The sequence below is a fragment of the Glycomyces paridis genome (assembly GCF_004912155.1).
In the GTDB taxonomy this organism is placed as follows: domain Bacteria; phylum Actinomycetota; class Actinomycetes; order Mycobacteriales; family Micromonosporaceae; genus Glycomyces; species Glycomyces paridis.
In genome coordinates, this window is sequence record NZ_STGX01000022.1 from 1 (window position 1) to 57,671 (window position 57,671).

At 71.9% G+C, this 57,671-nt stretch carries 46 protein-coding genes; 19 read left to right on the top strand and 27 right to left on the bottom strand.

The annotated features are described in order from the left end of the window. Positions 1-157 precede the first annotated feature (157 nt). The 4 genes from E9998_RS22805 to E9998_RS22820 form a co-directional block, all read right to left on the bottom strand. Positions 158-751: a GNAT family N-acetyltransferase gene (locus E9998_RS22805; protein ID WP_136532007.1), complete on the bottom strand. Its 594-nt coding sequence runs from the start codon at positions 749-751 to the stop codon at positions 158-160. A gap of 174 nt (positions 752-925) precedes the next feature. Beyond that, entirely contained in the window at positions 926-2,260 is a 1,335-nt protein-coding gene (locus E9998_RS22810; protein WP_136532008.1) for a hypothetical protein, read from the bottom strand. An 11-nt stretch (positions 2,261-2,271) separates the two neighbouring features. Beyond that, positions 2,272-2,778 carry a SigE family RNA polymerase sigma factor gene (locus tag E9998_RS22815; RefSeq protein ID WP_136532009.1) on the bottom strand — a complete coding sequence of 169 codons (507 nt, stop codon included), beginning with the start codon at positions 2,776-2,778 and terminating at the stop codon, positions 2,272-2,274. A gap of 159 nt (positions 2,779-2,937) precedes the next feature. Further along, a complete protein-coding gene (locus tag E9998_RS22820; protein ID WP_158299950.1) occupies positions 2,938-4,443 on the bottom strand; it encodes a pectinesterase family protein in 1,506 nt (501 codons plus the stop codon). Between the two features lie 236 nt (positions 4,444-4,679). Between E9998_RS22820 and E9998_RS22825 the strand changes: the two genes are divergently transcribed. The 3 genes from E9998_RS22825 to E9998_RS22835 all read left to right on the top strand — a co-directional run bounded on the left by E9998_RS22825 (position 4,680) and on the right by E9998_RS22835 (position 9,681). Then, positions 4,680-6,080 carry a 3' terminal RNA ribose 2'-O-methyltransferase Hen1 gene (locus E9998_RS22825; RefSeq protein ID WP_136532011.1) on the top strand — a complete coding sequence of 467 codons (1,401 nt, stop codon included), beginning with the start codon at positions 4,680-4,682 and terminating at the stop codon, positions 6,078-6,080. Between the two features lie 91 nt (positions 6,081-6,171). Next, positions 6,172-8,676, top strand: coding sequence for a polynucleotide kinase-phosphatase (locus E9998_RS22830; RefSeq protein WP_136532126.1), 2,505 nt, complete (start codon positions 6,172-6,174; stop codon positions 8,674-8,676). A gap of 81 nt (positions 8,677-8,757) precedes the next feature. Next, positions 8,758-9,681 (top strand): serine hydrolase, encoded by a 924-nt coding sequence (locus E9998_RS22835; protein WP_136532012.1) that lies wholly within the window; start codon positions 8,758-8,760, stop codon positions 9,679-9,681. 44 nt (positions 9,682-9,725) lie between these two features. Here E9998_RS22835 and E9998_RS22840 read toward each other — a convergent pair whose 3' ends face one another. After that, entirely contained in the window at positions 9,726-10,307 is a 582-nt protein-coding gene (locus E9998_RS22840) for a DUF6010 family protein (RefSeq protein ID WP_192907139.1), read from the bottom strand. 144 nt (positions 10,308-10,451) lie between these two features. Here E9998_RS22840 and E9998_RS22845 point away from each other — a divergent pair, with 144 nt between their 5' ends. Both E9998_RS22845 and E9998_RS22850 read left to right on the top strand, forming a co-directional pair. After that, positions 10,452-11,414 carry a GlxA family transcriptional regulator gene (locus E9998_RS22845; RefSeq protein ID WP_136532013.1) on the top strand — a complete coding sequence of 321 codons (963 nt, stop codon included), beginning with the start codon at positions 10,452-10,454 and terminating at the stop codon, positions 11,412-11,414. 137 nt (positions 11,415-11,551) lie between these two features. Next, entirely contained in the window at positions 11,552-13,015 is a 1,464-nt protein-coding gene (locus E9998_RS22850) for an ATP-binding protein (protein ID WP_136532014.1), read from the top strand. 6 nt (positions 13,016-13,021) lie between these two features. Here the strand turns inward: E9998_RS22850 and E9998_RS22855 are convergent, their stop codons facing one another. From E9998_RS22855 to E9998_RS22880, 6 genes are all read right to left on the bottom strand, one after another. Continuing rightward, positions 13,022-13,714, bottom strand: a complete 693-nt coding sequence (locus tag E9998_RS22855; RefSeq protein ID WP_136532015.1) for an ankyrin repeat domain-containing protein — start codon at positions 13,712-13,714, stop codon at positions 13,022-13,024. 520 nt (positions 13,715-14,234) lie between these two features. Next, entirely contained in the window at positions 14,235-15,374 is a 1,140-nt protein-coding gene (locus E9998_RS22860; protein ID WP_136532016.1) for a serine hydrolase domain-containing protein, read from the bottom strand. A gap of 125 nt (positions 15,375-15,499) precedes the next feature. Further along, positions 15,500-15,841 (bottom strand): hypothetical protein, encoded by a 342-nt coding sequence (locus E9998_RS22865; RefSeq protein WP_136532017.1) that lies wholly within the window; start codon positions 15,839-15,841, stop codon positions 15,500-15,502. An 85-nt stretch (positions 15,842-15,926) separates the two neighbouring features. Next, entirely contained in the window at positions 15,927-17,198 is a 1,272-nt protein-coding gene (locus E9998_RS22870; protein WP_136532018.1) for an MFS transporter, read from the bottom strand. Further along, entirely contained in the window at positions 17,195-18,541 is a 1,347-nt protein-coding gene (locus E9998_RS22875) for a GH1 family beta-glucosidase (RefSeq protein WP_240037718.1), read from the bottom strand. Before E9998_RS22875 ends, E9998_RS22870 begins: the two co-directional genes overlap by 4 nt. 123 nt (positions 18,542-18,664) lie before the next feature. After that, on the bottom strand, positions 18,665-21,613 hold the full coding sequence (locus E9998_RS22880; RefSeq protein WP_136532020.1) for a carbohydrate binding domain-containing protein: 2,949 nt from the start codon (positions 21,611-21,613) through the stop codon (positions 18,665-18,667). 641 nt (positions 21,614-22,254) lie between these two features. On the opposite strand from E9998_RS22880, the gene E9998_RS22885 reads away from it, so the two are divergent. From E9998_RS22885 to E9998_RS22895, 3 genes are all read left to right on the top strand, one after another. Beyond that, positions 22,255-23,040 (top strand): serine/threonine-protein kinase, encoded by a 786-nt coding sequence (locus E9998_RS22885; protein ID WP_136532021.1) that lies wholly within the window; start codon positions 22,255-22,257, stop codon positions 23,038-23,040. Positions 23,041-23,242: 202 nt separating this feature from the next. Next, positions 23,243-24,649, top strand: coding sequence for a DinB/UmuC family translesion DNA polymerase (locus E9998_RS22890; RefSeq protein ID WP_136532022.1), 1,407 nt, complete (start codon positions 23,243-23,245; stop codon positions 24,647-24,649). Continuing rightward, positions 24,642-27,806 (top strand): error-prone DNA polymerase, encoded by a 3,165-nt coding sequence (locus E9998_RS22895; protein ID WP_136532023.1) that lies wholly within the window; start codon positions 24,642-24,644, stop codon positions 27,804-27,806. Before E9998_RS22890 ends, E9998_RS22895 begins: the two co-directional genes overlap by 8 nt. Before the next feature lie 26 nt (positions 27,807-27,832). Here the strand turns inward: E9998_RS22895 and E9998_RS25570 are convergent, their stop codons facing one another. Together E9998_RS25570 and E9998_RS22905 are read right to left on the bottom strand one after the other, a co-directional pair. Beyond that, positions 27,833-28,276 carry a hypothetical protein gene (locus tag E9998_RS25570; protein ID WP_158299951.1) on the bottom strand — a complete coding sequence of 148 codons (444 nt, stop codon included), beginning with the start codon at positions 28,274-28,276 and terminating at the stop codon, positions 27,833-27,835. 140 nt (positions 28,277-28,416) lie between these two features. After that, the gene (locus tag E9998_RS22905) at positions 28,417-29,928 is read right to left on the bottom strand and encodes an MDR family MFS transporter (RefSeq protein WP_136532024.1); all 1,512 of its coding nucleotides are present in this window, start codon (positions 29,926-29,928) and stop codon (positions 28,417-28,419) included. A gap of 169 nt (positions 29,929-30,097) precedes the next feature. Here E9998_RS22905 and E9998_RS25575 point away from each other — a divergent pair, with 169 nt between their 5' ends. Continuing rightward, entirely contained in the window at positions 30,098-30,655 is a 558-nt protein-coding gene (locus tag E9998_RS25575; RefSeq protein ID WP_158299952.1) for a TetR/AcrR family transcriptional regulator, read from the top strand. A 6-nt stretch (positions 30,656-30,661) separates the two neighbouring features. Here the strand turns inward: E9998_RS25575 and E9998_RS22915 are convergent, their stop codons facing one another. Then, entirely contained in the window at positions 30,662-31,237 is a 576-nt protein-coding gene (locus tag E9998_RS22915; RefSeq protein WP_136532026.1) for a DUF4396 domain-containing protein, read from the bottom strand. A gap of 249 nt (positions 31,238-31,486) precedes the next feature. Between E9998_RS22915 and E9998_RS22920 the strand changes: the two genes are divergently transcribed. From E9998_RS22920 to E9998_RS25585, 5 genes are all read left to right on the top strand, one after another. Then, a complete protein-coding gene (locus E9998_RS22920; RefSeq protein WP_136532027.1) occupies positions 31,487-32,011 on the top strand; it encodes a potassium channel family protein in 525 nt (174 codons plus the stop codon). Positions 32,012-32,505: 494 nt separating this feature from the next. Further along, positions 32,506-33,243, top strand: a complete 738-nt coding sequence (locus tag E9998_RS22925; protein WP_136532028.1) for a hypothetical protein — start codon at positions 32,506-32,508, stop codon at positions 33,241-33,243. A 25-nt stretch (positions 33,244-33,268) separates the two neighbouring features. Further along, positions 33,269-34,564, top strand: a complete 1,296-nt coding sequence (locus E9998_RS25580; protein ID WP_158299953.1) for a hypothetical protein — start codon at positions 33,269-33,271, stop codon at positions 34,562-34,564. A gap of 119 nt (positions 34,565-34,683) precedes the next feature. After that, a complete protein-coding gene (locus tag E9998_RS22935) occupies positions 34,684-36,027 on the top strand; it encodes a threonine/serine exporter family protein (RefSeq protein ID WP_136532029.1) in 1,344 nt (447 codons plus the stop codon). 43 nt (positions 36,028-36,070) lie between these two features. Then, the gene (locus E9998_RS25585; protein ID WP_158299954.1) at positions 36,071-36,586 is read left to right on the top strand and encodes a hypothetical protein; all 516 of its coding nucleotides are present in this window, start codon (positions 36,071-36,073) and stop codon (positions 36,584-36,586) included. Positions 36,587-36,589: 3 nt separating this feature from the next. Here the strand turns inward: E9998_RS25585 and E9998_RS26890 are convergent, their stop codons facing one another. Continuing rightward, complete coding sequence (locus E9998_RS26890; protein WP_136532030.1) at positions 36,590-38,545, bottom strand: Hsp70 family protein; 1,956 nt, start codon at positions 38,543-38,545, stop codon at positions 36,590-36,592. A 224-nt stretch (positions 38,546-38,769) separates the two neighbouring features. On the opposite strand from E9998_RS26890, the gene E9998_RS22945 reads away from it, so the two are divergent. Continuing rightward, the gene (locus tag E9998_RS22945) at positions 38,770-39,975 is read left to right on the top strand and encodes an MFS transporter (RefSeq protein ID WP_136532031.1); all 1,206 of its coding nucleotides are present in this window, start codon (positions 38,770-38,772) and stop codon (positions 39,973-39,975) included. Between the two features lie 49 nt (positions 39,976-40,024). Here E9998_RS22945 and E9998_RS22950 read toward each other — a convergent pair whose 3' ends face one another. Further along, on the bottom strand, positions 40,025-41,422 hold the full coding sequence (locus E9998_RS22950; protein ID WP_136532032.1) for an MFS transporter: 1,398 nt from the start codon (positions 41,420-41,422) through the stop codon (positions 40,025-40,027). A gap of 239 nt (positions 41,423-41,661) precedes the next feature. Further along, a complete protein-coding gene (locus tag E9998_RS22955) occupies positions 41,662-42,180 on the bottom strand; it encodes a GNAT family N-acetyltransferase (RefSeq protein WP_136532034.1) in 519 nt (172 codons plus the stop codon). A gap of 181 nt (positions 42,181-42,361) precedes the next feature. Between E9998_RS22955 and E9998_RS22960 the strand changes: the two genes are divergently transcribed. Both E9998_RS22960 and E9998_RS25985 read left to right on the top strand, forming a co-directional pair. Further along, positions 42,362-43,588, top strand: coding sequence for a cellulose binding domain-containing protein (locus E9998_RS22960; RefSeq protein ID WP_136532036.1), 1,227 nt, complete (start codon positions 42,362-42,364; stop codon positions 43,586-43,588). Positions 43,589-43,786: 198 nt separating this feature from the next. Beyond that, the gene (locus tag E9998_RS25985) at positions 43,787-44,392 is read left to right on the top strand and encodes a helix-turn-helix domain-containing protein (protein WP_204745607.1); all 606 of its coding nucleotides are present in this window, start codon (positions 43,787-43,789) and stop codon (positions 44,390-44,392) included. Between the two features lie 203 nt (positions 44,393-44,595). Here E9998_RS25985 and E9998_RS22970 read toward each other — a convergent pair whose 3' ends face one another. The 5 genes from E9998_RS22970 to E9998_RS22990 form a co-directional block, all read right to left on the bottom strand. Beyond that, on the bottom strand, positions 44,596-45,183 hold the full coding sequence (locus E9998_RS22970; RefSeq protein ID WP_136532037.1) for a ClpP family protease: 588 nt from the start codon (positions 45,181-45,183) through the stop codon (positions 44,596-44,598). Then, positions 45,180-45,809 (bottom strand): ClpP family protease, encoded by a 630-nt coding sequence (locus E9998_RS22975; protein ID WP_136532039.1) that lies wholly within the window; start codon positions 45,807-45,809, stop codon positions 45,180-45,182. Before E9998_RS22975 ends, E9998_RS22970 begins: the two co-directional genes overlap by 4 nt. 78 nt (positions 45,810-45,887) lie before the next feature. Next, the gene (locus E9998_RS22980) at positions 45,888-46,289 is read right to left on the bottom strand and encodes a VOC family protein (RefSeq protein WP_136532128.1); all 402 of its coding nucleotides are present in this window, start codon (positions 46,287-46,289) and stop codon (positions 45,888-45,890) included. Positions 46,290-46,332: 43 nt separating this feature from the next. Then, on the bottom strand, positions 46,333-46,944 hold the full coding sequence (locus tag E9998_RS22985) for a VOC family protein (protein ID WP_136532040.1): 612 nt from the start codon (positions 46,942-46,944) through the stop codon (positions 46,333-46,335). A gap of 54 nt (positions 46,945-46,998) precedes the next feature. Then, a complete protein-coding gene (locus E9998_RS22990) occupies positions 46,999-47,496 on the bottom strand; it encodes a TetR/AcrR family transcriptional regulator (protein WP_158299955.1) in 498 nt (165 codons plus the stop codon). A gap of 104 nt (positions 47,497-47,600) precedes the next feature. On the opposite strand from E9998_RS22990, the gene E9998_RS22995 reads away from it, so the two are divergent. Beyond that, positions 47,601-48,164: a hypothetical protein gene (locus tag E9998_RS22995; RefSeq protein WP_136532043.1), complete on the top strand. Its 564-nt coding sequence runs from the start codon at positions 47,601-47,603 to the stop codon at positions 48,162-48,164. Positions 48,165-48,230: 66 nt separating this feature from the next. On the opposite strand, the gene E9998_RS23000 is transcribed toward E9998_RS22995, so the two are convergent. The 5 genes from E9998_RS23000 to E9998_RS26895 all read right to left on the bottom strand — a co-directional run bounded on the left by E9998_RS23000 (position 48,231) and on the right by E9998_RS26895 (position 54,490). Further along, positions 48,231-49,241, bottom strand: coding sequence for a LacI family DNA-binding transcriptional regulator (locus tag E9998_RS23000; protein ID WP_136532045.1), 1,011 nt, complete (start codon positions 49,239-49,241; stop codon positions 48,231-48,233). A gap of 63 nt (positions 49,242-49,304) precedes the next feature. Next, complete coding sequence (locus tag E9998_RS23005; RefSeq protein ID WP_136532046.1) at positions 49,305-50,162, bottom strand: carbohydrate ABC transporter permease; 858 nt, start codon at positions 50,160-50,162, stop codon at positions 49,305-49,307. Then, the gene (locus E9998_RS23010) at positions 50,159-51,055 is read right to left on the bottom strand and encodes a carbohydrate ABC transporter permease (protein ID WP_204745608.1); all 897 of its coding nucleotides are present in this window, start codon (positions 51,053-51,055) and stop codon (positions 50,159-50,161) included. The genes E9998_RS23005 and E9998_RS23010 overlap by 4 nt, the downstream gene beginning before the upstream one ends. A gap of 65 nt (positions 51,056-51,120) precedes the next feature. Then, complete coding sequence (locus tag E9998_RS23015) at positions 51,121-52,434, bottom strand: ABC transporter substrate-binding protein (RefSeq protein ID WP_136532048.1); 1,314 nt, start codon at positions 52,432-52,434, stop codon at positions 51,121-51,123. A 10-nt stretch (positions 52,435-52,444) separates the two neighbouring features. Continuing rightward, entirely contained in the window at positions 52,445-54,490 is a 2,046-nt protein-coding gene (locus tag E9998_RS26895) for a glycoside hydrolase family 36 protein (RefSeq protein ID WP_204745609.1), read from the bottom strand. Positions 54,491-54,787: 297 nt separating this feature from the next. On the opposite strand from E9998_RS26895, the gene E9998_RS23025 reads away from it, so the two are divergent. Beyond that, on the top strand, positions 54,788-57,484 hold the full coding sequence (locus E9998_RS23025) for a carbohydrate-binding protein (RefSeq protein ID WP_204745610.1): 2,697 nt from the start codon (positions 54,788-54,790) through the stop codon (positions 57,482-57,484). Positions 57,485-57,671 lie beyond the last annotated feature (187 nt).

Genomic DNA, 57,671 nt, shown 5'->3' on the forward strand with positions numbered 1-57,671 from the left:
CAGAACAACGCACCAGAGACGAAATAGTTACGGGTTCTTAGGGCATGGCTGGTGTTGGAGTGATCAGCTACTTCTCGTGTGGCAGTGAGTGATTCGACTGTTGCGGAGTGGGAGCGGTTGAGGCGGCTCCTGCCTCCTCGGCCCTGGAGCGGTTCGACTACTCGTAGGCGAGATATCGGCCTGGCTTGTTCGGCTTCTCGACCGTGAAGCGCAGTTGGAGATCGGTGCGCCCGATCATGTCGGCCTGTTGGACGAACAGTTCGCTTGTGGTGAAGAGATGGCCCTGGAGGCTCCAGTCCTTCGCCAGCCATGTCCGAAGCGCGTCGAGCAGGGCGCGGTCGGTCGCAGTTTCGAGTCGCGACCTGCGAACCCAGAAGGAGACCGTCGCTTCGTAGTCCTCCCAGCGAAAGTCACCGATCGGGCTGATGCGGGCGCCCGCATACGTGCGCGCGTTCGTCGACCTGAGGTAGACACAGCCGAGACACTCCGTTTCGACCAGGTTCATCACCGTGTAGGAGAAGCCGTCGCCGTTGGCGTGCCATCGCTCCATCTTCTCCAGGTCCTCGCGGTTGGCCTCGACGGTGAAGTCCTCTTCGGGCCAACCCGTCTGCTCCCATCCGCGCAGGAAGTCACGGCTCTCCATGACTGCGGCGTAGTCGAGCTCGGCGTCGGCGGCCCTGATCGGCCGGATGATGAAATCGCCCGTCGCGAGGCCGTCGGGGGCGCCGTTGTCCATCGCAGAGAAAGGCATGGAGTACGTCCTTCTGGTCGACCGACGTTCAGCATATGGGCCGGTGCAACGGCTGTCAGGCGTGTTTCGGGGCCAGGACGAGCACGCGCGTTATGAGGTCATAGCCGAGTTCGAGAAGAGGCCGACATTGGCGCCCGAGCGGGTGTCGCTCGGGCGCCCTTCTTCGCACCTGGGTCAGCGGAGGGCGGCGAGGATGGTGTCGAGGGTGGTGAAGTCGACGGGTGGGGTGTCGTCGCCGTTGAAGGGTTCGACGCCGATGCCGATCATCCAGGCGGTGCCGTAGTCGAGGGCGGTGAGGCTGGGGAGATCGCCGTCGATGGTGCGGTGGATCGAGTCGTGGCCGGCGCTGGAGGCGGTGATGTCGCATTCGGCGTCGGCGCATTGGGCGTAGGTATCGGCGGCCTGGTCCGGTTCGTCGGTGGCGTCGATCGGCTCGGCCTGGAGGAAGAAGCGGACGGTCTCGCCGGATTCGAGTTCGGCCAGCAGGAAGGCCATGTGGGTGTGCCCGGTGCCGTAGACCGGTCCTCCGTACTCCGTGATGTCCGGGCCGAGGCGGACCACTTCGCCCGTGGAGAGGTCGACGTCGGCGCCGGGGAGCCCTTCGAGGATCGCGGCGGCCAGGTCGTCGATCAGGTCGGCCTCGGTGGGGGTCGCGGACGGGGCCGCCTGCTGGTTCACCGGAATGGATTCGGCGATGGCCGCGAGCTGCTCGGTCGTCGGGAGGGAGCGGCCCGGTTCGACGTGGAACTTGAGGTCGAGGTCGATCACGATGTCGCCGCGCAGGAGCATCACGGAGATCATGGGGACGTCTGCCGAGTCTTCGGGCGAGCCCGCGAGATCGGTGGGGTCGAGGCCGGTGCCTTCGCCGACCAGCATCGGGCCCGCCGCGGTCTCGATCCAGTTGCAGGTCATGCCCGGGTAGGAACCGCAGGCCTCGCCGCCGTCGCCTTCGGTGAGGTCGAGTCCCTCGGCGTTCCAGATGTTCGCCTCCATGTTGGCCCATTCGGGCGCGGAGGGGTCGGCGTCCTCGAACGCGTAGGTCTCAAGGAGGTAGAAGGCGTCGCGGTCGAGGTCGGTGTAGTAGAAGCCGTCGAACGGCGTGTCCTCGCCGCAACTGCCGTTCGGCTTCAGGCCGATCTCGGCGAGCCCTGCGAACAGCGCTTCGGTGTAGGCGGCGGCGCGGTCGGTCTCCTCGGTCTCGGGGAGCGGGCAGCCGGCGCCGTCGGCGCGGGCCCATTGGGAGAGGAAGTCCGGATCGACTGGGGCCGTGGGGAGGGCCTCGGGGGCACCGGCCGCGGCGGTGGCGCCGCCGCCGATCGCCATCGGGATGCCCACGGCCGCTACGACGGCGAGAACGGCGGCGGCCGTGCCGGTGGTGGCGACGCCGATGCGCTTGCGGACGACGCCGCGGCGGCCGGCGCGGATGATGTGGTCGGGGTCGATGCGGTCGGCGTCCACAGGGACGGCTCCGGCGGTGTCGAGCAGGTCCCGCACTTCGTCTTCGTTCATCGGTTGGTTCCTCACTGGCTTCGTTGGGTCGCGAGATCGGTGGTCGACGTGCGCTCGCGCAGAGTCTGAAGGGCGCGAGCGGTGTTGCTCTTGACGGTGCCGGCGCTGCACCGCAGGATCCGGGCGGTCTCCTCGACCGACCGGTCCTCCCAGAAGCGCAGGACCAGCGTCGCCCGCTGCTTCAGCGGGAGCCCGGAGAGGATCGCGACGGCGCCCGAGGGGTCGTCGGCCCAGGCGCCCTCTTCGGGTAGTTCCGGCGGTGCGGCGTAGGAGCGTTCGCGCCGGAACCAGCCGCGGCGGGTCTGGTCCACAAGGGAGTTCGCGAGGATGCGCCTGGTGTAGGCCTCGGCGGTCTCGGGGCGGATGCGGCTCCAGGCGCCGTAGAGCTTGATCAGCGAGGTCTGGACGGCGTCCTCTGCGAGATGCCAGTCCCCGCATGTGAGGTAGGCCGTGCGGAGCAGGGCGTCGCGGCTCGCCTCCACATGCGCGCGGAACTCGCTCTCGGATTCGGGGGTCATGGGCTGCCTTTCGTCGCTGCTACGACTCTTCTCCGTCGTGGTTTGTACGGATCGGGTTCACTTCGAGGTTGCATCGCGGCGGGTCGGGACGAGTGCGGGCACGCGAAAGCCGCCGGGGCAGGAGCCCCGGCGGCTGCCGTGCGGTCGGTTATGCGGAGGTCAGAGGATCGGGTTCCAGTTGTCGTTGCCGCGCAGGTAGTCGAGCGGCTCGTAGTTCGCCGCCTCCGAAGAGGACATCTGCGGGCGGTTGGCGTTCACCGTGGCGCCGGGGCCGGTGTTCTGGTACTCGCGCAGGCGCGCGTCCTCCCAGGCCAGGCCGGACATGTCCGACCACGGCTCGGCGGTGCGGATGTGCGCGCCGATGTAGGTCTCGCGGTAGAGCACCTGGCCGCGGGCGGTGGTGGAGCCGCCGGCGGGCCAGGGGCGGCCGAGGTACACGGAGTTGTTGGGGGCGTTGCTGGTCAGTTCGCACTGGTAGAACAGCAGGCCGTACGGGTTGGTGATCTCGGTGCTCGCGGCGGTGATGTAGCCGTTGTTGCTGGAGGAGCCGCGGTTGAGCGCCTTGATCTCGCATCCGTCGAACACGGCGGTGCCGCGGCCGAAGATGAAGTCGACGTCCCCTTCGACGTAGCAGTCGTGGTAGTACTGCCGCGACACGGTGGTGGCGCTGCCGGAGTCGGTCAGGAGCGTGTCCTGGTTGCCGAGGAAGCGCACGTTGTCGAAGACCATCCGGTCGCCCTGGACCTTGACGGCCACGGCCTGGCTGTTGCCGTTCGCCGCCTCGTCGTAGGTGTTCGCGAACGTCAGGTCCCTGGCGGTGAAGTTCGCGCCCTGGAGCAGGACGCTCGCGCTGCCGCTGGTCCCCCAGGTCCCGCCCGAGCCGTTGCTGCAACCCGCGCAGCGGTTCTCATGGATCACGACGTCGGCCGCGTTGCCGGTACCGCCGATGAACGTCAGGCCGGTCTTGGAGGAGGGCACGGTGACCGCGCCCTTGTAGGTGCCGGCCTTGATGAGGATGGTCGAACCGGAGGGGGCCGCGTTCACGGCCGCCTGGACGGTGGTGTGGGTGCCCGAGCCGTCCGCGGCGACCACGTAGTCGGCCTCGATGTCGGGTTCGGCCTCGATCAGGCGGAACTGCTGGTTGGTGCCGCCGGTGGGCGTGTACTGGGAGATCCTGCCGCCCTTGGTGGTCGACCACTCCCACACGTCGAGCGCCTTGCCCGAGGCCCGGTTGACGAAGGTCGCGTATCCGCCGGACTCGGCGATGCTCCACTGCTGGTTGGCGCTGTTCGAGTCGCCCCACTGCTGGACCTTCGCGCCGTCGGCGGTGCTGCCGGACGCGACGTCGAGGACCATGCCGGAGTGGCGGACCTGGATCTTGTAGTAGCCGCTGCCGACGTCGACGAAGCGGAACTGCTGGTCCTGGGAGCCGTTGCTGTCCCATTGGACGAGTTCGGCGCCGCTGGCGGTCGAGGCGGCGCGGATGCCGAGCACGAGCCCGGAATGGCGCGACTCGATCTTGAACCAGACGCCGGTCTCGACGGCCTGCGCGCTGGAGGTGGCGACCAGGGACACGGTCGCGGCGAGGACCGCACCGATCAGGAGGGACAGGACCGCCGCGAGGCGGCGTCCGTATCGTGGGCGCCCTGAAGTACTCGATGTCATATCGACTCCGTGAGGGAAGCGCCCGGTCGCTGAGCATGCCGGGAGAAATCTCCTCAGCAATCCAGGCATTTACAGTTATCGATAACAATGTAGCGCAGTCGGAGCCGCGGGCCAATCCCCCGGGAGCGGCGGTGCGAATTCGGCCGAAGGGAAAAGCCACCCGGTGGGCGCGCCCGGGTTCCCGACCGGCGGCTATTCGGCTCGCGGCCTCGCGGACCGGACGGCATAATCACCTGGTGCTCCTGACGATTACGACCACCGCGCGGCCCGCGACCGACCTGGGCCGCCTGCTGCGCAAGCATCCCGACCGCGTGCAGCGCTTCGAGCAGTCCTTCGGCGCCGCCTGGGTCTTCTATCCCGAGGCCACGGAAGAGCGCTGCACGGCGGCCCTGCTCCTGGAGGTCGACCCCGTGCGCCTGGCGCGCGCCCACGGGCGCGGTTCGGGCGACGCCTCGCTCAAGCAGTACGTCAACGACCGGCCCTACGCGGGCTCGTCGCTGCTGGCGGTCGCGCTCGGGAAGGTCTACTCCACGGCCCGCACCGGCGTCAGCGAGGAACGGCCCGAGCTGGCCGCCGCCGCGATCCCGCTGGAGATCGCGGTGCCCTCGGTGCCGTGCAAAGGCGGGCCCGAACTCGTGCGGGAGCTGTTCGCGCCCTTGGGATGGGAGGTGGAGGCCGAGGCTGTGCCGCTGCCCGGCTTCGACGCCGACTCCAAGCACGTCAAGGTGCGGCTGCGCGGGACGATGCGTCTCGCCGAGGCGCTGAGCCAGCTGTACGTCCTGCTGCCGGTCCTCGACGACGCCAAGCACTACTGGGTCGACATCGGCGAGGTCGACAAGCTCGTGCGCTCCGGCGGCGACTGGCTCGCCGCGCACCCCAGGCGCGGGCTGATCACCAGGCGGTACCTCGCCCACCGCTCGGCCTACGAGCGGGCGGCCCTGACGCGGCTCGCCGAGGCCGAGGGCGCCGAGGCGGCGCTGGAGACCCCCGTCGAGGAAGAGGCCCCCGCGGCTTCGGAAGAGGCGGCGGAGCGGTCGATGCCGCTGCACCGCATCAGGATCGGCGCCGTCCTCGCGGCGCTGCGAGATTCGGGGGCGGCCTCGGTGCTCGACCTCGGCTGCGGTTCGGGCAAGCTCCTCGCCGAGCTGCTGAAGGAGCAGCAGTTCACGAAGGTCACGGGCGTCGACGTCTCGTCGCGGGCGCTCGACATGGCCGAACGCGCGCTGCACCTCGACCGGATGCCCGAGCGTCGCTCGCAGCGCCTCACGCTGGCGCAGGGTTCGGTGGTCTACCGCGACAAGCGGTTCGCCGGGCACGACGCGGCGGTCCTCATGGAGGTGATCGAGCACCTCGACCCCGGCAGGATCGCGGCCATGGAGCGCGTCGTCTTCGGGGAGGCCCGGCCGCGCACCGTCGTGGTGACGACGCCCAATGTGGAGCACAACACGCGGTACGGCCTGGGCGGGCACGAGTTCCGCCACGACGACCACCGCTTCGAGTGGGACCGGGCCCAGTTCGCGGCCTGGGCCGGCGCCGCCGCCGAACGGTACGGCTACCGCGTGCGGATCGAGGGGATCGGCGTGGACGACCCCGAGACCGGAGCCCCGACCCAGATGGGAGTGTTCGACCGTGACTGACCCGACGACGAACGCCGTGCCCGAAGGCACTGCGCCCCCTGCGATCCCTGCAGCTGAAGGCCGGGAGCCGATCGACGTGGCCGTTCCGGCGATGTCGCTGGTCGTGCTCGTCGGCGTGAGCGGATCGGGCAAGTCCACGTTCGCCGCGCGGCACTTCAAGCCGACGCAGGTGATCGCCTCCGACTACTGCCGGGGCCTGGTCAGCGACGACGAGTCGGACCAGACCGCCACCTCCGAGGCCTTCGCACTGCTCCACCACATCGTCGGGGTGCGCCTGCGGCGCGGGCTGCTCACCGTCGTGGACGCGACCAACGTGCAGCCGAAGGCGCGGGCCGAACTGATCAAGACCGCGAAGGAGCGGCACGTCCTGGTCGACGCGATCGTGCTCGACGTCGAGCCCTCGATCGCCGCCGAGCGCAACCGCGCCAGGCCCGACCGGGACTTCGGCGAGGCCGTCGTCCGCCGCCACCACCGCGACCTCAAGCGGAGTCTCAAGGGGCTCAAGAAGGAGGGCTTCCGGCGGGTCCACGTGCTCAAGGGCGCCGAGGAGGTCGCGGCCGCCCGGATCGTCCTGGAGAAGTCCTGGCAGGACCGCACCGAGGAGACCGGGCCGTTCGACCTCATCGGCGACGTGCACGGCTGCCGCGCCGAGCTCGAATCGCTCCTGACCGAGCTGGGCTGGGCGATCGAGCGCGACGGCGAGGGGCGCGCGGTCGGCGCCGCCCACCCCGAGGGCCGCAAGGCCGTGTTCGTGGGCGACCTGGTCGACCGCGGCCCCGACACGCCCGGCGTGCTCCGCCTGGTCATGGGCATGGTCCGGGCCGGGAACGCGCTCAGCGTGTGCGGCAACCACGAGCACAAGCTCGTCAAGCACCTCTCCGGCAGGAAGGTCGGCGTCACGCACGGCCTCGCGGAGTCGCTGGAGCAGTTGGACAAGGAGGACGAGGCGTTCCGTGCCGAGGCGAGGTCCTTCATGGACGGCCTGGTGAGCCACTACCTGCTCGACGGCGGCAGGCTCGTCGTCGCGCACGCGGGCCTCAAGGAGGAGTACCACGGCAGGGCCTCGGGGAAGGTGCGGGCGTTCGCGCTATGGGGCGACACCACCGGCGAGACCGACGAGTTCGGCCTGCCGGTGCGGCTGCCGTGGGCCGAGGACTACCGCGGCGAGGCCACTGTGGTCTACGGGCACACGCCTGTCGTGGACCCCGAGTGGGTCAACAACACGATCTGCCTGGACACCGGCTGCTGCTTCGGCGGGCGGCTCACCGCGCTGCGGTACCCCGAGCGCGAACTCGTCTCCGTTGCGGCCGAACAGGAGTGGTACGAGCCGGTGCGGCCGCTGCGGCCGGCGTCGATCGAGCGGGACGCGACCACGCTCGACTTCGAGGACGTCTCCGGCGACCGCTACCTGGAGACCGCGCTCGTCGGCACGGTGAAGGTGCGCGCCGAGAACGCGGCGGCGGCGCTGGAGGTCATGAGCCGCTTCGCGGAGGACCCGCGGCGGGTCCTGTACCTGCCGCCCACGATGGCCCCCGTCGACGCCTCTGATGTGGAGGGTTTTCTGGAGCACCCGGCGCAGGCCTTCGCGCAGTACCGCGGCAAGGCCGAGCGCGTGGTGTGCCAGGAGAAGCACATGGGCTCCAGGGCGGTCGCGCTCGTCTGCCGCGACCCCGAGACGGCCCGCGGGCGCTTCGGGCTCGACACCGGCCCCGCAGGCGCGGTGCTCACCCGGACCGGCCGGGCGTTCTTCGCCGACGACGCGCTCACCGACGCGCTCCTGACCCGTGTGGCCTCGGCGGCGACGGCGTCGGGGCTGTGGGAGCGCCTGGAGACCGACTGGATGCTGCTCGACTGCGAGCTGCTGCCGTGGTCGGCGAAGGCCCAGGGGCTCATCGAGGACCAGTTCGCCTCGGTGGCCGCCGCCGGTTTGGCGGCGCTCCCCGCGGCCGTCTCGGCGCTCGACGCGGCCGCCGCGCGCGGCCTCGACGTCGCCGACCTCGCCGCCCGCACCGGAACCCGACTGTCCAACATCGAGCGGTTCGCCGAGGCGTACCAGCGGTACTGCTGGCCCACTTCGGGTCTCGACGGCGTGCGACTGGCGCCGTTCCAGGTCCTCGCGACCGAGGGCGCCAACCGGGCCGACCACCGGCACGACCGCCACCTGGAACTCCTCGACGCCCTCGTGGAGGCCGACTCGACCGGGACGCTCATGGGCACCCGCCGCCGATTCGTCACCCTCGGCACCGACGAGGAGGCCGCCGCGGCCGACTGGTGGACCGAGCTGTGCGCCGCGGGCGGGGAGGGCATGGTCGTCAAACCGGTCCTCGACGGCCGCCCGCGCCTCCAGCCGGGCCTCAAGGTCCGCGGCCGCGAATACCTGCGGATCATCTACGGCGCCGACTACACCGACCCGCAGCACCTCGACCGGCTCCGGCAGCGGCGCCTGACCCACAAGCGGTCGCAGGCCCTGCGCGAGTATGCCCTCGGCATCGAGGCCCTCGATCTCGTGGCCGAGCGCGCGCCCCTGTGGCGCGTTCACCAGCTCGTCTTCGCGATCCTCGCCCTCGAATCGGAACCGGTGGACCCGAGGCTCTGAACCAAGGCAACCGATGCCGACGCCTCAGGCGTCACTGAATCGACTATCCTCGATTCCCTTTGGGACCCATGAAAGGCTGACATGCAACGACGCGATGTAGTCAAGATCGGAGCCGGCCTGGCCGTCGCGAGCGCCGCCGTCGTCGGCACCGCCTCGCCCGCCCAGGCCGCGACCATTCAGGACAAGGCGGCTCTGGTCAAGGCGGCCTTCGACACTGAGATCGCCAAGGCCGGAGGGACTTGGCAGGCCAAGATCACGCTGTTCGACGGCGCTACCGCCGTCACCGCGGTCGACCGCAGCTCGAAGACCGTCAAGCCCGCCGCCAGCATGAACAAGCTCGGCATCGCGATCGCCGTGCTCGACAAGGTCGACCGCGGCGAACTCTCGCTCGAGGACAGGGTCACGCTCACCTCGGACATCATCCTCACCGGCTCGGGCTTCTACTTCCACCAGACGAAGTACGGCGACGAACTCACCGTAGCGAACATCCTGGTGGCCATGCTCCTGGTCTCCGACAACACCTCGGTGCGGCTGTGCGGGCTGGTATGCCCGCCGGCGGAGATCAACGAGACCCTCGCCGCCAAGGGCTTCGTGAACACCCGGGTGATTCCCAACCCGGACAATCCGAGCCGGATGTGGCTGGGCGACACGACGGCCAAGGAGACCAACGACATGTTCCGCGGTCTGGTGAACGGCAAGTTCCTCTCCGCCTCCAGCACCCGGTTCCTCACCAACGTGCTGCGCGGGCTCTCGGGCTACCACGACGGGTTCCGCCACGACATGTCCTCTGCGGAACGCGCCCGGGTTGCCGTCAAGTACGGCGCCGACGACGCGAACCGGAACGAGTCCGGTGTCATCTACAACGCTTCGGGCGTGCCGGTCGTGGTCTACGCGCTGATGGCCCAGCTCTCCAGCGATCAGGGCAACTACGGCGCCACCCACCCCGTCGTCAAAGCACACGCGGCGCTCGGACGGCAGATCCTCGACATCATGGACGGCGCCTAGACGAGACACGGGGTGGCCCGGAAACGGGTCACCCCGTCTCGCTTTCAGCCGTTGAGGGTGGCGATCACGATGACGACGGCGACGACGGTGTCGAGGACGACGCAGAACTCGGCGAGGGAGCGGGCCACGACGCGGCCGGTGCGGTGGTGGTGGACGTCCCAGGCGGCGTGGCCGAGGAGGCCGACGGCCACGAGGTAGGCGGCGAGGTCGCCGCCGACAAGAACCGCGGCGACGGCGGCGGCGCCGAAGACGGCCATGCCGAGCGACTGGAGCGGCAGGCCCTCGGGCGGGCGCACGGCGCCGGTGGCGAGGCCGTAGACCGCCAGCGCGGCGGCGAGTCCGATGAGGACCCAGGTGGCGAGGTTCTCCCAGGGCGTGAAGCCGGCGGCGCCGATGATCACGAAGGTGATCGCGAAGAGCGGCCAGGCGGCGTTCGGGCGGCGGATCGCGGCGGCGCCGAGGTAGATGAGGCCGGAGGCGGTGAGGACGGGGGCGAGGTCGCCGCCGGTGCCGAGGTCCCAGGCGACGAAGGCGGCGAAGACGGCGCCGAGGAGGGCGGGCCAGCGGTGGGCGGCCGTGCGGAGCGGTCCGGCAGTGCGGGCGGGTTGAGGGGCGGTGGCGGTCATGGCTGGGCTCCTTGCGTTCCGGTGATACCTGTAGGGGGTATCTGACGTCTTCAACGATCCCGCCGGGGCGTGCGGGGGTCAAGCGGACGGACCGGGGAGGTCCGAAATCTTGGCTTCCTCGTCTTTCGGACCTATGCTGTGGGGATGGAACCGCATCGCGTGCTCGTCGTCGGCTACGACGACGCCGAACTGCTCGACATCGCCTGCGTGACGACCACGCTCGACTCCGTGCGGCAGATCGACCCCGCCGCGAGCTACGACCTGACTTTGGCGACGCCGGGCGGGCGGGCGATCACCTGCTCCAGCGGCCTCGTGCTCAACGCGCAGGCGACGCTTGAGCGCGTCAAGGGCCCGATCGGGACGCTGGTGGTCTCGGGCGGGCTCGGACACCGGTCGGCCGCGGGCGACGAGCGCCTGGTGGGGCATGTGCGGCGTCTGGCCCGTGAGAGCGAGCGGGTCGCCTCGCTGTGCACGGGTGCAAGCGTTTTGGCGGCGGCGGGGCTGCTCGACGGGCGGCGCGCGACCACGCACTGGCACTTCGCCGATCAGATGGCGCGGGAGTATCCGCAGGTGGAGGTCGATTCGCGGCCGATCTGGGTGCAGGACGGGAACGTGTACACCGCCGCGGGCGTCACGAGCGCGCTGGACCTGTCGCTGTCGTTCATCGAGGCCGACTTCGGTCCGGACATGGCCCGGTGGGTCTCGCGGGCCATGGTCACGTACCTGCACCGGCCTGGGAATCAGGCCCAGATGAGCATGTTCACGGCCGCTCCGGCGGCGGATCACGGCCTGGTGCGCAAGGTCGCCGACCACATCGCCGAGGGTTTGGACGGGGACCTCTCGACGGAGGCGCTGGCGCGCTTCGCGAGGGTGAGCCCGCGGCATCTGACGCGCCTGTTCCGGGCGGATCTGCGCCAGACGCCGGGGCGTTATGTGCGGGAGGCGCGTTTGACGGCCGCCGCGCAGTTGCTGTCGACGACGGACCTGCCGGTGGCGCGGGTGGCGTCCCGGTGCGGTTTCGCGTCGCCGGAGGCGTTGCGGCAGGCCTTCGCGCGGCAGTACGGTCTGGCGCCGTCGCAGTACAGGACGGTCTCGGCCGCGACTTGATGCGGGTACGTCGTCAATGGCCCAGCGTCGAAGGTGCGGCAGGGCGGATCCAAGGGGTCGCGACGTGCTGAAAATCGTGTAGTTCGAACTACACGATTTTCGTGTAGTCTGGACTACACGAGTCTGCGGGAGGGCGCATGGAGAAGCCGGGTTCGATCATCGGCCGTGACCGCGAGTGGGCGGTGCTGGAGCGGTTCCTGCGGGCCGGGGAGGACGCCTCGCTCAAGATCGGGATCGTCTCGGGCCGCCGCCGTGCGGGCAAGACGCACCTGCTCACGGCGGCTGCGGGCGCCGTGGGCGGGCTCTACCACGTGTGCGTCCAGGAGGAGGGCGACCTGTCGGCGCGGGCGCGCTTCGCGGCCGGGATCGCCGCGCACGGCGGCATCGCCGGGGCCTCGACCGCCGACTGGGAGTCGCTGCTGGTGAGCGCCCTGGACGTGGCGGCGCGGACCGCCCCGGCGGGTCGGCCGCCGCTGCTGGTCGTGGACGAGTTCCCGTACGCGATGGCAAAGGCCCCGCAGCTGCCGGGCCTGCTCCAGTTGCTCTACGACCGGTCGCAGCGCGGCGAGGGCCCGGGCGGGCGCGTCATCCTGTGCGGGTCGTCGCTGAGCGTCATGCGCGAGCTCCTGTCGGGCACGCAGCCGTTGCGCGGGCGCGCGATGGTCGACCTCAAACTGGGGCCGCTGGACTACCGGCAGACCGCCGAGCTGTGGGGCGTCGCCGACCCCGAGACCGCGTTCAAGATCCACGCGTGCGTCGGCGGCTACCCGGGGTATCGGCGGCTCATCGACCGGACGCCGCAGAGCCCGGCCGGGTTCGAGGAGTGGGTGCCCGACACGCTGCTGAGCACGGGCCTGGGCACGTTCACGACCGCCGAGGTCGACTACCTGCTGCGCGAGGACCCGCGGATCTCGGACCGGTCGGCGTACTACGACGTCCTGGGCGCCATCGCCCGCGGCTCAACCACGCTCGCGAAGATCGGCGCCGAGACCGGCCGGAGCAAGGACGCGGTGCGCCCGCTGCTGCGCACCCTGGAGTCGACCGGGTACGTCTCCCGGCGCGTCGACCTCGTGCGCGGGCGCAGCTCGATCGGGGTGTGCGACCCGATCATCCGCTTCGACCGGCTCGTCACCGCGCCGCGCCTCGGGCAGCTCGAACTCGGGCAGGCCGAGCAGGTCTGGCGCGCCATGCGCGACACGTTCCGGTCCCAGATCCTCGGCCCGCACTTCGAGGAGCTGGCACGGGAGTGGCTGCGCCGCTTCGCCTCCGCGGAGCTCGGCCGCGAGGAGGGCTTCGGCGAGGTCGGCACCGCGAACGTCACGGACCAGAACGGCCGCGCGAAGTACGAGGTCGACGTCCTCGGCCTCCAGGGGCGCGCGGTGACGTTCATCGGCGAGGCGAAGGCGACCGGCCAGCGCCAGGGCACCGCCGCGCTCGATCGGCTCAAGACCATCAGGTCAGCGCTCGGCGACCTCGGCTACCGCACCGACGGCGCGCTCCTGGGCGTCTTCTCGCTCAACGGGTTCACCCCGGATCTCGAAGCGGCCGAACGGGAGGGCGGGGCGGTCCTGGTGGACCTCCCCCGGCTCTACGGCCGATGACGCCGGTTAGGGCTGTTGGAACTGTTCGAGGATCGCCGCGATCGCGGTGTCGCCGTTGTCGCGGGCGTGGTCGAGGGCGGTACGCCCGCCGGAGTCGGGGACCGCGGCGTCGGCGCCGTGGTCGAGGAGGAGGCGGACGATCCGCTGGTGGTCCTCGCCGCCGTCGCCGAGGATCACGGCCTCGTGGAGGGCGGTCCAGCCGAGGCGGTTGACCCGGTCGACGTCGATCGCGGTCTCCTCCAGGATCGCGGCGACGAAGTCCGCGTGGCCGCGCTCGGCGGCCGGGTGCAGGGGGCTGCCGCCGAAGCGGTTTCGGGTGGCGAGGTCGGGCCCGGCGGCGAGGACGGCGCGCATCAGTTCGGGCGAGCCGGTCACGCCGGTCTCCAGCCACGGGGTGTCGCCGCGGTCGTCGCGGGCGTCCGGGTCGGCTCCGGCTTCGACCAGGGCTTGCGCGACTTCGAGGTGGTTTCCGTTGACGGCGAGCATGAGCGCGGTGCGGCCCTGGCCGTCGCGAGCCTCCAGTTCGGCGTCGGCCGCGAGCGCCGCTTGGACGGCGCTCGTGTCCCCTGCGGTCGCGGCGGCGAGCAGGTCGCCGTCGGTTCCGGCGGGCCGGTCGGCGAAGCGGGCGCAGGCGGTGGCGAGGAGCGCGACCGCTCCGAGGAGCGTCACGTACCCCAGCCGTTTGCGCGATCGGAACATCGGTCCTCCTCCAGGTCGGTGCTGTTCGGGTGCAAGTCTCGTCTGTGCGGGGGGCTCGGCGCATCGCACCCGCGGCTGACACCGCCGCGTCGGGCGGTCGACGGCTGGTGTCAATCGATCGGTTGAGGGGCAGGTTTTCAGCGAAGGCGGGTTGGCCGGAGCGCCGGTCGGGCTCGAGAACGTGTGGGTTCCCCGGCGCCCGCGCCGGGCGGTCGACGGCGGGTGTCCATCGAACGGTTGAGGGGCGGGTCTTCGGCGAAGACAGTCGGCCGGAGCGCCGGTCGGCGCGTGTCCGGGGAACGTGTCCATGTTCCGGTGCCTGCGCCCGGCGGTCGACGGCCGGTGTCCATCGAAGTTTCGAGGAGCGGATGTTCGGCGAAAACGGGCCGGCCAGAGCGCCGGTCGGGCTCGGGAACGTGTGGGCTCCCCGGCGCCCGCGCCGGGCCGTCGGCCGCCCCGCCGATCGCTTGCGTCGCACACGGCACCGCGTCCCCGACCCGAGGCGATGCACCGGCCGCAGTCAGCCCAGGCATTCGCGAAGGGCGAACACCAGGCGTTCGGCTCGGGTGTCTTCGGCCTGGCCGGAGCCGTTGACATAGCCGAAGCCGAGTTTCGCGTCCGCGTCGGCGAAGGCGAGTTCGCCGCAGGCGCCGTCGTGGCCGAAGGAGGCGGCGGAGAGCAGGCGGCGGCCGTTCGGCTTGTCGAGCTTGAACCCGGTCGAGAAGTTCGGGCCCTCGGTGCCGTCCCAGCAGCGGCCCTGTGAGCGGAGTACGAGGGCGTCACGGACCGCCTCGTCGCCCATCAGGCGCACGCCGTCCACAGTGGTCACAGTCGCGGCGAGGATGCGGGCCAGGGCCGAGGCGGTGGCGACCGCGCCGCCGCCGGGGACCTCGATGGCGAGGGCCTCGGGGTCGTTGACGCCGCCGGGTTCGCCGAACAGGCCGCGGGGGAAGAGCTTACCGAATCGGAGGGCGCGTTCGGCGAAGGCGTCGCCCGGATCGGACGGGTCGGGCCCGATCTTCCCCGGCGGCGGATCGACCCGTGCGAGGCGGTCGCGTCGGTCGGCCGGGAGGCCGAGCCAGGCGTCCGCCCCGAGCGGCCCGGCGATCTCGGCGGCGATGAACCGCCCGGGGGTCATGCCCGTGGCGCGGCGCAGCGGCTCGCCGGCGAGCCAACCGAAGGTGAGCGGGTGGTACAGGTACGCGGTGCCCGGTTCCCACAGGGGCCGTTGGTCTTCGATGGCCCGCACGAACGGATGCCACGCGGCGGCGTCGGCCGGAGTGAGCACGGCGTCGAGGCCGGGCACCCCGGCGCGATGGGACATGATGTGGCGCAGGGTCGTCGCCTCCTTGCCGTGCCGGGCGTACTCGGGCCAGACCTCGGCGACCGGGGCGTCGAAGTCAAGGAGCCCGCGCTCGGCGGCCATGTGGACGCTGATCGCGACCAGCGCCTTCGTCACGGAGAAGACCGTCGGCGCCGACTCGGCCCGCCAGGGCCGCCCGAACCCGTCGGTGCCCGCCCACAGGTCCACGACGAGGCGCCCGTCCCGGTGGACGGCCACGGCCGCGCCCCGCTCCCCCGCCTCGGCGAAGTTCCGCGCGAACGCGTCGGCGAGCGGCCCGTACCCCTCGTCGGCGTGGCCTCGGATCTCTGGGGTCATCGGCGGTCCCTCCGGTCGGTGCTCGGGCCCGCCGATGGTATCGCCCGCTCCGGCCCCGCGAGCCGCTCCATGGTCACTGCCCGGGCTCCGATGGGGAGCCCGGGCAGGTGTCGAGCGGTGCGGTATCAGGCCGCGAGCTTGCAGGCGTTCGCCGCGTGGTAGTCCGAGACTCCGCCGTTGATGAGGCCGGCGATGCAATAGACCTGGGAGAACCACTGGCCGCCGGCGCCGGTGTTGCACGCCTGGGTGCGGGTGGGGCCGACGGCGTAGCCGACCGCCCGCAGGTAGTAGACGCAGTCGGCCGAGGTCTGGATCCCGAAGTCGTCCGTGACGGTCTCCACGGCCGCGGCCCGGGCGGCGGTGCCGGACTCGGCCGCTTGGGCCGGTGCCGCCGACATGAAGAAGGCCGCGGCCAGGATCGAGGTGATCAAGGCGTACAAGGCCTTGCGGTTGACGGTGGTGGTCATTCCAGTCTCCTTGGGTGTGGTGGTTCAAGGACGACTGAAGCCTGTCATCGCGCTCTGGCGCGAGGCTGGCGCGAATCTGGTGCGGTCAGGGCACCGACTTGATCTTCCAGACCAGGACGCCGCCGAGGAGCGTCACGATCGCGGCCAGCGCGTAGAGGGTGCCGTAGCCGCCGAAGTGGGCGACGACGGGCGCGGCGAGGGCGGGGCCGAGTACTTGGGGAGCGGTGCTGGCGATGTTGATGATGCCGAGGTCCTTGCCGCGGTCGGCGGCCGCGGGGAGCACCTGGGTGATGAGGGCCTGGTCGACCGAGAGGTAGACGCCGAAGCCCGCGCCCATGATCGCGGCGGCGGCGATGGCGGCGGGCCAGGTGTGCCAGAACGTCAGCAGGAGCGCGGCGAAGGCCATGACGGCGCTGGAGGCGGCGACGAGGGCCTTGCGGCGCCCGATCCGGTCGGAGAGGACGCCGCCCGCGACGGAGGTGGCGACGACGCCGATCGTGTACAGCACCACCAGGACCAGCACGCCCTCGTCGGCGCTGCGGCCGGGGAACAGCTCCTCGTAGCGGACGGCGTCCTGGAGGAAGTACAGGAGGTACAGGGTGCCGATCGCATTGCCGAGCATGACGAGGAAGCGCGTGAACCAGGCCCACGCGAAGTCCGGGTGCTCGCGCGGCGAGACCCAGAAGGTGCCCAGGAGGGCGCGCCAGGTGAACGGCGGGCGGGCCTCGCGCGGCAGCGGCGGGTCGGGCGTGGTGAGCACGAACGGCAGGGCGAGGGCGACGGCCGCGAGGCCGATGACGACGTACCCGGCGCTGAGGTCGGTGACGAGGACGGTCACCACGACCGCGCCGAGGACGAGGCCGAGCGCCTGGGGGAAGCCGATCCAGCCGGAGACGACGGCGCGCTGGCGGACCGGGACGTGGTCGGGGATGCCCGCGTTCACGCTCGCGTAGCCGGCGTTGAGCGCGGCCTGGGCGAGGCACCAGCACAGCAGGACGCCCAGGACGCTCGTCTGGAGGCCGAGGAGGCACAGGGCGGCGGCGCCGAGGAGGACGCCGCCGAGGGTCCACGGGTGGCGCCTGCCGAAGCGCCCGGCGGTGCGGTCGGAGAGGGCCCCGGCGAGGGGGTTGGCGACGACGGCGACGAGCGCGCCGACGCCGGTGACGAGTCCGAACGCGGCGACCTTGCCGTCCTCGTCGATGCCTTGGAGCTGGAGCGGCAGGAGCACCTGGATGGGCGTGAAGAAGGCCATGTAGAGGCCGAGGACGGCGGCGGTGATGCCGCCGATCCAGCGGCGGCCGACGTTGCGTTCGGGTTCGGCGAGTGCGGAGGGAGGGGCCTCGGGGGCGGCGGTCACCGGACCTGCCCGGCGATGAGGGCCCGGTACCAGTGGAAGGAGTCCTTGGGGGTGCGGTCCTGGGTCGCGTCGTCGACGTGGACGAGGCCGAAGCGCTGGTGGCGGCCCTCGGCCCACTCGAAGTTGTCGAGGAGGCTCCACACGAGGTAGCCGCGCACATCGGCGCCCTGGTCGACGGCGTCGGCGACGGCGCGCACGTGGGCGTCGAGGTAGTCGATGCGGTCGCGGTCGGGAACGGTGCCGTCGGCGGCGGGCGCGACGTCGTAGGAGCAGCCGTTCTCGGTGACCCACAGCGGCGGCAGGGCGTCGCCGTAGTCGGCGGTGAGGTCGAGGAGGGTGCGGGTGAGGCCCGAGGGGATGACGGGCCAGCCGAAGTCGGTGGTGGGCACGTGGTCGAACTCGGCGATGTCGAAGGGCAGCAGGGTCTCCGGTTCGGGAGCGGTGAGGCGGGTCGGGTTGTAGTAGTTGACGCCGAGGCCGTCGAGGGGCTGGGAGATGAGGTCGAGGTCGCCGTCCTTGACGAAGGGCAGGGCGAGGCCTCCGAGGCCGAACGCGGTGAGGTCGGGGTAGCGGCCGAGCAGGACCGGGTCGGTGAACAGGCGCCGGTGGAGCACGTCGTAGGCGTCCGCGGCGGCGCGGTGGGCGGCGCCGCCGTCGAAGGGGACGGCGGGCGTGTAGCTGTTGGTGAGCATGACGGAGGCGGCGCCCGCCTCGCGGAGCGCGGCGGTGGCGAGGCCGTGCCCGAGGAGCTGGTGGTGGGCGGCGGGGAGCGCGTCGAGGAAGAGGGAGTGGCCGGGGGCGTGGCGGCCGAGCGCGTAGCCGAGGGCCATGTGCTCGAAGGGCTCGTTGAGGGTGATCCAGTGGCCGACGCGGTCGCCGAGGCGCTCGGCGGCGAGCGCGGCGTACTCGCCGAAGCGGTGGGCGGTGTCGCGGTCGAGCCATCCGCCGCGGTCTTCGAGGGGCTGCGGGAGGTCCCAGTGGTAGAGGGTGGCCATGGGGGTGATCCCGGCGTCGAGGAGGGCGTCGACGAGGCGTTCGTAGAAGTCGAGGCCGGCGGGGTTGACGGGGCCGGAGCCGGTCGGGCGGACGCGGGGCCAGGCGATGGAGAACCGGTAGGCGCCGACGCCGAGCTCTTTCATGAGCGCGACGTCCTCGGGGTAGCGGTGGTAGTGGTCGCACGCGGGGTCGGCGGTGTGGCCGTCGCGGATCTTCCCGGGCGCGGCGGTGAAGGTGTCCCACACCGAGGGGCCCCTGCCGTCCTCGGTCGTGGCGCCTTCGATCTGGAAGGCCGAGGTGGCGACCCCCCAGGTGAATCCGTCGGGCAGTCGCGTCGTTGCGGCCACTGGAACCTCCGAGGGTGACATGGGTAACTCTCGTGAAGATATCAACCCGCTGACCGGGGGACGGACCGGGCCGGTCGCGCGGGGTCGCCGCGCGGCCGGCCCGGTCACTCTGGGAGGCAAGCCTCAGGAGAGGTAGGGCCCGGGGTCGCCGACCTGGCCGGGCGCGTCGGTCAGGGCGGTGTCGAGGACCCAGACGGCCATGTCGCCCTTGCCGGAGACCGAGGCGGTCAGCGTGCCGTTCGCGACGGTCGTGCTGGCGCCGGTGACGGCGTCGGTGTAGGTGCCGTTGGGGATGCCGGTGAACGTGGCGGTGCTGGTGATCGCGACGAGGACGAAGCTGTCGGTGCTCGCGTCGGTGTAGCGGCGCTTGAAGGCGATGCCGCCGCTGACGCCCTCGGTGGAGTACTGGCCCATCGAGAGGGCCGGGACGGCCCGGCGGATCTCGTTGAGGCGCTGGAGGTGCTCCACGAGCGGCTGGTCCAGTGTGGTCGCTATGGCGCCGGTGGCGCTTGCGACCTCGCTGAAGTCGCTCACTTCGAGGGTGCCTTCGAGGTGGTCGCCGTAGTAGGCGCGGCCGGTCTCGGCGAGCGGGCAGGTGGGCCCGCAGTCGATCTTGACGCCGGCCTGGAACTCGATCTCCGATCCGTAGTAGAGGGTGGGGATGCCGCGGAACGTCCACATGAGGTTCATGTTCTCGGCCCAGGCGTCGGTGCCGCCGGCGTAGCGGGTGCTGGACTTGTTGGGGCCGTAGTCGTGCGAGTCGACGTAGACGGCGTTGTAGGTGGCGTCGTTGGTCCACAGGTCGGTGTCCATGCCCGCGTAGAACGCGTTCGAGGCCTCCCCGAAGTTCATGTGCATCCGCATGTCGATGATGTTCATGCCGGAGAACTTCGCGTGGTCGGGCTCGTGGTAGGCGTTCCCGTCGAGGAAGGCGTTGGTGCTGGTGGGCTGGTTCTCGGTGCCCTGGTCGTTCTCCCATGTGTACTGTTCGAGCGCGGCGGCCACGTCGTCCTCGGAGTACTCGCGGCGCTCCTGCCAGGTGTAGAACTGCGCGGAGTGGTTCACCGAGCCGCGGTTCCACCGGTCGTGGACGAACGCTGCGACCTCGCCGAAGATGTAGAAGTCCTCGGCCTTCTCGGCCCCGTACTTCTCCACCAGGTGGTCCTGGAGGGCGGGCAGGAACACCCGGTTCCAGGTCACGCGCGGGATGTGGACGGCGGTGTCGACGCGGAAGCCGTCGACGCCCATGTCGATGTACTTCTCGTAGGCGCCGATGAGGTACTGCTGCACCGCCTCGTTCTCGGTGTTGAAGTCGGCGAGGTCCTCGTGGATCCAGCACGAGCGGGCGTCCTCGCCCTCCCAGTTCCCGATCCAGCACTGGTGGTAGTTCGCCGAGGAGAACATGCCGGTCGTGGGGTTGGGCCACTGGCAGTGGTAGACCTTCCAGCCCTCGGCGCTGTAGTTGCCGGTGAACTGGCCCCAGTTGCGGCAGGTGTTGCCTTCGGGCTCCTCAGTGGACCACAGGTCGCCGTTGTAATACGAGCGGCCCGAGTTCGGCTCGACCGAGAGGCCGTCGTAGGTGAAGCCGGGGTTGGGGTCGTCGTAGAAGTCGCCCCACTGCGCGTCCTGCACGCCGTAGACCGTCGGTGTCTCCAGGCCGACCGCGCCCCAGCGCGAGGAGTGGTTGAAGACCACGTCCTGGTAGATCTTCACGCCCTTGGCGTGCGCGGTGTCGATGAGGTCCTGATAGGACGCGCCTTCGGACTCCAGGCGCGCGTCGACCTCGTAGAAGTCGTACCCGTGGTAGCCGTGGTAGTCGTAGTCGGAGCGGTTGAGGACCACCGGGGTGATCCACACGGCCGAGAACCCGAGCGCCTTGATGTAGTCGAGCCGCTCGACAAGGCCCGAGAAGTCGCCGCGGAACATCGGGTCGTCGTACTCGTCGTTGCCGGAGGTCTCGTGCTTGGCGCCGCCGCGGTTGTTCGACTCGTCGCCGTCGTAGAAGCGGGCGGTCATGACGAAGTAGATCGGGTCCTGGCGGGGGTCGCCGCCGAGCATCTCGCCCCCGGCGGGGGCGGGCGGGGCCTGACCGGTGACGGCCTCGGCGGCGGCGCTGGCCTCGGAGAGGTTCCCGGCGGCGTCGTAGGCCTCGACGGTGTAGCTGTAGGCGGTCTCGGGGTCGAGGTTCGCGTCGGTGAAGGTCGTGGACGCGGTGGTGCGCGTGACGGACCCGGCCGCGGAGGTGCGGGTGAGGCGGTAGCCGGTGACGCCGACGTCGTCGGTCGCGGCGGTCCACGACAGGATCACGGTGGTGGCGTTGACGGTCGCGGTGACGCCTTGCGGCGCCTCGGGCGCGACGGTGTCGGGCTCGGCGGTGGCGCAGGGGTCCGCGGCGCCCGCGTCGGCTTCGCCGTCCGAGACGACGGTGGTGCCCGCGCCCAGGCTGTAGTCGGCGCCGCCGTTGTTGTCCCAGATGCCGGCGCCGTTGTTGAAGGCGGCCTTCATGGTCGAGGCGGTGCCGAGGGGCACCGAGAGGCGGGCCCAGCCGTCGCAGGCGGGCTCGGCCATCGCGGCGCCGGGGGCGTTGGTCCACACGCCGCCCACGGCGTAGTGGAGGTAGGCCTGGGTCCAGCCCATCGAGGTGAGGTCGTAGTAGACGACGGCCGCTTCGCCGCCGCAGGGGTCGCCGGTCCCGGTCTGGCCGCCGGCCACGGTCACCTCGCCGGAGGCGATGAGGTAGTCGGCGCCGTTGTTGTTGTCCCAGGTGCCCGAGCCGTTGTTGAAGACGACCTGCGCGCCGGTCGCGGAGCCGAGGTCGATGGTGCGGGAGTACCAGCCGGCGCAGGCGGCCTCCATGGGGACGCCGGGCACGGCGGTCCAGGCGCCGCCGGTGGGCGCGTAATGGACGTTGACCGCGGACCAGTCGGAGGGGGCGCGGTAGTAGACGGTGACGGTGGTGGCCGACGCGGCGGCGACAGGGGCGGTCACCAACGCGATCAGCATGGCGGCCAAGGCGAGTGCGGTGGCGAGCAACCGCTGTCGCCGGGAACGGCGGCGTTGTCCGGGTGTCATGTCGAGCTCCTGAGGGCATGATCGTCGATGAAGATGCTTCTTGCCGTTCCCAGATGGTTTCTTGCAGTTCTTGCAAGAACTGACTGCACTCTAGCACAGAGTTTTCTATATGGTCATGTGTCGATGCGAGGGGGCGAGGGGGCGAGGGGGCGAGGGGGCGAGGGGGCCGCGGAGGGAGAAGCCGGGGCAGGCGGGCGAGCGGCGGGCGGAGACTCCCACCCTGGGTGGGAGAACAAGGATGCGGTCCACTTTCCGCGCGCACGCCGACAAGACCGCGCTTGCCGCTCGCCGCCGGTGCCCGAAGTCACCCGCACGCGCAGCACGGCCGCGAGGCCCCGCTTCGCGGCGGAAGGCCCCCGGCGGGGCCTTCGAGGCGCGGGGCGTCCCCCCGTCCCAAACGCCGCGCGACACCGGGCCGATTCGGGCGATCGCGCGGAGGCCGGTCGATTCGCGCGCACCGGCGGCGAAACGCGCGGATGCCGTTTCGGGGGCCTTTCCATGCCATGCGACGTGGCGGTACGGCATGGGCACGGGTCGCGGATCGCCGCAGAGATTTATCGAACACCAGTTTGAGCTTGCGCTCGGCCCGAGGTTCGGTATGTTGATCTTGATACACATGTTCGACACACACGGGGGTTCTGGTGGCGACATCCGTCGCGGCCGCGTTGGCCGCTGAGCTCGGCCTGCGCACGGCCGCCGAGCTGGTTCCCGCAGCGGAGGCGCGCGCGGTGCGCCAGCCTGCACGGGAGCCCGCCGACGAGCCCGGTCAGGCGCGGAGCGCCCGGGTCGCCGTCGCGGAGCCGCGGCCGGTCGAACCGGAGGCGGCCCCGAACCTGGTTCGACCGCCGCGGACCATCCTGCCCGTCACCCCCGACATTTCCGCCCTGCTGCCCTACGGCGGACTCGCGACAGTGACCGCAATCACCGCTTCGCGGCGCGGGGCCACCTCGCTGCTGTGGCGGCTCCTGGCCGGTCCGACCAGGGCCGGGGCGTGGTGCGCGCTGGTCGGGATGCCCGGCCGGTACCCGCTCGCGGCCACCGCCGCCGGGACCGACCTCGGCCGGGTCGCGTTCATCGACGCCGCGGGGCCGCTCATCGCCGACGCCGCCGGCGCGCTCGCCGAGGGCGTCGCCGCGATGGTCGTCCCCAGCGACGGCCTCACCCCGCCCCAGGCCCGGCGGCTCACCGCGAGGGCCCGCAAGGGCGGCACCGCGATCGTGTGGTGGGAGACCCGCCTCGTCGCCGGACCCGACGCGCGCCTGGACGTCGCCCGCGTGCACTGGCAGGGCCTGCGCCCCAACACCGGCCGCCGCTGGGGCGCCGGCCGGCTCGACGCCTGCGAACTGGAGGTATCCGCCCGCTGGCGCTCAGGAGGAGGCCACCGCACCCGACTCCGGCCCTACGGCGCCGACGGCGAATCCCGATGAGGCGCATAGCCATGAGCGGGACACCCGCACAGCGAACGCCGCGCCCCGGGCACCGGCGGCACACCCGCCGCGGACAGCGCGGCTGTGCCTCGCGAAGCGCCGGGACTCGCAACGGGCGGCCCGACCGAGCGGCCGAGCCGGGGGCCTTCGCGCCGTGCCGTCGAAACCCGTCGGGACGCTCGGCGCTTCGCCGGGGGGCCTTGTGAGCGGCACGGTCGTCAGCGGCACCGTCGTCCGGGTCCCCAGCCGCACGCTCGTGGCGCGGCTTCCCGACTGGGACCGCGAGGACGCCGCCGGGTTCGCGCCGGTGCTCGATGCGCTCGACCTGCTCACGCCCTACGTGGAGGTCCTCGAACCGGGGCTCGCCGCGGTGCCGCTGCGCCGCGGGGCCGGTGAGGAGGCCGCGTTCTGCGAGGCGCTCATCGACACCGTCTCCGGGCTCGTCGGCCAGGACTGCGTCACCGGCGTCGCCGACGGGCTCTTCGCCGCCGTGCTCGCCGCGGACGAAGGCAGGATCGTGCCTTCAGGCGGCGACGCGGCCTACCTCGCGGGCCGGGACATCACCGACCTGCGGGCGACCGGGCTGGTCGACCCCGAGATCTGCGAGACGCTGCGCCACTTGGGCATCGACACGCTCGGCGCGTTCGCGGCACTGCCGGGCGCGGCCGTCGCCGAGCGGTTCGGGCCCGCCGCCCGCCGCGCGCAGCGGCTCGCCGCCGGGCAGCTCGCCCGCCCGCTGGTCCCCCGCCCCGCCGACCCCGACCTCACCGTCGCCGAGACCCCCGAGACCCCCTTCGCGACCATCGAGCAGGCCGTCACCGCCGCCCGGCCCCTCGCCGAACGGCTCACCGCCCTCCTCGACGCCCGCAACCTCACCTGCACCCGCCTCACCGTCACCGCCCGCACCGCCGCCGGCCTCACCCGCCGCCGCACCTGGCAGGTCGACCCCACCGCGACCGCCGCCGACCTCGCCCGGCGCGTCCGCTGGCAGCTCGAAGGCTGGCTCCTCGCCGCCCGCACCGCCGCCGGACCCGAGGACGAGCAGGGCACCGGCGCCGTCACCGCGCTCGAACTCGCCCCCGGCGGCCTCATCGGACTCGTCGCGGCCGGGAAGGGCCTGTGGGAGTTCAAGGACGCCGCCACCGCCCGCGCCGAAGGCGCCCTCCGCCACGCCCAGACCCTCCTCGGCCCCGAAGCCGTCCGGATCGCCGCCGCCACCGATGGCCGCGACCTGTCCGAACGCGCCGGCACCGCCGCCTGGGAGGCCGAGGCCCCGCCCCCAGCCCCCTCCGGCCCGTGGCCCGGGGCCCTCCCCGACCCGCCGCCCGCGCTCGTCGGCACCGACGACCCGGTCGACGTCCTCGACGCGACTGGCGCGCCCGTCCTGGCCCTCGCCCGCGGCGACCTCTCCGCCACCCCCGCCGTCGTCCGCACCGGCGGCAGGCGCCTGCGCGTCGTCGCCTGGGCCGGGCCCTGGCCCGTGACCGAACGCTGGTGGGGCGCCGCCACCCGCCGATACACCCGCCTCCAGGTCGAACTCGCCGACGGCAGCGCCGCGCTCCTGGTCTGCGAAGGCGGGCGATGGAAGGCGGCGGGCTGGTATGACTGACTACGCGGAGCTGCACTGCCACTCCCACTACTCCTTCGCCGACGGCGCCGACGCCCCCGCCGCCCTCGTCGAGGAGGCGCTCGGCCTCGGCCTCACCGGGCTCGCGATCACCGACCACGACGGGCTCTACGGGGTGTCCCAGTTCGCCTCGGCCGCAAAGGGACGCGGCCTGCCGACGGTCTTCGGCGCCGAACTGGGCCTGGACATGACCCGCGGCCGCAGGGGCCAGCCCGACCCCGCCGGGGAGCACCTGGTCGTCCTCGCCCGCGACCCCGACGGCTACCGGCGCCTCTCGCGCGCCATCACCGAGGCCAAACTCGAAGGGGGCGAGAAGGACCTGCCCGCCTACCGGAGGGACCGCCTCGCCGGGCACGCCGACGGGCGCTGGCAGATCCTCACCGGCTGCCGCAAGGGCCCTTTGAACGCCGCGCTCGCCGCCGACGGGCCCGCCGCGGCCGAGCGGCGGCTGCGCGAACTGCTCGACCTGTTCGGCGCCGGGAACGTCGCGGTCGAACTCGTCAACCACGGCCTGCCCGACGACACCGAGCGCCTCGATGCGCTCGCGGCCGTCGCCCGCCGCTGCGGCGCGCCCCTGGTCGCCACCAACAACGTCCACTACGCCGCCCCGCGCCGCCACCGCACCGCCGCCGCGCTCGCGGCCATCCGCTCCCGGCGCACCCTCGACGCGATCGACCCGTACCTCCCGGCCGCCGCCGCGGCCCACCTGCGCTCGGGCGAGGAGATGGCCGAGCGGTTCGCCGACTTCCCCGACGCGGTCGCCTACGCCGCCCACCTCGCGAAGGAGTGCGCGTTCGACCTCACGCTCCTGGACCCGCAGCTCCCCCGCTTCCCCGTCGGCGCCGGCCACGACGACTTCTCCTACCTCGCCGAGCAGGTCGTGCGCGGGGCCACGGACCGCTACGGCCCCTTCGGGAACGAGCGCGTCCCCCGGGCGTGGGAGCAGCTGGAGAAAGAGCTCGGGGTCATCAAGGCGCTCGGGTTCGAGGGGTACTTCCTCATCGTCCACGACATCGTGAACTTCTGCCGCGAACACGACATCCTCTGCCAAGGAAGGGGATCGGCCGCCAACAGCGCGGTCTGCTACGCCCTCGGCATCACCAACGTCGACCCCGTCGCGTTCGGGCTGCTGTTCGAGCGGTTCCTCTCGGCCGACCGGGACGGCCCGCCCGACATCGACGTCGACATCGAGTCGGGCCGCCGCGAGGAGGTCATCCAGTACGTCTACGCCAAGTACGGCCGCGACCGCGCCGCCCTGGTCGCCAACGTCGTCTCCTACCGGCCCCGCTCGGCCGTGCGCGACGCCGCCAAGGCCCTCGGCTACGGCCAGGACCAGGCCCTCGCCTGGTCCAAGCGCCTCCACCGCTGGAACGGCCTGGACCCCGACGAGGCCGAGGACATCCCCGAGGAGGTCCGCACCCTCGCGGGCGAACTCGCCCGGATGCCCCAGCACCTGGGCATCCACCCCGGCGGCATGGTGCTCACCGAGCAGCCGGTCTCCGAGATCGTCCCGGTCGAGCCCGCCCGCATGAAGGACCGCACCGTCCTCCAGTGGGACAAGGAGGACTGCGCCGACGCCGGACTCGTCAAGTTCGACCTCCTCGGCCTGGGGATGCTGGAGGCCCTGCACCGCATGGTCGACCTCGTCGCGGACTTCCACGGCGACCGCGTCGACCTCGCCAGGCTCCCGCCCGACGACGAGGACGTCTACGCGATGCTCCGCCGCGCCGACACCGTCGGCGTCTTCCAGGTCGAGTCCCGCGCCCAGATGGCGACCCTGCCGCGCCTGCGGCCCAGGGTGTTCCGCGACCTCGTCGCCGAGGTCGCGCTCATCAGGCCCGGACCCATCCAGGGCGGCGCCGTCCACCCCTACCTGCGCCGCCGCCAAGGCGAGCCGTGGCGCCACAAGGTCCCCGAGATCCTCCACCCGACACTGGAGAAGACCTACGGCGTCCCGCTGTTCCAAGAGCAGCTCATGCAGATCGCCATCGTCGCCGCGGGATTCGACGGCGGCGAGGCCGACCGGCTGCGCCGCGCCATGGGCGCCAAGCGCTCCGCCGAGCGCATGGAGGAGCTCAAGGCGCGCCTGTTCGCCGGCATGGCCGCGAAGGGCATTGTCCAAGAGCAGGCCGAGCAGATCTACGAGCAGCTGAAGTCCTTCGCGGACTTCGGGTTCCCCGAGTCGCACGCCGCGAGCTTCGCGCACCTGGTGTACTCCTCGGCCTGGCTCAAATGCCACTACCCGGCCGCGTTCTACGCCGGGCTCCTGGCGAGCCAGCCGATGGGCTTCTACTCCCCCGCCTCGCTCATCGCCGACGCCCAGCGCCACGGCCTCGCCGTCCTCGCCCCGGACGTCGACGCCAGCGCCGAGCACGCCTCGCTCTTCGCCGACGGCGAGGCGGTCCACCCCGTCCTCGGCGCGGCCGGCGTGCGGCTGGGGTTCGACGGCGTCAAGGGCCTGGGCGCGGCGGCGGGCGCGCGCATCACCGCGGCCAGGGCGGAGGGCGGGCCCTTCACGGGCCTCGCCGACCTCGCGCGCCGGGCCGGACTCGACAAGGGCCGCATGGAGAAGCTCGCCGTGGCGGGGGCCTTGAGCGGTCTCGAACCGGACCGGCGCAGGGCGCTGTGGACGGCCGGGACGATCGACGAGCGCCCCGGCACCCTCCCCGGCACCGGCCCGGCCGCGCCGCCGCCGACCCTGCCGGGCATGAGCGGCGCCGAGCTCGCCCGCGCCGACTACACCGGTCTGGGGCTCTCGGTGGAGACCCACCCGATGGACCTCGTGCGCGCCGGGCTCGACGCGGCGGGCGTCGTCCCCGCCGAGCGCCTGCGGGAGGTCCCCGACGGCGACCGGGTCGAGGTCGCGGGGATCGTGACCCACCGCCAGCGCCCGCAGACGGCGAAGGGCGTGACGTTCCTGAGTCTGGAGGACGAGACGGGGATCGCGAACATCGTGTGCTCACAAGGACTCTGGAAGCGCTGGCAGAACGTGGCGTCGGTGGCGCGGGCGCTGGTGGTCAGGGGGTCGGTGGAGAAGCCGCAGGACGCGCCGGGGGACACGATGCCGATGGTGGTGGCGGACAAGCTGACGGTGCTGGATCTGAACGGTCCTTCGGCGCCGTCGCGGGACTTCCGTTAGAGGCAATGTCGGTAAAGGCGGTGCCGTCAGGGGGTCTTGGTGAAGACGATGTCGAAGTCGTGGTTCCAGGTGCGGCCCTCGTCGCGGGAGATCTCCAGGAGCACGTCGATGCGGGTGCCGCCCTGGTCGATGGCGCCGGTGAAGCGCTGGTGGAAGTCCTCGCCGCCGCGTTCGAGGAACCAGGTGCGGTCGTCGAGTCGCATGTGGAAGTCGCGGGTGACGCCGCGGGAGTCGTAGTAGCGGTAGGCGAAGCCGTCGTCGGCGGGGCCGATGACGGCGAGCCATTCGGGGAAGTCGGGGTGGTCGATGACGAGGCGGTGCACGAGGAAGGCGCCGTCGAGGGCCCATTCGAAGGCGCTGGTGCCGGGGATCGGGGCGGGGGCGACGGCGGGGTCGGGGTGGCGCACCTCGATGGTCCAGGAGCCGGCGAGGGTCCGGAGCACTTGAAGGCGGGGGTCGTTCGTCGCCATGTGGGCCTCCATGCGTCGGTGGGCGCGGCGTCGCGCGCATCGAACGAGTGTAAGGCCCGCGGGGTGGCGGGGAGAGAAGCGGCGCGTGAACACCTCGGGCCCGGCTCCCCCGAAGGAGGGCCGGGCCCGGTGCGGTCGGGTCAGTGGGCGGGGACGGCGTCGGCGGCGGGGCTCTCGGGCTTCTTGACGAGGAACGCGGCGGCGACGGCGACGAGCGCCATGCCGGTGCCCCACAGGAAGGCCTCGTGGATGCCGGCGGCCTGGGCCGCGACCTCGGAGGCGCCCTCGTCGAGGCTGGCGGCGGTGCCGGTGGTCATCAGGGTGATGAACACGGCGGTGCCGGCGGCCCCGGCGACCTGTTGGAGGGTGCTGAGGATGGCGCTGCCGTGGGAGTAGAGCTCGACGCGCAGCGAGGCGAGCGAGGAGGTCATGAGCGGGGTCATGAGCAGGCTCAGGCCGAGGCTCATGGTCACGTGGATGACGACGACGAACCAGGTGGGGCTGGTCTGGTCGAGCAGGGTCATGAGGGCGAGCGCGACGGTGATGGCGAGCGAGCCGGGGATGACCAGGGGCCGGGGGCCGAAGCGGTCGTAGAGGCGGCCGATGACGGGGCCGGACAGGCCCATCGCGAGGCCGCCGGGCAGGACCACCAGGCCGGTCTCCAGCGTGGTGAGGTCGAGGACCTCCTGGAGGTAGATCGGCAGGAGGATGAGCGAGCCGAACAGCGCGGCCATGGAGATGAGGAGCATGACGATGCCGACGGTGAACGAGCGGGACTGGAAGGGCCGCAGGTCCATCAGGGCCGAGTCGGTGCGCTGGAGGCGCAGCTGGCGCAGGACGAACAGGACGAGCGAGAGGGCGCCGGCGCCGATGGCCGCGTAGGGCGGGACGGGCGGGTGCGCTCCGGCGGCGGCTTCGCCGATGCTGCTGAGGCCGTAGATGAGTCCGCCGAAGGCGACGGCGGAGAGCAGCGCGGAGAGCAGGTCGAACTTGACCGGGCGGGGCTCGGCGAGGCTCTTGATGAGGAGGGCGCCGAGGACGAGGCCGACGGCGGCGATGGGGAGCACGGCCAGGAAGATCCAGCGCCAGGTGAACTGGGCGAGGATGAATCCGGAGAAGGTCGGGCCGATCGCGGGGGCGACGGCGATGACGATGGTGATGAGGCCGATGGTGCGTCCGCGGCGGTCGGCCGGGACGTAGGTCATCACGGTGGTCATCAGGAGCGGGAGCATGACGGCGGTGCCGCTGGCCTGGATGACGCGGGCGGCGACGAGCATGGGGAAGACCTGCGAGGCCGCGGCGAGGACGGTGCCGGCGGTGAAGAGCGCCAGTGAGGCGATGAAGACCGTGCGCGTGGTGAACCGCTGGAGGATGAGGCCGGTCATGGGGATGACCACGGCCATGGTGAGCATGAACCCGGTGGTCAGCCATTGCGCGGTGGCGGCGGAGAGGCTGAAGGCCTCCATGAGCGGCGTCAGGGCGACGCCCATGACGGTCTCGTTGAGGATCATGACGAACGCGGCCACCAGGAGCACGCCGAGCACGAGTTTGATCTTGCGCGGGATGCCCTCTTCGACGGGTGCCTCGGTCACCGTCTCGGCCGAGGCGTCGGGCGCTTCGGGGGTCTCGGGCGGTCGGTGGTCAACGGTCATGGGGATGTTCCTTCGGTGGTGGTGTTCCTGCAAGGCGCCCGGCCCGACTTGTGCCCGGGTGTGGGGCAGGCGGGCCTTCCTCAAGTGTCAGCGACTGTCAATCATTGCAGTTGCTACCATCCGGGTCATGGTCGCCGGTGGGAGTCTGCGAGAGGTGTCACGTCGGGCCGTGCAGTCCCGGATCGCACGGACCGCCGAGTCCCTGTTCGCGGACAAGGGTTTCGAGGAGACGACGGTGGACGAGATCGCCGCGGCGGTCGGGATGTCGCAGCGCAGTTTCTTCCGCTATTTCGCCTCCAAGGACGAGGTCGTGTTCGAGGGCCTGGAGCGGTTGAGCGAGCAGTTGGCGACGCGCCTGGCGGCCCGGCCGCTGGAGGAGCCCGAGTGGGACTCGCTGCGCCGCTCGTTCGATCCGGTGGCCGAGCGGTTCGCCGACCCCGAGCATCGCGAGCACGACGCGGCGATCCAGCGGATCATCGACCGCAGCCCGCGGCTGCTGGCGGCGTACCTGTGCCGGCTCGAACGGCTCCAGCGGGCGCTGACCGAGGCGCTGCTGGCCCGGGCGGTGCGGCGCTCGGAGTGCGGGACCGACGAGGTCGTGGTGCGCGCGATGGTGGGCGGCGCGTGCGCGTGCCTGCACGCGGCGACCCTGCACGCTGCCGAGGACCCCGAGGCGTTCGGGCGCGGCCTGGACCGGGCGATGACCGCGCTGCGCCCGGCTGCTTGACATCGTTCAGTGCCCCTGGTGGTGGGCGTGGACGACCGCGTGCCCCTTGCCGCGCGAGATGAGCCAGCGGTTGACCGGGACGGTGAGCACGAAGGCCAGCGCTAGCGCGGCGGCGAGGGCGATCCAGAAGCGGGCGTCGGCGAGTCCGGCTTCCATGGCGCCGGGGATGGCGAGCATGAACGCGTTGTCGACGACCTCCATGACGGCGATCGAGACGGTGTCGGCGGCGAGGGCGATCTTGAGGGCCTGTTTGAAGGCCATGCCGCCGCGCAGGAGTCCGCGCATGGTGAAGGCGTAGCCGAAGACGAAGGCGAGCGCTATGGCGAGGACGATCGTGGCCGCGCCGTGCCAGCCGAGGGCGGTGCCGATGACCATCCCGAGGATCTCGCCGACGGCGCAGCCGGTGAGGCAGTGAAGGGTCGCGGAGACGGCGGTGCCCCAGCCGGCGGGTTGCGGGGCGTGGGCGTGCTCGGTGTGGGCGGCGTGGTCATGGGCAGAGTGGTCATGGGCAGAGTGGTCATGGACGGCGCCGGTCTCGGGGGCGTGGCCTTCGTGGTGGTGGGCGTGCTCGTCGTGGTCCACGGCGGGGTTCCTCTCGCGGGCGGCCCGGGCGGCCGCGACCCGATGATGCTATACCCCCTATAGGTATGTTGCCAATGGGGTTCGAGTGTCGCGTTCTGGTTATCGGTCTCATACGGGCGCAAGGGCTTCCATTCGCAGGGGGTCTGCGTTCGCGCTGGGAGCGAACCGTTCGGCGCCCGGGCCGGGCCGGAAACGGCGGTCGCGGGCCGCGTTCGGCAATAGGCTCTGGGCATCCGGAGGGAGGTCCGAATGGGACGACGAAGGCTGCCGCTGCCGGTGCGGTACCTGCTCGCGTGCGCCGGACTGCTCGCCCTCTACGCGGTGGCGCCGGTGCGCCCCGAGGCCGATCCGGGCCTGCTGGTGCTGCGGTGGAGCCTGACGCTGTTCCTGGTCGGCGCGATCGCGCTCGTGATCGGCCGGGAGGCGGTGCGGCAGCTGCGCAGCCCCGACGCGCCGATCGGGGCCCTGGTCGTGTGCGTGGTCGCCGGGCTGCTGCTGTTCGCGCTGATGGACTTCGGCCTGGCCGTGAACCGGGAGGGCCAGTTCACCGGGCTCGACACGAGGGTCGACGCGCTGTACTTCGCGCTGAGCACGCTCCTGACGGTGGGGTTCGGCGACGTCTCGGCGCAGGGGCAGGCCGCGCGGGTCCTGCTGATCGCGCAGATGGCGTTCAACATCACTGCGATCGCCGGGGCGGCCTCACTGGTGACGCGGCGGGTCGCCGCCCGGGCCGCGAAGTCGGACCGGCACCTCAGGACCAGGCACGGCCGCTGAATCGCGGGCGCGGAGCGGGGCCTCTCCGTTCGGATGCCCGGCTTTTCCCGGTGCATCGACCGCGCGTGAGGCGCGAGAGTTCGCCGTACGCGTCGATGGCGGGCGTGAACGGAATCGGGGCGAGGCGTCGAGGGCGGTGGCAGAGCGGTGTCATGCTATCCGTTATGTCCCAACCCCCATCCTCGCAATGGCAGCCTGCACCGCAGAATCCCGGGCCCGGCCGGTTCGGGCCGCCGCAACCGCAGCACATCCCACCGCCGCCGCCTTCGAACTACGGCGGCCCGCCGCCACAGCAGCCGCCGCGCCCGGCCTACGGGCCCCCGCCCGGACCGGCCGCTCCGCACGGGCCCGGCGGGCCTTTCACGTCCGGTCCCGGAGGGCCCGGCCCTGGAGGCCCCGGAGGCCCTGGAGGCCCCGGCGGTCCTTACGTCCCGAGCGCACCCGCGCCTTCGGGCCCGCCCGGCGGGGCCGGCCGCGGGCTCCGCGGCCTGACCGTGGCCGCCGTCGGCTCGGCGGGCCTCGCGGTCCTGTCCGCCGCCGCCGCGGTCGTGGTCCTCGTGGCGCCCGCCGACGAGGAAACGCCCGCGGGCGAGGACCAGGCCGGGGCCACCGAGTCCGCCGAGGAGATCGAGGCGGTCGACCTCACCGAGGGCCTCGACCCGTTCGACCCCTACGCGAACGAGGACTACTACGGGGTGACCTGGAACGACCTCGCCTGGGTCCCGCCCGCACCGGGCGAGGCATGGGAGGTCTTCTACCAGGAGGAGGCCCGCGCGGTCGACTTCAGCTTCTTCGTGGACGAGAACGAGCGCGCGACCCTCAACTGCGGCGACCTCGGCGACAAGGCCGAGCACTACCCGGACGCCTTCGACGACGCCGAGGCCTGGTACGAGGGCGAACTCGACCGGCAGTCGAACCTGTCCAAAGAGGGCGACGCGTTCGAAGTGGTCGCCGGACCCGAGTACACGCACTACCGCATCGACGGCCAGGACGCGGTCCTGGTCGAGTTCGGACGGCACTGGACCGCCTACGAGGACTCCGAGGGCGCCGTGATCGAGGTCGACTTCACCGACGCGCAGGCCTACCTCTACATCGACCTGCCCGAGGACGCCGGGGACGGCGCCGAGACGGTGACCCCCGTCCGCTGCCAGCTCTACGTGGTCTCCGACGACCCCGCCCACTACGAGGCCGGCCTCGCCACCGTCCTCGGCACCAGACTGTGGCTCGAATAACGTGGCCCTGACAGGAGAACCGCACGTGAACTTCGCTCCCCCGGCGGCCCCCGCGCCGCCGAAGCGGCGCAAGCCCCTGCTCATCGGGACCATCGCGGTCTCGTGGGCCGTCATCGCGGCCAGCGCCGCGGTCATCGTCCTCAACCTCCCCGGGTCGCCCGCCGACGCCGACCCGCCGGGCGCGGCGGACGCGACCTCCGGCAGTGAGGAGGCGGCCGACGCGGGCCCGCTGGCCGAACCGCTCGCCGAGCTCGCCCAGGCGTTCGCCGACGGCGACCGCGACGCGTGGACCGCCGGCTTCGGCGCCGACGAGGCCGAGCGCGCCGGACGCTACTTCGACAACCTCACGGCCCTCGACGCCGACCCGCTCGAGCTGCGCGTGGAAGGCGAGGTCACCGAGTCGGGCACCGGCACCCGCAAGAGCTACGGCGCCACGATCGTGATGAGCTTCTGCCTCCACGCCGCCGACCCGGCCTCCTGCACCCCCACCGAGGTCGACTACTCGGTGACCTGGGAACGCGAAGGCGAGTCGCTCGTCTTGTCGCACTTCATGGACCTGGAGGAGATCTACCGGCCGCACGCGTGGGAGGTCGCCGACCTGTCGGTGGCCCTGGGCGACCGGGCCGTAGTCGCGGTCGACGCGGACGCCGGGGTCGACCCGGCCGACTACCTCGACGCGGCCGAGGAGGCCGCCGCGAACGCCGACGCGTACGCCCTCATCGAACCGATCGACTCCTACCTCATCGTGCTCGCCGACGACGACCAGTTCGACACCTGGTACGGCGGGTACGTCAACGACGTGTCGCTCGGCTCGGCGGTCTCGACGGCCGCCGACGCCGACACCGCCGGGCCGATCCACGTGATGATGCCCTTCGAACGGCTCGACGACGAGAGCTTCGCCCACACCGCCCGCCACGAGCTCGGCCACGCCGCGACCCTCCAGGGCGCGCCGCTGCGCAACGAGCTCGACGAGAGCACCTGGTGGATGGTCGAGGGCGTCGCCGAGTACATCGCCAACGGCGACACCATGCCCGCCGACCGCGTCGCGGACACCGCGGCGCTCGTGGACTCGGGCGGGTGCGCCGACGGGATCGAACCGATGGGCGAGGGCGACTCCGCGTCGACCTCCTCGGGCAAGTACGGCTGCTCCTACCTGGCGGTACGGTACGCGGTCGACGAGTACGGCCTGGAGGCGTTCATGGACTGGTTCGCCGCCGCCGTCCACGAAGGAGCCGGCACCACCGCTGCGTCGGAAGCGCTCGGCGAGGACCACGAGGCGGTCATGGAGGCGATCGGCGCGTACGTCCAAGAGTCGGTCTGACCGCGGCGCGGGGCGCATCGCGCCCCGCGCCCGGTTCGGGCCCGCGGGCGCCGCGTGCTCGGTAGATTGCGGGCAGTGCACGTCGGGGGTGCACCGGCAGGCGATCGGGGGCGGCGGGGATGGGCGGGGCGTTCGACCGGTTGCAGCGCTTCGCCGACCGGGTGTCCAAGCGCAGGCTCGACCATCTGGAGCCGCCCGGGTCGATGGGCCCGCCGCCGCCGTCGTGGGAGCTCATCGGATTCCTGCGCGACCTGGGCGTCTCGCTGAGCGGCTCGGGCGCGGCGACCGGCAGGATCGTGGCGACGCTCCACTCCCTGACCGCGGCCTACAACGCCGAGGGCGTGGACTTCTTCATCTTCCCGACCGGCGTGTTCGTGCGCATCGCCGACGAGGACGGGTCGCTGCGCACCGACTTCGCGGCCACGCCGAGCGACCCGCTGCGGCTGTACCAGGTCGACGCGCTCTACCGGCTCATCAAGGACGTCGCGGCCACGAGGATGGCCCCCGCCGAGGGCCGCAGGCGCCTGGAGGCGATCCTGCGCGAGCGCCCGCAGCACGGCGTGTGGACGACCGTGGCGGGCGCCCTGCTCCTGTCGCTGGGCCTGGGCCTGACCCGCAACCCGCCGTGGGAGGCGCTGGCCGGGTACGCGCTGCTCGGTGCCGTCAACGGCGTGCTCCAGGCCGTGGCCTACCGGTTCAGGGTGCTCTCGCTGGCGCTGCCGGTGGTCGCCGGGGCACTGTCGACGGTGATCGCCTTCAGCCTGCCGAACGCGATGACCGGCGGCGACCCGGTCGCACTGCTCATCCCCTCGCTCATCGTGTTCCTGCCGGGGGCGGCGCTGACGATCGGCACGATCGAACTCGCGACCGGGTCCATGGTCGCGGGCGCGGCGCGGCTGATGTACGCGTTCAACCTGCTGTTCCTGCTCGCGTTCGGCATCCTCGTGGGCACCGAGATGGTCGACGTGACCTACGGCGGCCACGCCGACGCCCCGCTCGGCGCCTGGGCGGCGTGGGCGGGCGTCGCGATCGTCGGCTGCGGGTACGCGCTCAACCAGCACGCGCCCGCGCGGACGCTCGGCTGGGTCCTGGTCGTGCTCTACGGCGTGTGGATCGCGCTCAACCTCGGCCAGAGCCTCGGCTCGGCGCTCATGGGCGCGTTCCTGGCCGGACTCGTGCTGACCCCGCTGTCGAACCTGGCCCAGGCCCGCCCGAGCGGGCCCCCGGCGCAGGTGACGTTCCTGCCCGCGTTCTGGCTCATCGTGCCCGGCGTCCTCGGCCTCACCGGCGTCTCCGAGCTCATCGTGGGCGACACGACGGTCTCCAGCGGCATCGCCGACCTGGTGACGGCCCTGCTCACCGTCGTCGCGATCGCCCTGGGCATCCTCGTGGGCTCGGGGTTCACCAGGGGGAGCGACGCGCTCTCCCCCGCCAGCGCACTGCCCGCCCGCGCCAAGGAGTGATGGCGGGCGCGGCCTACCGTGGAGGCGAGGACGGGAGGGCGCGATGGCGGACCGGTCGGTGGCGACCGTGCGGCACATGATCGAGGAACGGCTCCTGTACCTACTCGTGTGGGCGCGGCTGACGCAGCGGTTCACGGTCACGGCGGTGCCGTACCGGCGCCCGGCCGAGGGCAGCGCGATCGTGGACTTCCGGTGCGAGGAGTGCGACGCGGAGCTGATGCTCGAGGTCAAGAGCGCGGTGCTGCTTCGCAAGGTGCAGCGGCGGCGGCTGTGGACGGCGGTCGTCGCGTTCGGCGCGGGAGTGGCGGCGGGGGTCGCGGCCGTGCTCGCCGAGTCCGCGGGACTGGTCCTGCCGCTGTCAACTGCGGCGGGCAAGTGGACGCTCGCGGCGATCGTGCTGTGCCCGGTCGTAGGCGCTTTCGCGGCCTACGGCTGGTGGCACGAGAGCGGCGTGGAACTCCATGCGGTGGAGCAGGACGTCGCGCAGGACCGCGCCGGTCCGCACACGCTCATGGACCCGGCGGTGGGGTTCGCGGAGCGGTGGCACCGGTCGCGGTGAGGCTCAGAGCGCCTCGTAGCAGACGACGCCGGAGTACCTGCCGTCCCAGTCGAACCCCCACGGGTAGTAGTCGGAGTCGGGGCAGCCGTCGAGGCGAGCCCTGACCTCGTCGAGCGTCAGTTCCAGGGGCGGGCCGATCGTCTCGGCGTGCGTGACCTGGTAGAGGGCGCCCGCGGCGTCGCAGGGGACGCTCGTGGGGTCAGGGTCGTCGTCGATGCAGTCGCCGACGTCGGGGACCTTGGGGTAGCGGCCGTCCTCGTCGGCCTTGTTGACGGCCTGGAGGCAGAAGAACTGCTTGGTCGTGGTGGTGTCGGTGTTGTAGACGAAGTTGTAGTCGGCCCAGATCTCGCCGGGGATGTAGTACCGCACCAGGTTCCCGCAGACGGCCTCGGCGTCGGCGTAGTCCGCGAGCTCGCCGTCCTCGACGGCCATCGGGTTCAGGTCGACTTTGACGACGCTCCAGAACGCCTCGGGCTCGTCGCAGTCGACGGTCCATTGATCGGCGTCGAGGTCCATGTCCTCGTACATGCAGTCGCCGACGGCGACGAAGTTCTTCGTGTACTCCCCGTCGACGGGAGCGGTGCCGGTACCGGCCTCGGCTTCGGTGGCGCTGGCGCTCGGGTCGGGGGCGGCGGAGAAGTCGCCGGTCTCGGCGCCGCCGAGGCCGAGTTCGGGGCCGAAGCCTACGGCGGTCATCGCGGCCGCCAGGAGAACCGTCGCGGCGATGACGCCGGCGGTCGCCGCGCGGGTGCCGCGGACGGGCGGGGGCGGCGGGACGGGAACGGGCACGGTGGGTGCGGAGGCGGTCGGCGGTGCGGAGGAGACCGGCGGCGCGGTCTGGGGCGGCAGGCCGGGGCTGGGCACCGCCGGGGGCGAGGAGAGCTGGTCCTGGGTGAGGAGGCCGCCTTCGGAGACGGCGAGTTCGGGCTGCTCGATCGCGGAGGGCGCTATGCCGAGTTCGCGGTGGAGCATGGTGGCGGCCAGGGGCGTCCGGCTGGCGGCGCCGACGAGGAAGAGGCCGGTGACCTGGTCGGGGGCGAGCCCGGATTCGCGGATGACGCCCTGGGTGATGCGGACGGTGCGCCGCAGCAGCGGTTCGGCGACGCGTTCGAGTTCGTCGCGGGTGAGGTGGACGTCCTGTTCGAGCAGGGGGAGGGTGAGGTCGGTGGCGGTGACGCGGGAGAGGCGCTCCTTGGCGAGGCGGACCTCTTCGAGGAGGGCGGCGCGGCTGCGGCGGTCGGCGGGGGTCTCGGGGGCGCTCAGGCGGGTCCAGAGGGGGTCGTCGGGGCTGACGGTCGCGGCGAGGCGGTCGAACAGGGCCTGGTCGAAGTCGAGGCCGCCGAGGTCGTCGGCGCCGTCGACGGCGAGGACGTCGAAACCGGAGGCGGTGCGGCGCAGGACGGTGGCGTCGAAGGTGCCGCCGCCGAGGTCGTAGACGACGACGCCGGAGCCCACGGCGATCTCGGCGCCGAGGGACTCGGCGAAGTAGCTGGCGGCGGCGACCGGTTCGGGCACGATCGCGACGGCGCCGAGCCCGGCGGCCACGGCCGCGTCGGCGATGACGTGGCGGCGGGTCGGGCCCCACGCGGCCGGGACGGTGACGGTGACCGAGCCGAAGCCGCCGACGGTGCGGCGGCACTCTACGGCCACGCGGGCGAGGACGGCGGCGATGAGACTGGTGACCGACAACTCCCGGTCGCCGAGGAGGACCACGCCGTCGTCGATGCGGCGCTTGGGGTTCGGTTCGAGCAGGTCGGGGCGGCGGCGGCCGTGGTGGACGGCGTCGGCGCCGGTGAGCGGGCCGCCCTTGTCGTCGACGCAGACCGCGGAGGGCAGTTGCGGCGAGCCGTCGAAGAGCTGCTGGTGGACGCGCCCGTCCGGGCGGCGGAGGGTGGCGACGGTGTGCGAGGTGCCGAAATCCACGCTGACGGACGCGGATCGGGGGAGAAAGCGCGACATACCTTCCAATCTAGCGAACGCTTCCCAAAAACGCCGGTACCGATTCGGGCCGAACACCCTCGTACGCACACGGATGCACGCGGACCGACAGCGTCCGTCATGAAAAAGCACGGATTGTTCGCAGTTTCGGCGTCGAATGCGTTTGTCGAACCGCCGCGGCCGGTGCAAGCTGGTCCGGGGCGCGCTGCGGCGGCCCCTGCCGCCCACCGTTCGATTGGACCGCCGTGACCGACTCCGCCCTGCGCGCCCGCACCGACCCAGCCCTGGCGCACTGGCGCAACGCCGTGTTCGCCGTCTTCGCGCTCTCGGGCTTCGTGTTCGCCAACTGGGCCGCCCGGGTCCCCAACATCCGCGACATCCTCGGCGCCTCGACCCAGGAGATGGGCGTGCTCATCCTCGGGCTCGCGGCGGGCGCCTTCTTCGGGCTCCTGGCGGCCAGCCACATCATCGCCCACATCGGGGCGACCAGGGCGATCCGCTGGTTCCTCGCGACGGCCGCGGTCGGCCTGCTCGCCGCGGGCCTCATCGCCGGGCTCGTGCCGCACTACTGGCTGCTGTTCGCGGCCCTCATGGTGCTCGGCGCGGGCAACTCGATCCTCGACGTGGCGATGAACCTCTCCGGTGCGGCCAACGAGCGGCGCATCGGCAAGACCCTCATGCCGATGTTCCACGCGGGCTTCAGCGTCGGCACCATCTTCGGGGCCGGGATCGGCGCGCTCACCGAGCAGCTCGGCGTGCCGGTCGGCGCGCACCTGGGCGTCACCGGCGCCGTGGTGGCCGTCGCGGCGCTGTACGTGGTGCGCTTCCTCCAGCCGGCCGAGGAGCCCGCCGCCGAGGGCGCCGGGGCGACCGGGGGCTGGCGCACCCGCCTGGCCTCGTGGACGGACCCGCGCATCCTCGTCATCGGCCTCATCATCCTCGGCATGGGCTTCGCCGAGGGCACCGCGAACGACTGGCTCGGCCTGGCGATGGTCGACGGCTACGGCCTGACCAACCCCGGCGGCGCGGCCGTGTTCGCCGTGTTCGTCACCGCCATGACGGCCGGGCGGCTGGTCGGGGGGAAGTTCCTCGACCGGTTCGGGCGCGTGCCGGTCCTGGCCGGGTCGGCGTTCCTCGCGTTCGCGGGCCTGCTGCTGGTGATCCTGGGCCCGACCACGCCGTTCGCGATCGCCGGGACCGTCCTGTGGGGTGTGGGCGCCTCGCTGGGCTTCCCGGTGGGCATGTCGGCCGCCGCCGACGACCCGGTCAAGGCCACCGCGAACGTCGCGGCCGTCGCCACCATCGGGTACACCGCGTTCCTCATCGGGCCGCCGCTCATCGGCCTCCTCGGCGACGAGGTGGGCCTGCGCAGCGCGTTCTACGTCGTGCTGGTCCTGGTCGCGGTGGCACTGCTGGCCTCCCCCGCGGCCCGCAAGCCCAAGGGGCTCTAAGACACACGCGAAAGGGGCCGCAGTGACCTGCGGCCCCTTTCGCGTCCCGTCAGGCGGCCTTCGCCTTCCGCAGCGTCACCGCGGCCAGGACCGCCGCGCCGAGGGCGATGAGCGCCGCGGCGAGGAACGCGGCCGAGAAGCCCTCAGTGAGCCGCACCGGGTCGCCGACTTCACCGGCCCCGTTGGCGACCGCCAGCGCGGTGACCGCGGCGAGGCCGAGGGCCGAGCCGATCTGGTAGCCGGTGTTGACGATGCCCGAGGCCAGGCCGCCCTCCTCGGGGCGGGCGGAGGCGATCGCGGTCTGGAGCGAGGGCACGAACGCGAGCGCCATGCCGAGCGCGGCCAGGAGCGAGGCGGGCAGCACGTCGGCGGCGAAGGTGCCGTCGGGGTGGGCCAGCGAAAGCCAGTACAGACCCGCGGCGAGTGCGACCAGGCCGGACACGATGAGCGCCTTCGCGCCGAACCTGGCGGCCAGGCGGGGTGCGAGCGCGGTCATGGCGACCATGATGAGCGCGGTCATCGGCAGCAGGGCCGCGCCCGAGGGGAAGGCCGAGTAGTCCAGGACCTGCTGGAGGTAGAGGTTGAGGAAGAACCACATCGGGACCCAGGCGGCGCCGAGCAGGAGCTGGGCGAGGTTGGCGGCGCCGAGGTTCGGGGCGCGGAAGACCGACAACGGCATGAGCGGTTCGCGGCGGCGGGCCTGGAGGGCGAGGAAGCCGGTCAGGAGGGCCGCGGCGGCCGCGAGGACGCCCCAGGTGGCGGGATCGCCCCAGCCGATCTCGGGGGCGCGGACGATCGCGAAGACCGCGGCGGCGAGGCCGATCGTGGCGGTGAGGGCGCCGAGGACGTCGATCGAGCCGCGCCGGGCGCCGCCGGCGGGCAGCAGCGCGGGGGCGGCGGCCAGGGCGAGGGCGGCGACGGGGAGGTTGATGTAGAAGACCCAGGGCCAGGAGGCGTACTCGGTGATGAGGCCGCCGAGGAAGACGCCGGCGGTGCCGCCCGCGGGGGCCGCGGCGCCGTAGAACGCGAAGGCCTTCGGGAGGGCCTTCGGGTCGGCGCCGAAGACCGTCATGAGGAGGGTCAGGGCCGAGGGGGCGATGAGGGCGGCGCCGGCGCCTTGGACGCCGCGGCCGACCAGTTCGGTGGCGACGTCGTTCGCGATCCCGGCCGTGAGCGACCCGGCGGCGAGGACGATCCAGCCGAGGGCGAAGACGCGGCGGGCGCCGAGGAGGTCGGAGAGCCTGCCGCCCAGCAGGAGGAGGCCGCCGAAGACGACGACGTAGGCGTTGAAGACCCAGGAGAGGTTCTCCTGGGTGAAGCCCAGCTCGTCCTGCATCTGCGGGAGGGCGACGCCGATGATCGAGGTGTCCATGATGACGACGAACTGGGCGAGGGCGATGAGCGCCAGGGCGACCCAGCGCCGCGGTGATGCCGACTGCTGCGACATGACACTGCTCCTATACCGGTAGGGGGTATGCCTTGGTGGCACTACTCCGTTGGGGGGCGGGAACTCCGGAGGCCGGTGATCCGCGCTGGAGTAGTTCTAACATACCCCCCTGGGGTATACAAAGAATGGTGTCGCACATCGCTTCCGGGCTGCGCGAGTAAGCCCGTGCGGGTCAAACCGCGCGGGCCAGACCGAGCAGGCCGGACCGTGCGACCGGAGGGAGTGCGACCGTTGTGGACTCAGCCCATCTCGTCGAAGGGCGGCGAGTAGGCGTAGGCGCCGCACAGATCCTCGCGCCAGGCGGCGAGCGTGCGGATCTGGAAGTAGTCGCCCCAGGTGGGGTCGGTGGCCTGGACGCCGTGGGCGCTCGCCGGGACGAAGCCGAAGCGGCCGTAGTAGGCGGGGTCGCCGAGGAGGAGGACGGCGGGCTCGTTCGCGGCGTCGGCGGCGCCGAGCGCGGCGTGCATGAGCGCCGAGCCGATGCCCTTGCCGTGCAGGGCGGGCGCGACGCCGATGGGGCCGAGGCCGAGCGCCCGCTCCCCCGCCAGACGCCCGTAGGTGGAGACCACGTGCCCGGCGACCTCGCCGTCCACTTCGGCCACGAGGGAGAAGCGGGGGTCCCAGTCCGCGGTGGCGCGCAGGGCGTCAACGAGGTCGGCCTCCTTGCCGGAGGCGTGCGGTGCGGTGGCGAAGGCGGCGTCCTGGAGGGCGTGGACGGCGGCGTGGTCGCGCGCAGTCTCGCGTCGGATGAGCGTCATCGCCAGAGTATCGCGGGCGGCGGGCGGTGCGGCAATCGATTTGGGCGAGTGCGTTCCGCGTTGCGGGACGGCGCGCGCGGCGGGCGGACGATCGGGATTATATTCATAATAGTCAATATTCAGGCCCGAGTTCGACGCCGCGTTCGCGAGAGCGTGCGTCGCAGATTATGGGAGCGCTACCATGCAATATGGAGAAACCGTGCATTCGAGGGCGACCCGGAATCCGGGGCGCCGCAGGCGCCTCGGGGCGGTGGCCGCGGCGGCCGGGGCGCTCATCGCCTCCGCCGTCGCCGTGGTGGCGGCGAGCCCGGCGCACGCCGCCGCCTGCGAATCGATCGACTACAACATCGTGAGCAGCTGGGGCGGCGGGCACCAGGCCACCGTCTCGCTCACCGCAGGCGACGAGGGCGTCAACGGCTGGACCGTCGAGTTCGACTTCCCGTCCGGCGGGGGCCTCCAGAGCGCCTGGAACGTCGACTGGAGCGTCAGCGGCCAGTCCTTCACCGGCTCCGACGTCGGCTGGAACGCGACCGTCGCCTCCGGGCAGACCCGCGAGCTGTTCGGGCTCATCGCGAGCGGCACCGCCGAACCGGCCTCCATCACCGTCAACGGCGTCGCCTGCGGCGGCGAGCCGACCGAGACGACCTCCGACCCGGGCACCCCCGACACCTCGCCCTCGCCCGAGGACCCGACCGAGACGCCCACCGACCCCTCCACCGATCCCCCGGACCCGACCGACTGCCCCGCGGGCGCGGTCTGCGACGGCTTCGAGGACCAGACGGGCACCGTGCCCGGCGGCGACTGGACCGTCGGCGCCAACGACTGCACCGGGACCGGCACCGCGACCGTCGACACCACCGTCGCCAACAGCGGCTCTAAGTCGGTGCGCATCGAGGGCGGGGCCACCTACTGCAACCACGTCTTCATCGGACGCGACCTGCCCGCCGACGCCGAGTGGTTCCGCGTCTACATGCGCCACACCACGGCCCAGCCGCAGAACCACACCACCATGATCGCCATGGAGGACGCCAACGACAACAACACCGACCTGCGCATGGGCGGCCAGAACGGCGCCCTGCAATGGAACCGCGAGTCCGACGACGCGACCCTGCCGGCCCAGAGCCCCGCGGGCGTGGCCCTGAGCGAGCCGCTGCCGGTCGCCGAGTGGACGTGCGTGGAGTTCCAGATCGACGGCTCGGCGCTGAGCACCTGGGTCGACGGCGACCTGGTCGAGGGCCTCGTGGTCGACGGCACCGCCACACAGGACGTCGACGCGCAGTGGAAGTCCAAGGCGGGCTGGAGCCCCGACCTGCTCGACCTGCGTCTGGGCTGGGAGAGCTACGGCAACGACGCCGACACCCTCTGGTACGACGACGTCGCCTTCGGCACCGAGCGCATCGGCTGCTGACCGCTGGAGCGAACCGCGGGCCCGGACTCGACGTCCGGGCCCGCGGGGCGCGGCCCGATCATCGCGACGCGAACACGGAAACGGCGGTTCGGGAAGCCGTGCGCGCTTGCGCCCGTCGAACCCGGCCTTCAGAGCGCCCGGATTCCGCCATTGGCGTAACCGCTGGAAACCGCCGGGCGTGTCGGCTTACCGTGAAGCATGGCTGAGACCTTCCCACCCCAGCACCCGGCGGCCACGGCGCGGGGCGGATCGCGCGAACCGCTGTGGCGGGACGCGCTCGGCGAACGGCTGCGGGCGACCCGACACGAAAAGGGCGAGACGCTCTCGGAGACCGCCGATCGCGCCGGCATCTCCCCGCAGTACCTCTCCGAGATCGAACGCGGCCGCAAAGAGCCGTCGAGCGAGATGATCGCCGCCGTCGCCGGGGCCCTGGACACGACGCTCGGCGACCTCGCCGCCGCGATCGCCGAGCGCCTCGCAGGGGCCCTCGGCGCCCGGACCCGCGCAGCGGCCGAGCGTGATCGCCCGCTCGCCCCGGCCGACGAGGCGGCCCCGCACGGCGACCGCTCCCCCGAACCGTCCGAGCGGGAGGCCCCACAGGAGCAGCCGGTGCTGGAGACGGCCCTGTTCGACCGCGGGCTCGCCCCCGCCGCGGACCGCAACGGCGAGTCGACGCGGATCGACGCCGCCGAAGTGATCGAAGCGGCGGCGCTGGACGCCGCGCTCGCCGACGCCGGACTCCTCGAACGCGCCGAGACGCCGACCGGACCGACCTGCCGGGCCGCCTACGCCTTGGCGGCGTAAGCGAACCGGCTTCGACCGGACGGCCCTCGTGCGACGCGAAGCCGCCTGCCGCATCGGAGGCCCGGGCGGGCGCGGATCGATGCCCGCAAGTCAAAGTCTTCGAGCGCTTCACCGAGCCCGCAGGCCCACGACAGGCCGGTGACTACGGCTCAGTCTCCGGTCCGCCGGGCGGCGCCCGTCGGCCCTCATCGGACCCGGTCGCCTCAGCGCACGTCCAGGACGTGGTCGATGAGGCCGTAGGCGCGGGCGGCCTCGGCGGTGAAGACTCGGTCGCGGTCGGTGTCGGCGCGGAGGGTCTCGGCGGCCTGGCCGGTGTGCCGGGCGAGGATCTGCTCGATGCCGTCGCGCACCCGCACCAGCTCGTCGGCCTGGAGGATGAGGTCGGGGATCGGGCCGCGGCCCTGGGCCGCGGGCTGGTCGAGGACGATGCGCGCGTGCGGCAGCGCCGCGCGCTTGCCTTCGGCGCCCGCCGCCAGCAGGACCGCGCCGACCGCGACCGCCTGGCCGACGCAGGTCGTGGCCACGTTCGGCTTGATGTACCGCAGCGTGTCGTAGACGCCGAGCATCGCGCTGGGGTCGCCGCCCTCGCAGTTGATGTACAGCTGGATGTCGCGCTCGGGGTTCGCCGCCTCCAGGTGGAGCAACTGGGCGACCAGCGCGTTGGCGACGCCCGCGTCGACCGCGGTGCCCAGGTAGATGATGCGCTCGCTCAGCAGGTGCGAGTAGACGTCCATGACCCGCTCGCCGCGGGCGTGGTCGACGATGACGTTGGGGATCAGGTAGCCGCTCATCGGGTGCCCTCCGTGACGGGCAGACGCAGGCCGATGTCCCGGCGCGTCCGCGGTGCGATCTGGTCGAACGCGGTGACGACCGCGTCCACGAACCCGTACTCCACGGCCTGCTCGGCGGTGTACCAGCGGTCGCGCAGCGAGTCCTCGAAGATCCGCTCGACCGGCTGCCCGGTGTCGGCGGCGATGAGGCCCAGGACCGTGTCGCGGGTGTGGCGCAGGTCGTTGGCCTGGAGTTCGATGTCGACGGCCGCGCCGCCGATGCCCGCCGAGCCCTGGTGCATGAGCACCCGCGAGTGCGGCATGGCGCGGCGCTTCCCGGGGGTGCCGGCCGAGAGCAGGAACTGCCCGGCGCTGCATGCGATCCCCAGCGCCAGTGTGGACACATCGCACGGGACGAGCCGCATGGTGTCGCGGATGGCGAGCATGGACGGCACCGACCCGCCCGGGGAGTGGATCCACAAGGCGATGTCGGCGTCCGGGTCCTCGATCGCCAGCGACAGCATCTGCGTCGCCAGGAGGGTGCCGTTGTCGTCGTCGAGCACGCCGTCGAGGACGAGGACGCGCTGCTGGTACAGCTCGCGGCGTGTCCTCTCGCTGAACTGCTGCGGTTTCTGGTCTTCGCTCATGGGTCCACACTGCGCGGGCGCGAGGGCGGCGCGCAACCGGATCTGCCGTGGGCTGCTCTGCCCACGGCAGATCCGGGTTCAGTCGGCGTGTTCGACGATGCGCACGAGGTTCCCGGCGGGGTCGCGGAAGGCGCAGGCGCGCTCCTCGCCGGGCTCCTCGACCAGTTCGGCCCCGGCCTCGCGCAGCCGCGCGAAGACCGCGTCGAGGTCGGCGGCGGCGAGCACGACCGCCGCGTACGTGCCCTTGGCCATCATCTCGGCCACGGTGCGCCGCTCGGGCTCGGTGACGCCGAGCTCGGCGGCGGGCGGCTCCAGGACGATCGCGGTCCCGGGCCGCCCGGCGGGCGCGACGGTGATCCACCGCAGGCCGTCGTGTCCGACGTCGGATAGGACCTCGAAGCCGAGGAGGTCGCGGTAGAAGGCCAGTGAGGCCTCCGGGTCCAGATGCGGCAGGAAGGCCGAGTGCAACGAGATGTCCACAGTGCTCACTCGGCCTTCCCGGGCGAGGAGGGTCGGCGCATCGCTAGGACGCGGCCTCCCACTCGAAACCGTCCGGATCGACGGCCGGTCCCGCGCCGCCGCCAACGGTCAGCCGGTGCGAGCCCGAACCCTCGATCGGAATGCCCAGGTCCTTCCCGAAGGCCTTGCGCGGGTACAGGGCCAGGTGCACCGGCCCGCCCTCGGCGTCGAACTCGGTGTACTTGCGCCCGTAACTCTTCGAGACCGTCAGACCGTGCTCGCCGTAGAACTTCTTGGTGGCGTTCATGTCGGTCGTGCCCAGCAGGATCGTGAACGAGTCGAACTTCTTCTCGGCGGGCGCCGAGTCCTTCTTCGGCGTGCACGCGAGCTTCCAGATCGACCCGTCCGGGGCCTTCAGGATCGCCCCGTAGCCCCAGAACGACTTGGCGGCGGGCTTGACGACCTCGGCGCCGTGTGCCACGGCCGCCTCCAGCAGCGCGTCCACGTTCCCCGGCTGGGAGGCCACGAGCGACAGCGAGTAGCCGCGGAAGCCGGTCGAGGCCGCCTCGGCGGGCTTGACGCGCACCAGGGCGCCCATTTCGAAGGCCTTGGAGTAGAAGTCCTCGGCGGCGGCGACGTCGTCGGCTTCAAGCGTGATGTATTCGATGGAAGTCATGCTCACAACGTTAAGCGCGCCGAGGGCCCCCGCGCTTCTCGAATCCTGACCGTCTCAGGGCGCGTTTCCGGCGGCCGCGATGTCGAACCGGTCGGGCTCGCCCGCGAGGCGCTGGAGGGTGTCGAGCCAGACCGCGCCGTGCAGCCCGAGCCACCAGGCCAGGACCCGGTCGGCGCCCGCGAGCGACACGCCGGCGGCGAGGACGGCGTCGACGAGGTCGAGTCGCAGCGCCGGTTCGAGGCCGAGGCCTTCGAGATCGGCGGCGAAGAGGTACTGGAAGTGGCGGGGCGCCTCGCGCGCGTAGGCGGCGTAGGCGCGCTCGAACTCGGCCGCGGTTCCGGCCGCGGCGAGCGCGGCGGCGAGGTCGTCGGCGCAGGAGCGGAAGACCTCGGCGAGAAGGCGCTTGCGGCTGCCGAAGTGACTGTAGACGCACATGGTGGAACGCCCGGCGGCCTCGACGAGGCGGCGCACCGACAGGTCGGCGACGCCCTCGCGTCCGATGAGGTCGCGTCCACCGCTCACCAGCTGCTCTGCGACGGTCGGTTTCGGCACGGGCGCCTCCAGGTCACGTTTCGGCGGCGCGCTTGACAGCGCACCGAGCCGAGTATAACAATCGTTATGTCGATAACAAGCGTTATAACCCGTCTGGAGGCACCATGACCGACACCCTCGCCCGGCACGAGCTGCGGCTCGCCGCCGCCGCCGGGTGGCTCGCCGCCGCCGTCATCCTCGTCAACACCCTCAAACGCGCCGAGGTCCTGCCGACCGCCGCCGTCACCCAGCTCCTCGCCCCGCTCGCCCAGGTCTTCGCGATCGGCCTCGTCATCGGCCTCTACGCCGCCTCCCGCCACGGAAAACTCCTCACCGCCGCGTTCAGCGCCAACCTCACCGCCGTCGCCGCGCTCGTCGGCGTCGAGTTCACCATCAACCTCGTCTTCGCCTACCTCGAACCGGCGCAGGTGGACGACCTCCGGGCAGGACCCCTCGGCACCGCGCTCACCGCCGCGTCGATCCTGTTCGTCCTCGCCACGCTCGCCTTCGTCGCCGCGCTCTGGAACCGGGGACTCCCCCGCGTCCCGCTCGCGCTGTATGCGGTCGCGGTCTGGCCGATCGGGCTGCGCGCCTTCGTTCCCGAGATCGCGCTCCAACTGGCGCTCGCCGTGCTCGCCGCCGCCGTCGCCTGGCTCGCGCTGGCGCTGTGGCGCCGCGCCGGGGCCTGAACGGACAAGGCGCGCTTCCCGAAACGGGAAGCGCGCCTTCGAACACCAGTGGCCGAGAGGCCCCGGTCAGCGCGACCCGGGCGCGGCAGTGCTCGACCGCAGCACCAGCTTCGGCAGCTCCGAGGAGAACCGCCGGTCACCGGTCCCGTCCACCGCCTGGAGCAGCAGGTGGAAGCCCCGGCTCCCGAGCCCCGCGAAATCCTGGTCCACCGTCGTCAACGGCGGCGACCACAGCTCCGCGAGCGGATGATCGTCGAAACCCGCCACCGACACGTCCTCGGGCACACGAAGACCCGCCTCGGTGATCCCCCGCATGACGCCCATCGCGATCTCGTCGTTGCCGCAGAACACCGCCGTCACCGACCGGTCTGCCGCCAGCTCGCGCCCGATCGCCACACCCGACTTCGGATCCCACGACGCGTCCCGCACCGCCGGCACCACCGCGCCCGCACTCGTCAACGCCCGCTTCCAACCCGAGGTCCGCCCGTCCACGCGCCGCGACGGCGGCACCCGCACATGATGGACCGTCGCATGACCCAACCCGAGGAGATAGGCCGTCAGCTCCTCCGCCGCGGCCGCCTCGTCGAGCACCGCCTGGTGGATGCCCGACTCGCGCGTGCCCGACAGCGCCACCACCGGCAGATGCGCCGGGATCTTCCGCAGCGCCGCCACCCCCGGCGGATCGAACTTCAACACCACCACGCCCGCAAGCGCCTGCGTCAGCGTCGCCGCGATCGCCCGGTCCACCTCGTCCTCGTCGGCACTCTCGACCACGGTGATCATCACCGTGTACCCCTCGGCGCGCGCCGCGATCTCCACCCCGCGGATCGCCTCGGCGTAGCCGTACCGGGAGGTGTTGCCCGCGATCACCGCGATCGTCTGGGACCTGCGCGAGACCAGGTTCCGGGCCGCCGCGCTCGGACGGAAGTCGAGCTCGGCGATCGCGGCCTCCACGAGCTCGCGCTTGGCCGCGCTCACCTTCGCCGCGCCGGTGAGCACCCGCGACACCGTCGGCACCGAGACCCCGGCGCGCTTGGCGACGTCCGAGATCGTCGGGTTGCGCAGTCTCCCGGCCATGTCGACCCTCCCGGTCCTCACGCGGGCAACCCGCTCACTTCACCGCTCCGCTCGTACTCGAGCTCATTTCACCGCTCCGCTTGTGATCCCGGAGATGATCCTGCGCTGGGCGACCATGAACGTGATCAGCAGCGGCAGGCTCATCAGGATGATATAGGCGAAGATCAGGTGCCAGTTCTGGAGATACAGGCCCGCGCTGGCGACCTGGTAGAGGTTCAGCGGCAGCGTGTCGATGCGCCCGCCGATGACGAACAGCGCGTAGAACACGTCGTTCCAGATGTACAGGCAGATGAGGATGGTCGCGGTCGCCAGGACCGGCCGCAGGAGCGGCAGGATGATCCGGGTGAACACGCGGACGGGCCCGGCCCCGTCGACGCGGGCGGCCTCCTCCAGCTCGTGCGGGATCGTGCGCACGAACCCGGTCACGAAGAAGATCACCGTCGACAGGTACATGCCCATGTAGACGCCGATCATGCCCAGGGCGGTGCCGGCGAGGCCGAGCTGGCGCAGCAGCAGGACGATGGTGACGACGGCCGGCGGCAGGACGATCCCCGAGATCGCCAGGGCGTAGATCGCGGCGCTGAGGCGCCCGCCCCGGCGCCCGAGGATCCACGCGGCCATCGAGCCGAGGATGAGGACGCCGACGACCGCGGGCACCATGACCAGGAGGCTCCCGAAGAACGCCGGGAGCATCTTGCCGTCGGTGAACACCGTCGCGAAGTTGTCGAGCAGGTGCCACTGCGAGGGCGCCTTGAGGTCGGGGTCGAGCGCCTCGGCCCGGTCCTTCCCGGCGGTCGCCACGACGAGCCAGAACGGGACGCCCAGGACCAGGACCGCGACGAGGATCGCCGCGACCGGCTGGAACGAGAAGCGGAACCGGCGGCGCGGCGCGCGCCGCACGGCGGTGGCGGTGGTGCTCACAGGACGTCCTCTCGCTTGCGCAGGTAACGGATCACCGGGAACGCCAGGATCGTCACCGCCAGGAACAGGACCAGGCTCATGGTCGTCGCCTGCGCGAACAGGCCCTGCCCGAAGGTCCGGAAGATGAAGATGTTCAACAGCTCGGTGGTGCCGCCGGGCCCGCCCTCGGTCGTGGCCTGCACGATGTCGAAGCCGTTCATCGAACCGAGGAGCGCCGTGGCGACGTTGAAGGTGACCGCGGGGGCCAGCAGCGGGAAGCGGATGGAGCGGAACATCGTCCACCGGCCCGCGCCGTCGAGGCGCCCGGCCTCGAGCACGTCGTCGCTGATGGTCTTGAGACCGGCGAGATAGATGAGCATCGACAGGCCCATCCACTTCCACGAGTGCACGATCGCGACGACCACGATCGTCCACGTCGTGTCCCCCAGCCACGGGATCGACACCTCGGCGCCGGAGACCCACCCGAGGATCGCGTTGAGCGCCCCGTCGGGTTTCAGCAGCGCCTGGAAGATGTAGCCGACCGCCAGCGCGGACATGATGACCGGGACGAAGAACGCCACGCGCACCGCGCGGTTGATCCGCGTGTCGCGCTCCAGCAGCAGCGCCAGGCCGAGCCCGAACGCGTTCTGGAACACCGCGACGAGCACGGCGTACACCAGGGTCACCTTGAGCGAGTTCAGGAGCGTCCCGTTCGTGAACAGCGACGTGAAGTTGTCGATCCCCGCGAAGTTGATCGCGCTCTTGAAGCTCGACCAGTCGGTGAACGCGTAGACGAAGTTGAACAGGGTCGGGACGAAGAAGAACACGACCAGGACCACCAGCGCCGGGATGAGGAACCACAGCGGATGGTCTTTCTGGCGGGGGCGCTTGGCGAGCGCGAGGTTCGTGGACACGACTGCCTTTCTGGTGCGGCGCGGACGGGTGCGGGGGCACCGGACCACCGGTGCCCCCGCCGCTGTTAGAAGCCCTCGGCGCCCTGGGCCTTCGCCAGTTCGGCGAACTGGCTCTGGGTCGCCTCGGCGACCTCGGCCGGGGTCTTCGTGCCCTGGATCATGTCGGCGAGGTAGATGTACAGGTCCGGGTTGGCGATCGCCGAGGCCTGCATCGAGCCCACCGAGTCGGCGAGCGAGTCCGAGACCGACAGCAGCGCCTCCGGCACGTCCGCCGGGGTCTCCACACCGGACTGGAGCGAGACGGTGGACTGCGCGTTCACGAAGTCCCCGTAGCCCTCGCCCATCCAGTACGACAGGAGCTGACGGGCCGCCGACTCCTGGTCGGCGTCACCGGTCTTGAACGCCACCAGCGCGTTCGACTGGTCGGGGATGAACGTCCCCGTGTTGCCCGAGGGCGAGATCGGGAAGAACCCGATCTTCTGGTTCAGCTCGTCGGTGTCGGCCAGCGACTGGAGCTGCCCGAAGAACGAGTTCACCTGCACGACCATCGCGGCGTCACCCGCGAGCAGGGCCGCGCCCTGGTCCTCGAACGTCGCGGTCTTGATGTCCTCGTTGAACAGGCCCTCGTCGATGAGGCCCTGGTAGGTCTCGATCGCGCCGAGGATCGTCGGGTCGGTGAACTGCTCCTCACCGGTGTTCACGCGGTCCCACAGGCCGTCCGCGGCGGCGTCGGCCAACTGCACCTGCACCCACCACTGGGTGCCCCAGCGGTCGGCGGCCATCTCGTGGAACGGCGTGACCCCGTCCGTCTTCAGGTCGCGGGCCAGCGCCACGAAGGAGTCCCAGTCCGTCGGCGTCTCGGTGATCCCGTTGGCCGCGAACACCTCCTTGTTGTAGTACACGCCCTCGACCGCGGGGGTCGTGATGAGCGTGGCGTAGCGGGTGTCGTCCAGGAGGCCGGTGATGTCGCGCAGCTCGGGCTTGTACGAGTCGAGCCAGGGCGCCCCGTCGAGCGACTGGAGGTTCTGGCGCGCGTTCAACGCGGTCAGCTGCGAAGCGGTCGGCTGCCAGAACGCCAGGTCGGGCATGTCGCCGGTGGCGACCTTCGTCTGCACGCCCTGCTCGTAGGGGTCGGGGATCGTGACGACCTCGACCTCGGCGCCCGTCAGGTCCTCGAAACCCGCGATGACACTCTCGGGCACGGTGTTCGAGTTCTGCGCGGCCCAGATGGTGAGGGTGGTGCCCGACAGGTCGGCGTCCTGCGCGGGCCAGTCCACCGGACCGTCGGAGCCGGAGTCGGCCCCGGGGTCCGAGCACGCGGACAGCGTCAGGGCGCCGGCGGCGGCGAGCGCCAGCACGTGGCGGAACGGCTTCTTCATTGAATTGCTCCTATTTCTGTGTAGGGGAGTCGATGGTCAGGCGCAGGGTGCGGGCGGCGAGGCCGCCGCCCGCGTGCACGGTGAGGGTGCCGCTCGCGGCGTCCCAGGCGGTCTTCCACTCCGGGAGGTCGCGCGGGAACACCGTCGAGACGGTCACGTCGCGCCCCGCGAGGTGCGGGAACGCGAGGTCGACGGCGGGCGGGCCGCCGCGGTGCCACAGCGAGACGAGGTCCTCCCCCTCGCCGCGCAGGGCGAGGGCGGTCCACGGGTCGTCCCAGCCCGGCAGGCCCGCGGGCCAGTGCGGGTGCCACCCGGCGACGGCCGGCCGCAGCGACTTGGCGACGCGCACCGCCTCGGCGACCGTCCCGCGCTGCTCCGCGGTCATCTCGTTGAGGTGACCGGAGACGTAGAAGCGGCCCAGCAGGCCCGTGACGAGGCAGAACGCGACCTCCTCGTCACTCATTCCAGGCTGGGGATAGGCCCAGTTCGCGGCCTGCTCGGGCAGGAGCGCGATCGGCGCGGCGGCCGCGATCGGCGGGAACTTCGTGAAGTCCTGCTGGTCGGAGGTCGACTGCATCGCAAGGCGGGAGAGCATCGCGAAGTCCATGCGCATCGCACCCGAGGAGCAGTTCTCGACCACGAGGCCCGGATGGCGGTCCAGGAGCCGGTCGAGCCAGTCGAGATGGGCCCGGTTGTGGCTCAGCAGCCCGTCGCCGACCGAGTCGGCGTCGCGGTCGGTGCCCGGCCCGGGGTCGATGTTGTAGTCGAACTTGAAGAACCCGACGCCGAAGTCGGCGACGAGGCGGTCCACGACCGCGTTGAGGTGGGCGACGGCGGCGGGGTGGCGCAGGTCGAGGTGGTAGCGGTGGTGCTCGACCACGCGCTGGCCGTGGCGCAGGAGGAAGGCCTCGTCGGGGAGGGCGTCGGCGACGGGGCTGCGGACGCCGATGACCTCGGGTTCGAGCCAGAGGCCGGGGGTCATTCCGGCGTCCTTGATCGCGGCGACGACTTCGCCGAGGCCGCCGGGGAAGCGGGTGGTGGAGGGGGTCCACTCGCCCACGGTGTCCCACCAGTTGCCGCTGTCGTCGTACCAGCCGGCGTCGATGCAGAAGATCTCGGCGCCGGTCTCGGCGGCGGCGGCGATGAGCGGGAGAAGCTTGGCGGTGGTGGGGTCGCCGTTGAGGGTGTTCATGTAGTCGTTGAAGACGACGGGCATGGCGGCGTTGTCGGGGTGGGGGCGGCGGGCGGCGCGGCGGAAGTCGGTGAGGGCGGCGAGGGCGCCTTCGAGGTCGGCGCCGGCGGCGAGGGTGGCCGGGACGGTGGTGAAGGCGTCGCCGGGGCGCAGGACGCGGGTCCAGGCGGCGTCGGCGTCGGTGGGGCCGGAGAGGCTGAGGTAGCCGCCGGCGATGTCCTCGCCGAGCTCCCAGCGCCAGGCGCCGTTGTGCTCGATCTGGAAGGCGAGGGCGAACGCGTCGGCGGCGGAGGCGACGGCGCCGACGGGCAGGTGGCGGCCGGTGGACCAGGTGCCGTCGGAGGTGCGGGTCCAGGCGCCGCGGGGGTTCTGGGCGGTCAGCTCTGAGGCGAGGCGGGGGAAGTCGGGGCCGCGCAGCGGCTCGCGGGTCCAGCGGCCTTCGCCGAGCCAGTCGCCGGTGCCCCAGATCCGCTCCCAGCCGCTCAGGTGGTCCATCTTGGGGTCGCCGGACGGGTCGCGGCGGGTGAATCCGGTGGTCAGGGAGGCGACGGAGCGCAGGACGAGGGTGCGGGCGCCGGTGGCGGCGACCGTGACGGTGGTGCGGACGGCTGCGGGGGCGGCGTCGAGGATCTCGAAGGCGGCGGTCGCTTCGACGCCGTCGGCGCCTTGGCGGACGGTGAGGGTGCGTCGGCCCTCCGAGACTGATGTCTCGTGACCGATATATCGCAGTTCGGAGCCGAGTTCCGTGTGGGCGAGGCGGTCGGACGAGGGCAGGTGTCCCTGGTCGGCGGTGAGGACCTCCACGAGCGGCACGGCGTGGACGGGGAGGTCCAGACCGGCCCGCGACAGGTCGGTCACGCGCACCGGCGCATCGGCACCCCAGCCGAATTCGAGCGTGAATTCGGTACTGCCCCAAGACAACTGTTCGCCCACGACGCCCCTTTGCATGCGCGCCGAGGCGCGGTTTCCGGTACCGCTGCCAGGCGGTTCGTCTGGTAGCGATTTCAGGGCCACCGTAGCGCAATCATGAAATCGATTTCAAGTTTAGTCTTGAAATCGTTATCAAAAACCGGTAGCGTCAAGCCGCGATCGAGGGACGGACCCCCCCTGGTCTCGCGCAGTCCAGCTCGATGGAGAGAGGACCGATCGATGAGGAAGACCATGACCATTGCAGCCGCCGCCGCGGTCGCCGCGACCGCCGTCACCGGCCTGAACCCACCGCCCGCCGCCGCAGCGGCCGAGACCGAGGTGCTGTCGGTGGACTTCGCCGACCGCACCGGCGACTTCCGCGGCGGCGCCACCGGCACGCTTTACGGCTTCGGCGACGAAGGCGCCCCCACCCAGGCGCTCGTCAACGGCGCCCACATCACCAACACCTCGCAGAAGGCGCCGTACGGGACCCAGCACCCCTCGGGCGACGCCGTCAAGGTCGAGGACGGGTTCTTCGCCAAGCACGGCGAGGACATGTACATCTACGTGCAGGACTACTACCCCGAGTGGCCGTACAACGGCGGCCGACTCCCCGGCGACGACCGCACCTACGACCTCGCCGACGGCACCTACACCGAGGCGCCCAACGGCGTCTGGGACTACCTCGAAGTGGTCGAGTTCGTCGCCGAGGCCGTCGCGACCGACTCCGACCGCCCCCAGGACTACGTCTTCATCCCCTTCAACGAGCCCGACGGCGGGAACTGGTACCCCGACTGGGCGAACCAGAAGGACCGCTTCCTCGCCGACTGGCAGGCCTCCTACGACAAGATCCAGGAGGTCTGGGCGCGCCACGGCCTCGGCCACGCCCGCATCGGCGGACCCGGCGACACCCGCTGGCAGCCCGAGCGCAGCGCCGACATCCTCGCGTTCGCCAAGGAGCACGACTCCCTGCCGGACGTCTTCATCTGGCACGAGCTCGGCATCGACAACCTCGCGAACTACCGGCGGAACTTCGCCGACTACCGCGCGCTCGAAGCCGAACTCGGCATCGACCCGATCCCGGTCAACATCACCGAGTACGGGATGCTCCGCGACATGGGCGTGCCCGGCCAGCTCGTGCAGTGGCTCGCGATGTTCGAGGACACCAAGGTGGACGCGCAGACCGCCTACTGGAACTACGCGGGCAACCTCTCCGACAACACCGCCCGACCCAACGGCGCCAACGCCGGCTGGTGGATGTTCAAGTGGTACGGCGACCTCGCCGGGTCCGAGACCGTGCGCGTGACGCCCCCGAGCCCCGACACCGTCGACACCCTCCAGGGCATCGGCGCGGTCGACGAGGCGAACCGGCGCGCCACCGTCCTCTTCGGAGGCACCGACGCCGATGTGTCCCTGGACCTCTCGGGGCTCGACGCCTCCCTCTTCGGAGACCGGGTCGACGTCGAGGTCCGCGAGGCCGCGCTCACCGGCGCTGAAGGCCTGGCGGGCACCCCGCGGGTCGTCGCGGCCCACGACGGCGTCGCCGTTGACGATGGGGCCCTGGAGCTCCAGGTCGCAACGTACGACCGGTACGCGGCCTACCAGGTCGTCATCACCCCCGACCAGACCCGCGACATCGAGGCCGGGGCCGAGGGCCAGGCGTGGACGGCCGTGAGCGAGGCTGAAGACCTCGCGCTCACCGACGCCACCGTCTACACCCACGACCCGAAGGGCTCCGGCGGCTGGCAGTTCCTCGCCTCCGGCGGGCAGGACGTCGGCTCGTTCAACAAGCCGACCTCCAAGGCCGACTGGAACATCGAGGTTCCCGGCGACGGGACCTACCGGCTCCAGGTCATCGGCGGCGCTCCGGGCGTGCCAGGGCGGCACGCCCTGTTCGTGGACGGCGAGGCGGCCGGGACGATCCAGTACGCCGCCGACCTGGGCCTGAACTCGACGAGCAAGTGGCAGTACCGCGGCAGCGCCGAGGTGCTCGTGGAGCTGGCGGAGGGCGGCCACGAGCTGTCCATCCGGTCCAGTGAGGACGGAGCCAACCTCCTCCCCAACGCGGACATCACCCTCGACAAGGTCTCGCTCACCGCCGTGAGCGGCGGCGAGCCGACCGCCTACCCCGCCTCGACCTTCCGCCTTACCGACGGCGCGACCCTCGACTGGGCCCGAAACGCGCCGCTGCGCGGCGGCGCCGCGCTGGACGGCGACGCGCGGGCCGACCTGTACGCGACGGCGATCGAGACGGGCTACCACGACCTGGTCGTGGACTGGGCGTCCGATGGGAACTCAAGCGTCGAGTTGAGCGTCAACGGCGTGCCGACCGCGACCCTCGACGCCGCCCGCAAGGGCACCTGGCGGTCCACCGCCAGGGTCCACCTGGTCGAGGGCATCAACGAGATCGAACTGCGCTCGCCCGACGGCGCCCTCGTGTCGTCGCTGACCACGGTGCGCGCCAGGGAGTCCGACGACGCGGCCGTCACCGTCGAAGCCGAAGAGGCCGTCCTCCACGGCGCGGCCTCGGCGACCACACTGGCCGACGCCACCGGCACCAACGCCTCCGGCAGCACCTTCGTCGGCTGGATCGGCGGCGGCGCGGACAACTACCTCGAAATCCCCCGCGACGGCTTCGCCGCACCGGGCGACTACGACGTCACCGTCCACTACGCCAACGCGGAACTCTCGGGCGACCACGACTACAACCCGCAGGTGGTCGACCGCCTGCTCCAGGTGCGCGAGGGCGGCGAGGAGGTCGGCCACGCCTACTTCCGGTACACGTACTCGTGGGACAGCTTCTCCCAGCGCAGCATCGCGGTGACCCTGTCCACGACGGACCAGACGCTCCGCCTCGGCAACACCGAGGCGTGGGCCCCGAACATCGACAAGGTGGTCATCGCCCCGAGGCTCCTTGAAGAGCCGACGACGGTGGGGCTCCGCAAGTAGGAGCCGAGCCGACCACCCGAAGGTAAACGACGAATAGGGCGGCCTGCGCGCGAAAACGCGCAGGCCGCCTTGGATGTCAAAGCCGGAATCGACGCCATAGGTCCGACGGCGTATGCACGAAGCCCACTCGCCTTCCCAAGCCGCCCACTCGCAAACGGCTGTGATCTCGGCAATTGCACGCCTCATG

Excerpts from the sequence above, each read along its gene's own strand:
- E9998_RS22805 (WP_136532007.1), bottom strand. The coding sequence starts at position 751 with ATGCCTTTCTCTGCGATGGACAACGGCGCCCCCGACGGCCTCGCGACG.
- E9998_RS22810 (WP_136532008.1), bottom strand. The coding sequence starts at position 2,260 with ATGAACGAAGACGAAGTGCGGGACCTGCTCGACACCGCCGGAGCCGTC.
- E9998_RS22815 (WP_136532009.1), bottom strand. The coding sequence starts at position 2,778 with ATGACCCCCGAATCCGAGAGCGAGTTCCGCGCGCATGTGGAGGCGAGC.
- E9998_RS22820 (WP_158299950.1), bottom strand. The coding sequence starts at position 4,443 with ATGACATCGAGTACTTCAGGGCGCCCACGATACGGACGCCGCCTCGCG.
- E9998_RS22830 (WP_136532126.1), top strand. The coding sequence starts at position 6,172 with ATGTCGCTGGTCGTGCTCGTCGGCGTGAGCGGATCGGGCAAGTCCACG.
- E9998_RS22835 (WP_136532012.1), top strand. The coding sequence starts at position 8,758 with ATGCAACGACGCGATGTAGTCAAGATCGGAGCCGGCCTGGCCGTCGCG.
- E9998_RS22840 (WP_192907139.1), bottom strand. The coding sequence starts at position 10,307 with ATGACCGCCACCGCCCCTCAACCCGCCCGCACTGCCGGACCGCTCCGC.
- E9998_RS22845 (WP_136532013.1), top strand. The coding sequence starts at position 10,452 with ATGGAACCGCATCGCGTGCTCGTCGTCGGCTACGACGACGCCGAACTG.
- E9998_RS22850 (WP_136532014.1), top strand. The coding sequence starts at position 11,552 with ATGGAGAAGCCGGGTTCGATCATCGGCCGTGACCGCGAGTGGGCGGTG.
- E9998_RS22855 (WP_136532015.1), bottom strand. The coding sequence starts at position 13,714 with ATGTTCCGATCGCGCAAACGGCTGGGGTACGTGACGCTCCTCGGAGCG.
- E9998_RS22860 (WP_136532016.1), bottom strand. The coding sequence starts at position 15,374 with ATGACCCCAGAGATCCGAGGCCACGCCGACGAGGGGTACGGGCCGCTC.
- E9998_RS22865 (WP_136532017.1), bottom strand. The coding sequence starts at position 15,841 with ATGACCACCACCGTCAACCGCAAGGCCTTGTACGCCTTGATCACCTCG.
- E9998_RS22880 (WP_136532020.1), bottom strand. The coding sequence starts at position 21,613 with ATGACACCCGGACAACGCCGCCGTTCCCGGCGACAGCGGTTGCTCGCC.
- E9998_RS22895 (WP_136532023.1), top strand. The coding sequence starts at position 24,642 with ATGACTGACTACGCGGAGCTGCACTGCCACTCCCACTACTCCTTCGCC.
- E9998_RS25570 (WP_158299951.1), bottom strand. The coding sequence starts at position 28,276 with ATGGCGACGAACGACCCCCGCCTTCAAGTGCTCCGGACCCTCGCCGGC.
- E9998_RS22905 (WP_136532024.1), bottom strand. The coding sequence starts at position 29,928 with ATGACCGTTGACCACCGACCGCCCGAGACCCCCGAAGCGCCCGACGCC.
- E9998_RS22920 (WP_136532027.1), top strand. The coding sequence starts at position 31,487 with ATGGGACGACGAAGGCTGCCGCTGCCGGTGCGGTACCTGCTCGCGTGC.
- E9998_RS22935 (WP_136532029.1), top strand. The coding sequence starts at position 34,684 with ATGGGCGGGGCGTTCGACCGGTTGCAGCGCTTCGCCGACCGGGTGTCC.
- E9998_RS25585 (WP_158299954.1), top strand. The coding sequence starts at position 36,071 with ATGGCGGACCGGTCGGTGGCGACCGTGCGGCACATGATCGAGGAACGG.
- E9998_RS26890 (WP_136532030.1), bottom strand. The coding sequence starts at position 38,545 with ATGTCGCGCTTTCTCCCCCGATCCGCGTCCGTCAGCGTGGATTTCGGC.
- E9998_RS22950 (WP_136532032.1), bottom strand. The coding sequence starts at position 41,422 with ATGTCGCAGCAGTCGGCATCACCGCGGCGCTGGGTCGCCCTGGCGCTC.
- E9998_RS22955 (WP_136532034.1), bottom strand. The coding sequence starts at position 42,180 with ATGACGCTCATCCGACGCGAGACTGCGCGCGACCACGCCGCCGTCCAC.
- E9998_RS22960 (WP_136532036.1), top strand. The coding sequence starts at position 42,362 with ATGCAATATGGAGAAACCGTGCATTCGAGGGCGACCCGGAATCCGGGG.
- E9998_RS25985 (WP_204745607.1), top strand. The coding sequence starts at position 43,787 with ATGGCTGAGACCTTCCCACCCCAGCACCCGGCGGCCACGGCGCGGGGC.
- E9998_RS22970 (WP_136532037.1), bottom strand. The coding sequence starts at position 45,183 with ATGAGCGGCTACCTGATCCCCAACGTCATCGTCGACCACGCCCGCGGC.
- E9998_RS22975 (WP_136532039.1), bottom strand. The coding sequence starts at position 45,809 with ATGAGCGAAGACCAGAAACCGCAGCAGTTCAGCGAGAGGACACGCCGC.
- E9998_RS22985 (WP_136532040.1), bottom strand. The coding sequence starts at position 46,944 with ATGACTTCCATCGAATACATCACGCTTGAAGCCGACGACGTCGCCGCC.
- E9998_RS22995 (WP_136532043.1), top strand. The coding sequence starts at position 47,601 with ATGACCGACACCCTCGCCCGGCACGAGCTGCGGCTCGCCGCCGCCGCC.
- E9998_RS23000 (WP_136532045.1), bottom strand. The coding sequence starts at position 49,241 with ATGGCCGGGAGACTGCGCAACCCGACGATCTCGGACGTCGCCAAGCGC.
- E9998_RS23015 (WP_136532048.1), bottom strand. The coding sequence starts at position 52,434 with ATGAAGAAGCCGTTCCGCCACGTGCTGGCGCTCGCCGCCGCCGGCGCC.
- E9998_RS23025 (WP_204745610.1), top strand. The coding sequence starts at position 54,788 with ATGACCATTGCAGCCGCCGCCGCGGTCGCCGCGACCGCCGTCACCGGC.